This window comes from Dyella flagellata, assembly GCF_030160275.1.
Taxonomy (GTDB): domain Bacteria; phylum Pseudomonadota; class Gammaproteobacteria; order Xanthomonadales; family Rhodanobacteraceae; genus Dyella_B; species Dyella_B flagellata.
In genome coordinates this window covers 57,672-114,998 of the sequence record NZ_BSOA01000018.1, presented here as the reverse complement: position 1 = coordinate 114,998, position 57,327 = coordinate 57,672, and the positions used below count along the sequence as shown (strand labels likewise).

Annotated in this window: 53 protein-coding genes (2 of these 53 running past the window's edge); 33 read left to right on the top strand and 20 right to left on the bottom strand. The window is 60.1% G+C overall.

The genetic code is table 11. From position 1 onward, the window contains the following. The 4 genes from olsF to grxD all read right to left on the bottom strand — a co-directional run. On the bottom strand, window positions 1–1,145 hold the 5' portion of the coding sequence (gene olsF / locus QQJ96_RS10850) for a bifunctional ornithine lipid synthase OlsF (RefSeq protein ID WP_284332013.1). Its footprint begins 568 nt before the window's first position; 1,145 of the gene's 1,713 nt are visible here — the first part of the coding sequence; it begins with the start codon at window positions 1,143–1,145; its stop codon lies beyond the left edge, outside the window. A 297-nt stretch (window positions 1,146–1,442) separates the two neighbouring features. Further along, window positions 1,443–2,039 (bottom strand): YhgN family NAAT transporter, encoded by a 597-nt coding sequence (locus tag QQJ96_RS10845; protein ID WP_284332126.1) that lies wholly within the window; start codon window positions 2,037–2,039, stop codon window positions 1,443–1,445. A 50-nt stretch (window positions 2,040–2,089) separates the two neighbouring features. Further along, window positions 2,090–2,863 (bottom strand): SDR family NAD(P)-dependent oxidoreductase, encoded by a 774-nt coding sequence (locus QQJ96_RS10840; protein WP_284332012.1) that lies wholly within the window; start codon window positions 2,861–2,863, stop codon window positions 2,090–2,092. Further along, window positions 2,860–3,186, bottom strand: coding sequence for a Grx4 family monothiol glutaredoxin (grxD, locus tag QQJ96_RS10835; RefSeq protein ID WP_284332011.1), 327 nt, complete (start codon window positions 3,184–3,186; stop codon window positions 2,860–2,862). Before grxD ends, QQJ96_RS10840 begins: the two co-directional genes overlap by 4 nt. A 109-nt stretch (window positions 3,187–3,295) precedes the next feature. On the opposite strand from grxD, the gene QQJ96_RS10830 reads away from it, so the two are divergent. After that, window positions 3,296–3,877, top strand: a complete 582-nt coding sequence (locus tag QQJ96_RS10830) for a superoxide dismutase (protein ID WP_284332010.1) — start codon at window positions 3,296–3,298, stop codon at window positions 3,875–3,877. 74 nt (window positions 3,878–3,951) lie between these two features. Here the strand turns inward: QQJ96_RS10830 and QQJ96_RS10825 are convergent, their stop codons facing one another. From QQJ96_RS10825 to purE, 3 genes are all read right to left on the bottom strand, one after another. Continuing rightward, a complete protein-coding gene (locus QQJ96_RS10825; protein ID WP_284332009.1) occupies window positions 3,952–4,881 on the bottom strand; it encodes a DUF2167 domain-containing protein in 930 nt (309 codons plus the stop codon). 146 nt (window positions 4,882–5,027) lie between these two features. Further along, entirely contained in the window at window positions 5,028–6,170 is a 1,143-nt protein-coding gene (locus tag QQJ96_RS10820) for a 5-(carboxyamino)imidazole ribonucleotide synthase (RefSeq protein ID WP_404649264.1), read from the bottom strand. 2 nt (window positions 6,171–6,172) lie between these two features. Further along, window positions 6,173–6,676, bottom strand: coding sequence for a 5-(carboxyamino)imidazole ribonucleotide mutase (gene purE, locus QQJ96_RS10815; RefSeq protein WP_284332007.1), 504 nt, complete (start codon window positions 6,674–6,676; stop codon window positions 6,173–6,175). 66 nt (window positions 6,677–6,742) lie between these two features. Here purE and QQJ96_RS10810 point away from each other — a divergent pair, with 66 nt between their 5' ends. The 5 genes from QQJ96_RS10810 to QQJ96_RS10790 all read left to right on the top strand — a co-directional run bounded on the left by QQJ96_RS10810 (window position 6,743) and on the right by QQJ96_RS10790 (window position 12,247). Beyond that, window positions 6,743–7,015: a Trm112 family protein gene (locus QQJ96_RS10810; RefSeq protein WP_284332006.1), complete on the top strand. Its 273-nt coding sequence runs from the start codon at window positions 6,743–6,745 to the stop codon at window positions 7,013–7,015. Between the two features lie 204 nt (window positions 7,016–7,219). Next, on the top strand, window positions 7,220–9,526 hold the full coding sequence (locus QQJ96_RS10805) for a DUF1631 domain-containing protein (RefSeq protein ID WP_284332005.1): 2,307 nt from the start codon (window positions 7,220–7,222) through the stop codon (window positions 9,524–9,526). 169 nt (window positions 9,527–9,695) lie between these two features. Next, a complete protein-coding gene (gene nadC / locus QQJ96_RS10800; RefSeq protein WP_284332004.1) occupies window positions 9,696–10,553 on the top strand; it encodes a carboxylating nicotinate-nucleotide diphosphorylase in 858 nt (285 codons plus the stop codon). A 36-nt stretch (window positions 10,554–10,589) separates the two neighbouring features. Then, complete coding sequence (locus tag QQJ96_RS10795) at window positions 10,590–10,997, top strand: DUF3301 domain-containing protein (protein WP_284332003.1); 408 nt, start codon at window positions 10,590–10,592, stop codon at window positions 10,995–10,997. Between the two features lie 422 nt (window positions 10,998–11,419). After that, window positions 11,420–12,247, top strand: coding sequence for a hypothetical protein (locus tag QQJ96_RS10790; RefSeq protein ID WP_284332002.1), 828 nt, complete (start codon window positions 11,420–11,422; stop codon window positions 12,245–12,247). Window positions 12,248–12,306: 59 nt separating this feature from the next. Here QQJ96_RS10790 and cycA (QQJ96_RS10785) read toward each other — a convergent pair whose 3' ends face one another. From cycA (QQJ96_RS10785) to petA, 7 genes are all read right to left on the bottom strand, one after another. Next, window positions 12,307–13,713 (bottom strand): D-serine/D-alanine/glycine transporter, encoded by a 1,407-nt coding sequence (gene cycA, locus QQJ96_RS10785; protein WP_284332001.1) that lies wholly within the window; start codon window positions 13,711–13,713, stop codon window positions 12,307–12,309. A 152-nt stretch (window positions 13,714–13,865) separates the two neighbouring features. Next, entirely contained in the window at window positions 13,866–15,266 is a 1,401-nt protein-coding gene (cycA, locus tag QQJ96_RS10780) for a D-serine/D-alanine/glycine transporter (protein WP_284332000.1), read from the bottom strand. A 143-nt stretch (window positions 15,267–15,409) separates the two neighbouring features. Next, the gene (locus QQJ96_RS10775; protein WP_284331999.1) at window positions 15,410–15,841 is read right to left on the bottom strand and encodes a ClpXP protease specificity-enhancing factor; all 432 of its coding nucleotides are present in this window, start codon (window positions 15,839–15,841) and stop codon (window positions 15,410–15,412) included. A 306-nt stretch (window positions 15,842–16,147) separates the two neighbouring features. Next, on the bottom strand, window positions 16,148–16,774 hold the full coding sequence (locus tag QQJ96_RS10770; protein WP_284331998.1) for a glutathione S-transferase N-terminal domain-containing protein: 627 nt from the start codon (window positions 16,772–16,774) through the stop codon (window positions 16,148–16,150). An 88-nt stretch (window positions 16,775–16,862) separates the two neighbouring features. Beyond that, entirely contained in the window at window positions 16,863–17,603 is a 741-nt protein-coding gene (locus QQJ96_RS10765; protein ID WP_284331997.1) for a cytochrome c1, read from the bottom strand. Next, window positions 17,596–18,912 (bottom strand): cytochrome b, encoded by a 1,317-nt coding sequence (locus tag QQJ96_RS10760; RefSeq protein ID WP_284331996.1) that lies wholly within the window; start codon window positions 18,910–18,912, stop codon window positions 17,596–17,598. The genes QQJ96_RS10765 and QQJ96_RS10760 overlap by 8 nt, the downstream gene beginning before the upstream one ends. Then, complete coding sequence (gene petA, locus QQJ96_RS10755) at window positions 18,912–19,517, bottom strand: ubiquinol-cytochrome c reductase iron-sulfur subunit (RefSeq protein ID WP_284331995.1); 606 nt, start codon at window positions 19,515–19,517, stop codon at window positions 18,912–18,914. The genes QQJ96_RS10760 and petA overlap by 1 nt, the downstream gene beginning before the upstream one ends. Before the next feature lie 237 nt (window positions 19,518–19,754). Between petA and QQJ96_RS10750 the strand changes: the two genes are divergently transcribed. Continuing rightward, entirely contained in the window at window positions 19,755–20,930 is a 1,176-nt protein-coding gene (locus QQJ96_RS10750) for a S1C family serine protease (RefSeq protein ID WP_284331994.1), read from the top strand. A gap of 63 nt (window positions 20,931–20,993) precedes the next feature. On the opposite strand, the gene QQJ96_RS10745 is transcribed toward QQJ96_RS10750, so the two are convergent. Next, window positions 20,994–22,223: a lytic transglycosylase domain-containing protein gene (locus tag QQJ96_RS10745; RefSeq protein ID WP_284331993.1), complete on the bottom strand. Its 1,230-nt coding sequence runs from the start codon at window positions 22,221–22,223 to the stop codon at window positions 20,994–20,996. 140 nt (window positions 22,224–22,363) lie between these two features. Here QQJ96_RS10745 and miaB point away from each other — a divergent pair, with 140 nt between their 5' ends. The 13 genes from miaB (at window position 22,364) to QQJ96_RS10680 (ending at window position 34,789) form a co-directional block, all read left to right on the top strand. Next, window positions 22,364–23,707 (top strand): tRNA (N6-isopentenyl adenosine(37)-C2)-methylthiotransferase MiaB, encoded by a 1,344-nt coding sequence (miaB, locus tag QQJ96_RS10740; RefSeq protein ID WP_284331992.1) that lies wholly within the window; start codon window positions 22,364–22,366, stop codon window positions 23,705–23,707. A gap of 8 nt (window positions 23,708–23,715) precedes the next feature. Further along, complete coding sequence (locus tag QQJ96_RS10735) at window positions 23,716–24,243, top strand: GNAT family N-acetyltransferase (protein ID WP_284331991.1); 528 nt, start codon at window positions 23,716–23,718, stop codon at window positions 24,241–24,243. Between the two features lie 86 nt (window positions 24,244–24,329). After that, a complete protein-coding gene (locus tag QQJ96_RS10730; protein ID WP_284331990.1) occupies window positions 24,330–25,352 on the top strand; it encodes a PhoH family protein in 1,023 nt (340 codons plus the stop codon). Window positions 25,353–25,356: 4 nt separating this feature from the next. After that, window positions 25,357–25,827, top strand: coding sequence for an rRNA maturation RNase YbeY (gene ybeY / locus QQJ96_RS10725; RefSeq protein WP_284331989.1), 471 nt, complete (start codon window positions 25,357–25,359; stop codon window positions 25,825–25,827). A 156-nt stretch (window positions 25,828–25,983) separates the two neighbouring features. Then, window positions 25,984–26,823 (top strand): CorC family transporter, encoded by an 840-nt coding sequence (locus tag QQJ96_RS10720; protein ID WP_284331988.1) that lies wholly within the window; start codon window positions 25,984–25,986, stop codon window positions 26,821–26,823. Between the two features lie 237 nt (window positions 26,824–27,060). Beyond that, window positions 27,061–28,278, top strand: a complete 1,218-nt coding sequence (locus QQJ96_RS10715; protein ID WP_284331987.1) for a lipoprotein N-acyltransferase Lnb domain-containing protein — start codon at window positions 27,061–27,063, stop codon at window positions 28,276–28,278. Window positions 28,279–28,314: 36 nt separating this feature from the next. Continuing rightward, window positions 28,315–29,328 carry a magnesium/cobalt transporter CorA gene (gene corA, locus QQJ96_RS10710; RefSeq protein WP_284331986.1) on the top strand — a complete coding sequence of 338 codons (1,014 nt, stop codon included), beginning with the start codon at window positions 28,315–28,317 and terminating at the stop codon, window positions 29,326–29,328. Window positions 29,329–29,368: 40 nt separating this feature from the next. Further along, on the top strand, window positions 29,369–29,611 hold the full coding sequence (locus tag QQJ96_RS10705) for an acyl carrier protein (RefSeq protein ID WP_284331985.1): 243 nt from the start codon (window positions 29,369–29,371) through the stop codon (window positions 29,609–29,611). Between the two features lie 14 nt (window positions 29,612–29,625). Then, entirely contained in the window at window positions 29,626–30,372 is a 747-nt protein-coding gene (locus QQJ96_RS10700; protein WP_284331984.1) for an SDR family NAD(P)-dependent oxidoreductase, read from the top strand. Further along, window positions 30,369–31,748, top strand: coding sequence for an AMP-binding protein (locus QQJ96_RS10695; RefSeq protein WP_284331983.1), 1,380 nt, complete (start codon window positions 30,369–30,371; stop codon window positions 31,746–31,748). Before QQJ96_RS10700 ends, QQJ96_RS10695 begins: the two co-directional genes overlap by 4 nt. Then, window positions 31,732–32,871, top strand: coding sequence for a LuxE/PaaK family acyltransferase (locus tag QQJ96_RS10690; protein WP_284331982.1), 1,140 nt, complete (start codon window positions 31,732–31,734; stop codon window positions 32,869–32,871). Before QQJ96_RS10695 ends, QQJ96_RS10690 begins: the two co-directional genes overlap by 17 nt. Continuing rightward, a complete protein-coding gene (locus tag QQJ96_RS10685) occupies window positions 32,868–34,079 on the top strand; it encodes an acyl-CoA reductase (RefSeq protein ID WP_284331981.1) in 1,212 nt (403 codons plus the stop codon). The genes QQJ96_RS10690 and QQJ96_RS10685 overlap by 4 nt, the downstream gene beginning before the upstream one ends. A gap of 26 nt (window positions 34,080–34,105) precedes the next feature. Further along, the gene (locus tag QQJ96_RS10680) at window positions 34,106–34,789 is read left to right on the top strand and encodes an acetyltransferase (RefSeq protein ID WP_284331980.1); all 684 of its coding nucleotides are present in this window, start codon (window positions 34,106–34,108) and stop codon (window positions 34,787–34,789) included. A gap of 75 nt (window positions 34,790–34,864) precedes the next feature. Here QQJ96_RS10680 and QQJ96_RS10675 read toward each other — a convergent pair whose 3' ends face one another. After that, window positions 34,865–36,994, bottom strand: coding sequence for an alpha/beta hydrolase family protein (locus QQJ96_RS10675; RefSeq protein WP_284331979.1), 2,130 nt, complete (start codon window positions 36,992–36,994; stop codon window positions 34,865–34,867). Between the two features lie 513 nt (window positions 36,995–37,507). Here QQJ96_RS10675 and QQJ96_RS10670 point away from each other — a divergent pair. The 7 genes from QQJ96_RS10670 to QQJ96_RS10640 all read left to right on the top strand — a co-directional run bounded on the left by QQJ96_RS10670 (window position 37,508) and on the right by QQJ96_RS10640 (window position 45,892). Beyond that, a complete protein-coding gene (locus QQJ96_RS10670) occupies window positions 37,508–37,975 on the top strand; it encodes a pilin (RefSeq protein WP_284331978.1) in 468 nt (155 codons plus the stop codon). 153 nt (window positions 37,976–38,128) lie between these two features. Beyond that, entirely contained in the window at window positions 38,129–40,066 is a 1,938-nt protein-coding gene (locus QQJ96_RS10665; protein WP_284331977.1) for a hypothetical protein, read from the top strand. Between the two features lie 12 nt (window positions 40,067–40,078). Then, window positions 40,079–41,188, top strand: coding sequence for a GDP-mannose 4,6-dehydratase (gene gmd / locus QQJ96_RS10660; RefSeq protein WP_284331976.1), 1,110 nt, complete (start codon window positions 40,079–40,081; stop codon window positions 41,186–41,188). Then, entirely contained in the window at window positions 41,181–42,122 is a 942-nt protein-coding gene (locus QQJ96_RS10655) for a GDP-L-fucose synthase family protein (protein WP_284331975.1), read from the top strand. The genes gmd and QQJ96_RS10655 overlap by 8 nt, the downstream gene beginning before the upstream one ends. A 3-nt stretch (window positions 42,123–42,125) precedes the next feature. Next, window positions 42,126–43,475 (top strand): lipopolysaccharide biosynthesis protein, encoded by a 1,350-nt coding sequence (locus QQJ96_RS10650; protein ID WP_284331974.1) that lies wholly within the window; start codon window positions 42,126–42,128, stop codon window positions 43,473–43,475. A 17-nt stretch (window positions 43,476–43,492) separates the two neighbouring features. After that, complete coding sequence (locus QQJ96_RS10645) at window positions 43,493–44,593, top strand: DegT/DnrJ/EryC1/StrS family aminotransferase (protein WP_284331973.1); 1,101 nt, start codon at window positions 43,493–43,495, stop codon at window positions 44,591–44,593. 93 nt (window positions 44,594–44,686) lie between these two features. Beyond that, the gene (locus QQJ96_RS10640; protein WP_284331972.1) at window positions 44,687–45,892 is read left to right on the top strand and encodes a glycosyltransferase; all 1,206 of its coding nucleotides are present in this window, start codon (window positions 44,687–44,689) and stop codon (window positions 45,890–45,892) included. A gap of 61 nt (window positions 45,893–45,953) precedes the next feature. Here the strand turns inward: QQJ96_RS10640 and QQJ96_RS10635 are convergent, their stop codons facing one another. The 4 genes from QQJ96_RS10635 to QQJ96_RS10620 form a co-directional block, all read right to left on the bottom strand. Continuing rightward, window positions 45,954–46,730 carry a glycosyltransferase family 2 protein gene (locus QQJ96_RS10635; protein WP_284331971.1) on the bottom strand — a complete coding sequence of 259 codons (777 nt, stop codon included), beginning with the start codon at window positions 46,728–46,730 and terminating at the stop codon, window positions 45,954–45,956. Between the two features lie 147 nt (window positions 46,731–46,877). Then, window positions 46,878–48,002, bottom strand: coding sequence for a glycosyltransferase (locus QQJ96_RS10630; RefSeq protein ID WP_284331970.1), 1,125 nt, complete (start codon window positions 48,000–48,002; stop codon window positions 46,878–46,880). Further along, a complete protein-coding gene (locus QQJ96_RS10625) occupies window positions 47,999–49,243 on the bottom strand; it encodes a glycosyltransferase family 4 protein (protein WP_284331969.1) in 1,245 nt (414 codons plus the stop codon). The genes QQJ96_RS10630 and QQJ96_RS10625 overlap by 4 nt, the downstream gene beginning before the upstream one ends. A 109-nt stretch (window positions 49,244–49,352) precedes the next feature. Beyond that, complete coding sequence (locus QQJ96_RS10620) at window positions 49,353–50,210, bottom strand: glycosyltransferase family 2 protein (protein WP_284331968.1); 858 nt, start codon at window positions 50,208–50,210, stop codon at window positions 49,353–49,355. 362 nt (window positions 50,211–50,572) lie between these two features. Between QQJ96_RS10620 and pilB the strand changes: the two genes are divergently transcribed. From pilB to QQJ96_RS10590, 6 genes are all read left to right on the top strand, one after another. Continuing rightward, window positions 50,573–52,300 carry a type IV-A pilus assembly ATPase PilB gene (gene pilB, locus QQJ96_RS10615; protein ID WP_284331967.1) on the top strand — a complete coding sequence of 576 codons (1,728 nt, stop codon included), beginning with the start codon at window positions 50,573–50,575 and terminating at the stop codon, window positions 52,298–52,300. A 138-nt stretch (window positions 52,301–52,438) separates the two neighbouring features. Further along, window positions 52,439–53,707, top strand: a complete 1,269-nt coding sequence (locus QQJ96_RS10610; protein ID WP_284331966.1) for a type II secretion system F family protein — start codon at window positions 52,439–52,441, stop codon at window positions 53,705–53,707. 79 nt (window positions 53,708–53,786) lie between these two features. Further along, a complete protein-coding gene (locus tag QQJ96_RS10605) occupies window positions 53,787–54,644 on the top strand; it encodes a prepilin peptidase (RefSeq protein WP_284332125.1) in 858 nt (285 codons plus the stop codon). A 2-nt stretch (window positions 54,645–54,646) separates the two neighbouring features. Continuing rightward, a complete protein-coding gene (gene coaE, locus QQJ96_RS10600) occupies window positions 54,647–55,261 on the top strand; it encodes a dephospho-CoA kinase (RefSeq protein ID WP_284331965.1) in 615 nt (204 codons plus the stop codon). Between the two features lie 132 nt (window positions 55,262–55,393). Next, window positions 55,394–57,154: a glutamine--tRNA ligase/YqeY domain fusion protein gene (locus tag QQJ96_RS10595; protein ID WP_284331964.1), complete on the top strand. Its 1,761-nt coding sequence runs from the start codon at window positions 55,394–55,396 to the stop codon at window positions 57,152–57,154. After that, window positions 57,154–57,327, top strand: the start of a protein-coding gene (locus tag QQJ96_RS10590) for a nucleoside deaminase (protein WP_284332124.1). It continues 384 nt past the right edge of the window; the window shows 174 of its 558 coding nt (coding positions 1–174); its start codon is at window positions 57,154–57,156; its stop codon lies beyond the right edge, outside the window. The genes QQJ96_RS10595 and QQJ96_RS10590 overlap by 1 nt, the downstream gene beginning before the upstream one ends.

Below are 57,327 nucleotides of genomic sequence, written 5' to 3'. Positions count from 1 at the left end.
CCATTCATGCCGCGCGCGGCAATCAGGCTCCCACCATGACCGAGTCGATACGAACCCACGATGCGCAGCACCTTGGGGTCCCATAGCACGAGGTGTTCGTAATGGGCATCGTAGGCATCCAGGTCACGCCGCGTGTTGGTGCCCTCGCCTACCTTGCGGAAGGTGAGTTCGCGCAAGCGGCCAATTTCGCGCAACGCGGCACCATCCGTCTGCCCGCGCAAAACAATCAACTGCTTGCCGTCGGCAAGATCGGCAAGCTTTTCGCTCTGCGCCAGCTCCTGCGCCACGCGATCGACCGACTCAGGATGCGCCAGCGGCACTTGTCCGCCGAAAATCAGGCCACGGCGGCGACCAATGCGATACACATGCCTGCGCATCAGGTCAGCTGCGCGTTGCGAATTGTCGGCACTGCGCTTGCTTAGTTCTTCCGCGCTTACCAGCGCACCCACACTGAAACCGATGCGGCTGACATGGGTGGCTACCGCTTCGCGTGGCAGCATCGCCGTGCTGAGCGGCTTGGCCAGCATGGAAAGCCCATAGAACATGGCCGAATTGCGCGCGGCCACGTGGATCGGCAGCACCGGTGTCTTGCTGCGCATGGCCAGCCTGGCGAAACCGTCGGACCAGCGTGCGTCGCGCACGCCTGCCGGCCCTATGCGGGAAACCTCGCCCGCCGGGAAAATAATCAATGCCTCGCCACGCTCCAGCGCGCGGTAGATGTTGCGCATACGCGAAGCCGCGCCGCCGCCGAATACATCGACCGGCAACAACAAGGATCCCAGTTGCGGCACGGCCGCCAGCCAGTCATTGCCGAGTATGCGGATGTCTTTGCGCACCGAACCCACCAGATCCAGCAGGGCCATCGCATCGAGCATGCCCAGCGGATGGTTGGCGACGATCAGCACGCCACCTTCGACGGGAATATGCTCCCGCTCGCGCTGTACCACGTGATAGCTGCAACCTAACAGATCCAGGACCCGTTCGGCGAACTCGAATCCCTTGGTATCGGCAAGCCGATCAAGTACCCGATTGAAGCCTGCTTCGTCGGCCAGCCGACCCAACATGCCAACAACGGGCTTACGGATCATCGGGTGCTGCGCTAGCCATGGCAGACGTTCGGTAAGGGCCTGTTCAACGTGAAGCATGACCGCCTCCCTTGGTTTTAATCCATGTTGCCGATCAAGTGTGACAACTGCGAGAAATCGCATAAGCAAAGTGACCGGCGGCGCAAGAATACACGACGCGGTTGGGGGCAATGCTTAAGAGCTTGTTCAAGGCAGACCTGCCTCTTGGCCTATCGTAGGGATTGTGCTCGCCGCCCCAGGCGGTTTTCAAACCATCGGCGCGTAGGCTGGGACGGCAATCCCAGCTTTCCAGCTGCGACGTGCTGATGCCGGGATTGTCATCCCGGCCTACGTCGCCCAAGGCAGTTTGCGCAGGCTTCAAACCGTCAGATGCAGGTAGGCCGCGATGCCGCCCAGGAACATCTGCACCGACAGGGCAATCAGCAGCATGCCCATCACCCGCTCCAGCGCGGTGAGCACGCTTTCGCCCAGCCAGCGGAACAGATAGGTGGAACTCAACAGTATCAGCGCCGTGGCCAACCATGCGCCCAGCAAGGCGATGGCCCAATCGGCGGTGCGGCCAGGCTGCGTATTGGTAAGCAACAGCAAAGCGGCCATCGCCGAAGGTCCGGCTACGCCTGGAATGGCCATCGGCACAATGAACGGCTCGCCTTCGCCGGCCTGGCCGAAAATGCCGCCTTCGGCCGGTGGAAACACCATGCGGATGCCGATCAGGAACAGCACGATGCCACCGGCGATGCTGATCGATTCCTCCCTGAGCTGCAGCAGCCTGAGAATCAGCTGGCCGCCCATCAGGAACATCAGCAACACTGCCAAGGCAATCAGCAGCTCGCGCACCATCACCGCACGACGGCGCTTAGGCGGCACGTCCTTGAGCAAGCTGAGGAAGATGGGGATGTTGCCAAGCGGGTCCATGATCAGGAACAGCAGGATCGCCGCCGACAAGGTGGTCATCTGCGTTTGCATGCGTTCCCCTTCTTAAAATACGCAATGGGCGGCATTCGTCATGCCGTGCGCAAGTCGAGTACGCCGCCGCGTGTCGCAGCCGCCTTGTTGCTCAACAGGTACACCACGGCTTCCGCGGTGGCATCGGGTAGGGGGTGCTGCAAAGTGTCTTCACCGAAATACGCGGTGCGGCGCAAGGTGGTCCGCATCGGGGCAGGCAGTAGCGCATGTACGCGGAACGCGCCTTCGTCATGCTCCTCGTGCAGGATCGCCACGAAACGTTCCAATGCCGCTTTCGACACACCGTATGCACCCCAGTGTGCGCGCTGCACCAGTTCGGGGCTGTCCAACACGAACACCGCCGCACTATCGGGCGCGGCAGTAAGCATGGGTAGGCACGCCTGAGTAAGCGCGAACGGTGCGGAAACATTGACGTGCAAGCTGCGCAGCCAGGCGTCCGGCTTGTGCATCGCCATCGGCATCAGGCCGGCAAAGCTGGCCGCCGCATGCACAATGCCATCGAGCCGGCCCAGGTCACGCTGCAAGCCTTCGGCCAGTGTCTCGTAGTCGCGAGGGGTGGCGGTTTCCATGTCCAGCGGATGGATCACCGGCTCGGGCAAACCTTCGCGCAGCATCGCGTCGTAGAGCTGTTCGAGCTGCCGCTTGCGCTTGCCCGTGATCACCACGGTGGCGCCCGCACGGGCGACGGCGCGTGCCACCGCACTGCCCAATCCGCCATAAGCGCCGGTAACCAGAACCACGCGGCCAGCCAGTTCATCGGCGGCCGGTGCCCAGGCCGCGGGCAAGCGGTGTTGCGGCAGGCTCAAACTCATACCTGGTTATCCCCTGCCACGTCATGGGCCATGCGTGCCAGCTCACCGGAGGCCTTGAGGTCTTCCACGATGTCGCAACCACCGATCAGCTCGCCCTGGATGAACAACTGCGGGAAGGTCGGCCAATTGGCGTAATGCGGAAGGGCCGCGCGGATTTCCGGCTCGGCCAGCACGTTCACCGCATGAAACGCCGCACCCGCTTCGGTGAGTGCGTGCGCCGCACGGGCGGAGAACCCGCACATCGGAAACTGCGGCGTGCCCTTCATGAAAAGCACCATCGGGTGCTCGGCCAGCACCGCCTTGATTCGCTCATTGACGTCCATAAATTGGTTTCATCATTACAATGCAGCAAGCTTAGTAGTGTACCAGCCGGCCCGGCGTCTGACCGGGAGGCATCCCCGTTACCCTCAGCCAACGCCCAGGAGCCAACTCATGGCGATCGAACTTCCCCCATTGCCCTACGAAAAGAACGCGCTGGAGCCGAACATCTCGGCCGAAACGCTGGAGTTTCACTATGGCAAGCACCACCAGGCCTATGTGACCAATCTCAACAACCTGATCAAGGGCACCGAGTTCGAAAGCGCGGCGCTGGAAGACATCATCAAGAAGTCCTCCGGCGGCGTGTTCAACAACGCAGCGCAGATCTGGAACCACACCTTCTACTGGCACTCCATGCGCTCGCCCAAGAGCGACAACAAGCCGGCCGGCAAACTGGCCGAGGCGATCGACAAGGCGTTCGGCTCCTTCGACAAGTTCAAGGAAGAATTCAAGAAATCCGCCGTCGGCAACTTCGGTTCGGGCTGGACCTGGCTGGTGCAGCGTCCGGATGGTTCGCTGGGCATCGTCAACACTTCCAATGCGGCCACGCCGATCACCGGCAGCGACAAGCCGCTGTTCACCATCGACGTGTGGGAACACGCCTACTACATCGACTACCGCAATGCTCGCCCGAACTATGTGGACAAGTTCTGGGATCTGGTGAACTGGGATTTCGCTGCGAAGAATCTCGGCTGATATCTCCCTCCCCTGCTCGCAGGGGAGGGCTTCGCCCCTTCCTCTACCATTTGTAGGGGAAGGCGCTTTCAGGCTTACACCGAAGGCGGCTGCGAGTCGCCCGACGCGATCGACTTCTTCGCCGGACGGCCGAACAACTTTCGAAGAAAGGCGCCGGCCGCAGCCAGGCCGATGATGATGAACTTCTTGAAGGCCAGCAGCAATAAGCCCAGCTTGGCGAACAGGCCCGCCTTGGCGGCGATGCCGCCAGCAACCAGTGCGGCCAGGCCGTACGCGGCAAGCTTGTCGGTGCTTGCGTTGTAGTCGGTGTAGCGGTTGCCGGTGTCGAAGTTGGTCGACGCCAATACCTTGGGCATTTCCTGTTTGATCTTGGGGAAATCGGCCATCGCCGCCACCGCGGTCAGTTCCAACACCCCTTGGCGACCAAGCACGCGAATGTTGTAGTTCAAGGTATTACCGCTGGCGTCGTCGGCTTTCAGCTCCTTGGCCCAGTACATCTTATGGCTCTGCGCGTCGTAATAAGGCGGCTCGGCCCAACCCAGCAAATGCAGGCCGGCGTAACCCTCCTGCTTACGTTTCTCGTTGTCGCTCTTGTCGGCCTCCTGCATGTCCTTGAGCAACTTGGTGTAGTCGATCTTGGCGGCATCTTCGTCCGAAACGTGACCATCGTCGTTGTAAGTGATGACTACACCCCAGCCCTGGTCGGACAGGGGGCTTACAGCCTGAGGGATGATCATGCCCAAGGTCTTGCTACCCGGCGGATTGCCCCAGCCCTGCGTGAGCAGACGCTCGGCATCGCTCGGCGACAGGTAGTAAAAATCGTCGTTGAGCTGCAACGTCGCAATGCCGTTAGGCAGCTTGATCGTACCGTGTTCGGGCTTGAACGAAGCGAGCAGTTGCGCGGACTTGTCCTGGGTGGAGCCGGCGTCGGCCGGAGTGTTTTGTGCATGGACGCTGGCTGCGCACAACGCCAACGCCGCCAATAGGAGGCGAATCGGTTTCATAGTTCCTTGTGCCCTGTAGTCGCGGAGTATCCGCAGAATGGCCGCGCCTCAGGTCAAGCCATCAGCGCGGGTCGAGCGCATGATGCCATGCGAACTTGGGCTGAGGGAGAGGCGTAGGCTGGGATGGCAATCCCAGCCTACATTCGTCAGAGCACCTTCAGCGCAGGTGCTGCTTGCTCTTCGCGTTGTAATGCCCGTGCAATCTCGTCCACACGTGCCGCCAAGGTCTTTGTATCCTGCGCACACACGGTGGCATGCCCCACCTTGCGCCCAGGACGCGGCTGTTTGCCGTAGTCGTGCCAATGGCTGTCGACGCCGTTGAGCACCGGCGTCGCGTCCGGCAATTCACCGATCCAGTTGAACATCGCCGAACAGCCCCTTGCCGAGGTATCGCCCAACGGCAAGCCGAGCACGGCCCGCACATGGTTTTCGAACTGGCTGGCAATGGCGCCTTCGATGGTCCAGTGACCGGAGTTGTGCACGCGCGGCGCCATTTCGTTGCCAAGCAACTCGCCGTCCTTGACGAACAGCTCCAGCGCAAACACGCCTACGTAATCCAGATGGTCGGCCAGGGTGCGCGCCAATGCCGCGGCGCGCGCCTGTAATCCACCGACTTCCGGCGCAGGCGCGAGGCTCATGCTCAGCACACCATCGGTATGCCAGTTCTGGGTGAGCGGCCAGACGCGGAAATCGCCATGGCGTGTGCGCACCGCCAGCACGGAAAGCTCGCGCTCGAACGGCACGAAGGCCTCAAGAATCAAACCGTGCGCATTGGCGCCCAGCGTCTCCCAGGCCGCATCCGCGTCTGAGAGCTGCTTGATGCGGAACTGACCCTTGCCGTCGTAACCCAGGCGGCGAGTTTTCAAGATGGAGGGAGCGCCGATCTTGGCCAAGGCACGCTCCAGATCTTCGCGTGTGTCGACCGCCTCGAACGCCGGCGTCTGCAAACCGCATTCGCGGAACAGGGTTTTCTCGGCCAGACGATCCTGCGCTACCGCCAGCGCGCGTGGATTGGGAAATACCGCCACGTGTTCGGCCAGCCAGTGCGCGGTATCTGCCGGCACGTTTTCAAAATCGAAGGTGACCACGTCGACTTCGGCCGCGAATTTTTCCAGCGCGGCGAAATCGGTCCAATCGGCCAGGCGCAGCGACGCCACCTGCCCGGCACAAGCATCAGCGGCGCTGTCTACGACCAAGGTCCTGACTCCCAACGGGGCCGCGGCAATGGCCAGCATGCGGGCAAGCTGTCCGCCGCCCAGGATGCCCAGCACGGGTTGCTTATTACGTATGCTCACGAACGGGGGTCCGAGTTGTCCAGTACGGTCTGGGTTTGACGCGCGCGATAAGCCTCCAGCGCCTTGGCGATGGCCGGATCGTGCAGGGCCAGGACGGAGGCAGCGAGCAAGCCGGCATTACACGCCCCGGCGCGGCCGATCGCCAGGGTACCGACCGGAATGCCAGCCGGCATCTGGGCGATGGAAAGCAGGGAATCCATGCCGTTCAGCGCCTTGGACTGCACCGGCACGCCGAACACCGGCAGCCGGGTCTTGGCCGCCAGCATGCCTGGCAGATGGGCGGCGCCACCGGCGCCGGCGATGATCACTTGGATGCCGCGCTGCACCGCTTGCTCGGCATACTGGAACAGCAGATCCGGGGTGCGATGGGCCGATACCACCCGCACCTCGTGCGGCACGCCCAGCTCCTGGAGCACGTCCGCGGCGTGCGTCATGGTTTCCCAATCCGAACGCGATCCCATCACCACACCCACTCGCGGTGCTGAAGCAGTTTCCGTCATGGCCCGGTCGTCCAAAAGGGGCTATTGTACGGACTTCGCCGCATTGCAACGATACCTGCCGTTTCCATGGACAAACGCCTGCTCGACATCCTGTGCTGCCCGGTAAGCAAGACGCCGGTGCGGCCCCTCAACACCGGTGAACTGACCGCCCTGAACCAGGCCATCGACGGCGGTCAGGTGCTCAATGTCGCCGGGGGCCCGGTCCAGAACCGGGTGGACGAGGGCTTGATCACGGTCGACCGCAAGGTGATCTACCGGATCGAGGATGGCATCCCGGTGATGCTGCCCGAGGAAGGCATCGGCACCACCCAATTCACGGATTTTCCGTCCGGCGCCTAGGGCTCGTTCAGGTATCTTCACGCCGGCTGGATAGATGATTCACAAAAGCATGACTTGGGACATGGCGGTGAAATGGGTTTTCGCTTATGTTCCGAGCATCGGCAGCATCCCTGTAACGATCGTCCGCGGTCGGCAAAGGCGATCAGCAGCCATTGTCGGCAGCATTCAAACAAGGCCTAGCGAGCCAACCACAGGGGTGTGGCGATGAAAGAAGCCAACGAATCCTCCAACGTAGTCAATCTTAGCCAACGGCTGGACCCATCCAGCGGACGCGGGGGCGACCTGTTGAATGCTGTCCGGAACATCTCCTCCCGCCGCCTGCAGCAATACGTCGGCAACATGTTCGAGCACGTCGACGACGCCCTGTTCGATCTGGCGGAGAAGGCGGAGAACAATGCCGCGCAAATGCATTACTTCGACGGCATGCGCGAGGTGCGCAAGCGTCGGCCGGTGATCGAGCGCGCTTTTCTGGCCCTGGTGGCGCGCGAGCTGAACGACTTTGCCAGCGGTACCCGGCCGGCCGGCGCCAACACTGGCCCCAGCACCCCTGCGCCGCAGCCCGGTTCGGTGGAGCTGTCGCTGGTAGCCGATAACGAGCTGGAAGAGTCGCTGGCCATCACCAGCATGATCGGCAAGAACGAGACGCGCCTGACGCGTGACCTGTTCGCCGTGAACCAGCGCCTGTCGGTCATCTGCGGCGGCACGCGCATCGAAGACGCCAGCAATCCGATCGGCCCGGCCATGCTCTCGCAGGCGTTCCGCCAGGCGATGCGAGAGCTGAACGCCGACATGCGCGTGAAGCTGATCATCTACAAGCTGTTCGATCGCTATGTGATGGCTGCGCTGGAGGAGTTGTACCAGGAAGTCAACGCCGAACTGATGCGCGCGGGAGTGCTGCCGCAGTTGCGCCACGAAGTGGTGCGAAGCGCCGGTACCGGTGCTGCCGCTGGGGCAACTGCTGCCACGGCGGCTGGCGAAGTTCCCCAACCGCTGCCGGCTGACGACAGCGAGGCCTCGGCCGAATTGCTGCAGACGCTGCGCACCCTGTTCACGGCACGCCGCGCGCACCCGAATGTGCCGCTGTCGGCGATGACCATGGGGCCGCTGCCGACCGCCAACGAATTGATCGGCGCGCTCAGCGTGCTGCAAAGCCAGGCGGCCATGGTGCCGATGCCGCAGCCGGCGGCAACCACGACCATGAACACGTCGGACATTGCCGAGCAGGTATTGCAGCTCAAAGAACAGCTGATGTTGCAGCTCGGCTCGCTGCGCGGCCAGCGTCCGGGGCAGATCGCCACCATCGATGAAGACACCATCGACCTGGTCGGCATGCTGTTCGAGTTCATACTCGAGGACCGCAACCTGCCGGCGCAGATGCAGGTGCTGCTGGCGCGCCTGCAGATTCCTTATCTCAAGGCCGCGATCCTCGACCGCAAGCTGTTCGCGCATCGGCAGCACCCTGCGCGCCGCTTGCTGGACGGCCTGGCCGAAGCGGCCAAGAGCTGGTCGGAAGAATCGGACCGCGACGGCCGCCTGCACGACACCGTCAAGGCCATCGTCGAACGCCTGTTGCAGGAATTCGATGATGACATGTCGATCTTCGATCGTCTTTCGGCCGAATTGCAGCAGTTCCAGGAATCGAACCGCCGTCGCGCGGAACTCGCCGAACAGCGCGTGGCGGAGTCCACCCGCGGCCGCGAGAAACTGGAACAGGCGCGCCGCCGTGCCGCGCGCGAAATCCTCAACCGCATCGGTGACAACGTACTGCCACCGCTGATCCACGGCGTGCTGTCGCGTGCATGGGCGAACTACCTGGTACTGACCATCCTGCGCAAGGGCGAGGAATCGAACGAATTCCGCGAAGCGCTGCGCTTTGTCGATGCCTTCATCGCCAGCACCAGACCGGTGCGCACGCCGGAAGCCAAGCGCGATCTGCGGCAACTGCTACCGGGCATCGAGCGCGCATTGCGCAAAGGCCTGGCGAACGTCGCCTTCCAGGAGGCCGACATCGAGAAACTGCTCGCCCAGCTGCACGGCTATTATCGCCAGCAGCTAGGCGAACCAACCCCCGCATCGGCGCAACCGCAAGCCGCCGCAGCCGCGCCTGCGCCGCTGCCGATTCCGGAAAGCATCCAGCCGATCGCCGAGAGCGCGGCCGACCTGGAGGACGATTCGACCAACGACCCGGCCGAAGACAGCATTGCGCCGGATGTGCGTGAGCAGCTCGAACTGGTAAAGGCGCTCAAGCCGGGCACCTGGCTGGAATTCAGCGGCCAGGACGAGCACTTCGAGCGCGCCAAGCTGTCGTGGATCAGCCCGATGAGCGGACGCTACCTGTTCGTCAATCGCCGCGGCTTGAAGGTGGGGGATTTCTCGCCTTATGAATTGGCCTTGGTGATGGCGGAAGGCCGCGCGCGGATCCTGGCATCCAACGCGCTGTTCGATCGCGCGATGGATGCGATCGTGGATCGCTTGAGTCACGAAGAGGCCCGTCCGGGCGAGGCGCCCTAAACGGGCTGCACGCCCGCCGCTCCTGTAGGCTGGGATGAAATCCCAGCTTTCGCGCCACACGACGATGCTGGGATTTCGTCCCAGCCTATGACACTGCCAGTGCAGTGCCGTTTCTACCCCCATGCGAGTAGCATGCGCGACATTCCCACCACGTGCCTTTGCTTCCCGCATGAGTCAAACCTTTCGATTCGTCCCGCCCGACCAGCGCCTGATCGACGCCGATGTGGAACGCGCTTTTGCCGAAGACATCGGCCACGGTGACGCCACCGCCAGTCTGCTACCCGCCGACGCACAAGCCTTCGCCGCACTCACCTGCCGAGAGGAAGCGGTCATCGCCGGCATTCCCTGGTTCGATACCTGCGTGCACAAGCTCGACCCGCAGGCACGCATCCATTGGCGCGTCAACGACGGTGACCAGGTAACGCCCGGCACCATCGTTTGCGAGATGCATGGCAATGCTCGCGCCCTCGTTACGGCCGAACGCTCCGCACTGAATTTCCTGCAGATGCTTTCCGGCACCGCCACCATCACGGCAACCTACGTCGCTGCCGTGGCCGGCACCAGGACACGCGTGCTCGATACCCGCAAGACTGTGCCGGGTTTGCGCCTCGCCCAGAAATACGCTGTTCGCTGCGGCGGCGGCCACAACCATCGCATCGGTCTTTACGACGCCATCCTGGTCAAAGAAAACCACATCATCGCCGCCGGTAGCATCGCCGCAGCAGTCCAGGCCGCCCGTCAGCTGCACCCTACCCTGCTGCTGGAAGTAGAAGTCGAAAACCTGGACGAACTGCAGCAGGCGCTCGACGCCGGGGTGGACCGCATCATGCTGGACAATTTCAGCTTGCCACTGATGCAGCAGGCCGTCGCGCAAGCCGATGGCCGCGTACCGTTGGAGATCTCCGGCAACGTCGACCTTCAAAGCATCGGCGACTACGCGCGCACCGGCGTGGACTACATCTCGGTCGGTGCGCTGACCAAGCATGTGCGGGCCATCGACCTTTCGCTCCGTTTGAAAATCAGCTGACTTGCGAGGCGGGCCGGTCGCCCACACACTGGAGTTATGGGCGACTTCGCTACCTTACTGCTGCTGCTCGTGCTGCTGGCCATCGCCGGCACTTGGCTGGTGCTCAGTCGTGCCCGCGATCGCGCCATTCAGGAAGCCCGTTGGCGCTGCCAACAGCACGGCCTGCAGTTGCTGGATGAAACGGTGGGCATGAGTGGCCTGCGGGTGCGCCGCTTCCGCGGCAAGCGGGTGCTGGAGCGCCGCTACAGTTTTGAAGTAAGCATTGACGGCAACGACCGCGAAGCGGGCCATCTGTGGATGATCGACTCAGTGCTGACAGCGCTGATACTTCCCACTGTCGAGCTGTATACGCCGGAATATCCGACACATGAAACTTCGACAGTCGAAGGCGGCAATGTGTTGCCGTTTCGCCGACATGACCATGACCGGGATATCCGCCATTAACGGGGGCAAACACCGTAGGCTTGGATGACAATCCCAGCATCACGATATTTGCCAGCACGCCAATGCAGGGATTGCCATCTCAGCCTACGCTTCTTCTCGAAAAGGAGTGGAGTCGGATTCGCGCAGGCCAAACATCCCAATTGTTTACCACACCTACGCGTGACTCACTATTCCGCATGACCTACGATTTGTCTCAAATGACTTTTTTTGCACGCGAGCGCTAAATTTCAAGGCTTAGTCCTTGCGCCTTAGCGATGACGCTTTTCTTATGAACGCTCTCGTCCCTCTTGATCGAGGTAGCTTTTATGAACCCGCCATTCAATGCTATGTCCCTGGGTTTGGTTGCTGCCGCATTCCTGGCGTGGACCGTAACACCTGATGCCCACATCACTCCAATTTCATTACATTGCAGGTGATGCCTCATGAAATCATATATGGTCATTTCGTCTGGTGCTTTGCTTTGCGCCACTTTTCCCTCGTTCGGCACAGCACAACAACAAAACGCCGAAGACAAGAAATTTACTCCTGCCACGGTCCCCGGCGTCGTCTCTTATGCCGAAAAAATCAATGCCGATGGTGAGACCATCATTCGCCGCTCGATCGAAGTCGACAGCCCTGACGAACCTGACAAGAAAATACGGATCGGGCAGGTGCTAAAAAAATTGGAAAATGGCGACCTACTCTTGGTGCCGGGGCAACAGCCTGAAGACGCTGATGTATATCGACAAAAAATCTGTCAAAAAATGGGAGGCATAGACGTTACCAATCAGTCTCAGGTCGTCATTAGCGAGGAGACACTGGATGGTGGGTCTTGTAAACAACCCAATTCAAAAGCTTCTAAATACCTGCCTAAAGCTGGCGCCATAGTGAACGGCACATTCAAAGAGTCGCCCAAACTCAAAAATAATGGAGAAAGTCAGACAAATATCTCCGGCGGCTTGCAGGCAACTCCCAATTACGTAACCCCTGTAGCGCCTAACACCAGCGTAATTGTCAACCAGAATTTCTTTACCATTGGCACGTCCTATTATGGAACTACGGTTGCAGGCATGGTTTCTGCAAAGCTGACCGTTATGGGGAGGTGCGTTATGCGATCCGCCGATCCCGCTAGCGCAGGTCAAACAGGGGCGATATCACCGTATGTGAATTGTCTTTCCGGCCCCGCTCCCGGTTTCTATCCCACCACTCTGGAAGGATGTATTCCAGCTTTCTGCCGTACAGGAATGGGACAGGTTGCTGTTTTTCAGTAGCCGACAGCGCGTCAAAAACGAGCATGACTGGGATGTCAGTCCTGCTTCCGGCAAGCTACCTAGCCCTCTTCCCCAAGGGGAGAGGGCGCCGCCCTCGCGGCGCAGCGCACTTTCCATCCATATGCAATAGCCAGCAGCACAAACCATACCGGGCTGGCCAGCAATGCCTGGCGCGTATCCGCCTGCAAGGTCAGCAGCCACAACACGAATGCGAAGAACGCCAGGCACACCCAGCACATCAGCACACCGCCCGGCATCTTGTACGTGGAGGCGGCATGCAGCTGCGGCCGCTTGCGGCGGTACGCCATGTAGGCCACCAGGATCAGCGACCACACGAACATGAAAAGCACCGCCGACAGCGTGGTCACCAGGGTGAAAGCCGTCACCAAATTGGGCACCAGGTAAACCAGCATGGCGCCCAGCAGCAAGCAGATGCAGGAAAACAGCAAGCCATGCGAAGGCACTGCGGCCTGGGACAAGCGCGCGAACAGACGCGGTGCGTGGTTTTCTTCGGCCAGCCCGAAAAGCATGCGGCTGGTGGAAAAGACACCGCTATTGGTCGAGGAGGTCGCCGAGGTCAGCACCACGAGGTTGATCAGGCTGGCTGCCGCGGGAATGCCGGCCAGCATGAACAACTCCACGAACGGACTCCTGCCCGGCTGCACCAGGCGCCACGGTGTCACCGCCATGATCACGACCAGCGCCAGCACATAGAACAAAAGCAAGCGCAGCGGAATAGCGTTGATCGCCTTGGGCAGGTTGCGCGTGGGATCGGCCGTTTCCGCCGTAGCGGTACCTACCAGCTCGATGCCGACAAACGCGAATACGCCGAGCTGGAAACCGGCGAACAAACCACCTATGCCGGTAGGGAACAAGCCACCGTCGTTCCACAAATTCGCCAGCTGGGCATGCTGGCCCGAGGGTGAGGTGAACCCGAATATCACCATGCCCAAGCCGACCACGATCAACACCATGATCGCCACGATCTTGATCAGCGCGAACCAGAATTCCAACTCACCGAACCAACGCACGGCGGTAAGATTCAGGGCCAGCAACAACAGCACGCACAGCAGTATCGGCACCCACGGCATCAGGCCAGGGAACCAGAATTGAGCATAGGAGGCGATGGCGACCACCTCCGCGATGACAGTGACGATCCAACAGAACCAATACGTCCAGCCGCAGAAGAAGCCCGCCCAGGGACCCAGCAAGTCGGTCGAAAAGTCGATGAACGACTTGTACTGAAGGTTAGAGAGCAATAGCTCGCCCATCGCGCGCATCACGAAGAACAGCATCACGCCGATGATCAGATACACCAGCAGGATCGAAGGCCCGGCCAGGCTGATCGCCTTGCCCGAGCCCATGAACAGGCCGGTACCGATCGTGCCGCCGATGGCGATCAATTGCAGATGGCGATTGGACAGGCTGCGGCGGAGGTGGTCGGGGTGAGAAGAGCTGGCGGACATGCGGAGCAACCTGCAGGAAATGGCAGCACCTTAGAGAAAATGCTGCAAGGCAGGAATCGCTAACGCGCGCAGCAGCTTGTAAGGGAAAGCCGATCCCTTGAGAAAAGCCTCACGATGCAGCGCATCGCCAATGCACAACGATGCGACTTACTCTAACCCTCGCCTTGAAGGGGAGCGGAAACGGCTGCACGGCGTCCCTTCCACCAGTAAGACACCGCCAAGATGACAAACCACACCGGGCTGGCCACGAGGGCCTGGCGCGTATCCGCCTGCAAGGTCAGCAGCCACAGCACGAATGCGAAGAACGCCAGGCACACCCAGCACATCAGCACACCGCCCGGCATCTTGTAGGTGGAAGCGGCATGCAACTGCGGTCGCTTGCGGCGGTACGCCATGTAGGCCACCAGGATCAGCGACCACACGAACATGAAAAGCACCGCCGACAGCGTGGTCACCAGGGTAAAAGCCGTCACCAGGTTGGGGATCACGTAAATCAGTGCGGCACCCAGCAGCAAACAGATGCAGGAAAACAGCAGACCATACGAAGGCACCGCCGCCCGCGACAAGCGTCCGAACACGCGCGGTGCGTGGCTTTCCTCAGCCAAGCCGTAGAGCATGCGGCTGGTGGAGAAGATGCCGCTGTTGGCTGAAGAGGTCGCCGAAGTCAGCACCACGAAGTTGATCAGGCTGGCTGCCGCGGGAATGCCGGCCAGCATGAACAACTCCACGAACGGACTCCTGCCCGGCTGCACCAGGCGCCACGGCGTCACGGCCATGATCACCACCAGCGCTAGCACATAGAAAAGGATGATGCGTACCGGGATTGAGTTGATCGCCTTGGGCAGGTTGCGCGTAGGATCGGCCGTTTCCGCCGCCGTGGTGCCCACCAGCTCGATGCCGACGAAGGCGAATACCGCGATCTGAAAACCGGCGAAGAAACCGCCTACGCCAGTGGGAAACAAACCGCCATCGTTCCACAGATTGGCCAGCGCAGCATGATGGCCCGAGGGCGAGGTAAACCCGAACGCCACCATGCCGAAGCCGGTCGCAATCAAGGCCATGATCGCGACGATCTTGACCAATGCAAACCAGAACTCCAGCTCGCCGAATACGCGTACGGCGGTGAGATTCAGCGCCAGCAGCAACAACACGCACAACAGCGCCGGCACCCACGGCACCAGGCCAGGGAACCAGAACTGCGCATAGGACGCGATGGCGATCACGTCCGCGATGGCAGTGACGATCCAACAGAACCAATACGTCCAGCCGCAGAAGAAACCCGCCCAGGGACCCAGCAAGTCGGTCGAAAAGTCGATGAACGACTTGTACTGAAGGTTCGACAGCAACAGCTCGCCCATCGCGCGCATCACGAAGAACAGCATCACGCCGATGATCAGATACACCAGCAGGATCGAAGGCCCGGCCAGGCTGATCGTCTTGCCCGAGCCCATGAACAGGCCGGTGCCGATCGCGCCGCCGATGGCGATCAATTGCAGATGGCGATTGGACAGGCTGCGACGGAGGTGATCCGGATGCTCGTGGACGTCGGACATGCGAGGCGGCTTGTAGGAGAAAGCCGATACCTTAGAGGAAATGCCTGGGGGCGGCTATCGCAAGCATCCGGCACGGCTTATAGGAGTAGGCCGATACCTTGCAGCTCGACAGCTAGCCTCCCCTTTCCGGGCAGGAACGAAAGCTACTTCACCACCCGCAGATGCGAGCCACCACCCCGCTTCGGCTTGTCCCCATCTCCGGTAGGCGGTTCCGGCTCGGGCGGCGAAGGCGGCGTGTCGCTCGGCGGCTCGCCGCTATGTTCCTCGTCTTCAGCCGGGAACATCATGCCCTGCCCGTTTTCCTGCGCATACAGGGCCAGCACCGCCGGCACCGGAATCTGGATGCTGTGGCTGACCCCGGAAAAACGCGCCTGGAAACTGATCCACTCGTTGCCCAGGTCCAGGTTGGCGACGGCGCGCATGGCCAGGTTGAGCACCACTTGCCCGTTCTTGATCACGTGCGGCGGCACCCGCACGCCATTGCGGGTGGCGTCGACCAGCATGTAGGGGGTGAGGTTGTTGTCGCTGATCCAGTCGTAGATCGCCCGCAGCAGGTACGGGCGATTGGAACTCATATTTGGGTGTTGCTGGTTGGTCACCTTAAGGACCCTCTGATCTATTCCTACGTGCCCGGCATGACGTCCAGAAGGCCCGCAGGGCGTGTCGCGTGGCACAGGGCAGTAAGGCCGTCTGTTCAAGCCACGTGGCACGTCCTGCGGGCCTTCTGGACGTCACCCCGTCTTTAAATTCTAAATGTTGGGGCCGCACGGCATGCGCGCCTCGCTTCGCCCCGCCGTCTAGACATATACCACCAGTATGCCTTCGCCGCCGCGACGAAGCGAGGCGCGCATACCGTGCGGTGACGGGTACCTAGGAATAGATCAGAGGGTCCTCAAAGCCTTTTCTTGTGCCGTCAGACTGCGAGCATACCCCTGACTGTGGAACAGGCGCTCGCCGTAGTCCATGATCGGCTTGCCTTCGCGACCCAGGTCGACCCCCAGGGAGGGCAGCCTCCACACCACCGGCGTCACCAGGCAATCGGCCAGGCTCATTTCCGGATTGAGAAAGAACTTGGACGCCTTGAACAAGGGCAATGCGGTCAGTAGCTGTTCGCGCAGTCGCTTGCGAGCCACGTCCGCTGGGCGGCCGCCAGCCTTGATATGTTCGATTTCCGGCAGCCAGTCGCGTTCGATACGCACCGCCGCCAGCCGCAACCTGGCGCGGGAAAGCGGATCGATCGGCATCAGCGGCGGATGCGGGTAGCGCTCGTCGAGGTACTCGCACACGACGGAGGTGTCGTACAGCGTAAGCTCGCGATCCACCAGGGTCGGCAGGGTGTGATAGGGGTTCAGATCGAGCAGGTCCTGGGAGGGCTTGGCCGGGTCGACCACGACCAGGTCATAGGCGACTCCTTTCGCGGCCAGCACCAGCCGCACTCGATGACACTGGATGTCATCGGCAGCGGTGTACAGGGCGAGTACCGTCCGGGAACGAGCGTTCTGGACCATGCACTTTCCTCCCCTTAAGTTTGGCCGCAAGGATGGCGTGTGCCACCCCGCGGCCACAAGTCCCTTCTTTAGCTTTTCTAAGGGGACGTCAGTGGACGTCCTTCCAATATTCCTTCTTCAGCAAGTACGCCAGGAAGGTGAAGCCCAGCAGGAACAGCACCACCCAGATGCCGTAATGGCGACGCTCAAGCGCGGCCGGCTCGGAGGCGTATTGCAGGAAGTTGGTGACGTCGCGGGCGGCCTGCTGGTACTGCTCCGGCGTCAGCTTGCCGGGATGAAGCAGCGTGAGCTTTTCGATCTGCGGATCGTCGCCCGGGGTAGCCGGCTTCATTACCGGCACCTGCTCGCCCTGCAGCTCCCACAAGGGGAACGGCATGGCCGCATTGGGCAGGACGGTGTTGTTCCAGCCGATCGGGCTCTTGGGGTCGAGGTAGAAGGCATTGAGATAGGCGAATACCCAATTCTCGCCCTTGGCCGAAACCTCCAGCGAGAGATCCGGCGGCGCCTTGCCGAAGAACTTCTGCGCGTCCTCGGGCGGCATGTGCGAAACCACCGGATCGCCGAACTTACCCCCGGTGAAGTCGAGGTTCTTCATCACCTCGTCCTGGGTCAGTCCGAGGTCGTCCGCGATGCGCTCGTAGCGCAGATACTTGAGTGAATGACAGCCTACGCAGTAGTTGAAAAAGATGTGCGCGCCGCGCTGCAGCGAAGCCGTATCGCGCAGGTTGGTGCCTGCATCAGGCAGTTCCGGACCTTCGGCCATGGCGGCCGAGGTGCCGAGCAGCAGGCCAAACGCCAGCGCGAATAAGGAAATGTAGCGCTTAGTCATGCGTCGTCACCCGTTCCGGAACCGGCTTGGTCTTTTCCCAGCCAAGATGCGTATACAGCCACAGGAATACGAAGAATCCGAAGTAGATCAGCACCATCACGCGGCCGAACAGGTTCTCCAGCGAGGTGACGTCGACGCCCGCGCCAAACAGCATCGGAATCAGCTCGGCGGTGGAATCGGTGCCGATCAGCACCAGCCCGAAAAACGCCAGCACGAACAAGCCCAATGCCACCTTGTAGCCGGTGCCACGATAGCGGATCGACTTGACCTTGCCGCCGTCGATCCATGGCATCAGGAACAGCAGCACAATCGCGCCGAACATGCCCAGCACGCCCCACACCGCGGTGCCCAAGGCCGAAGGAATCATGCGCACGATCGCGTAGAACGCGGTGAAGTACCACACTGGCTTGATCTGCGCCGGCGTGACAAGGTTGTTCGCCGGCACCGAGTTGTCGTGTTCGAGGAACCATCCGCCGAAGGTCGGCTGAAAGAAGATGATGAAGGCGGCGATGGCAAGGAACAGACCTACGCCGACCAGATCCTTCACCGTGTAATACGGATGGAACGGAATGCCGTCGGCCGGCTTGGTCGGATCCCAGCGGTTGCCCTTCGGACCGTGCTTCACGTCCACGCCATCGGGGTTGTTCGAACCCACTTCATGCAGAGCGGCCAGGTGCAAGACCACCAGCAGCAACAGCACCAGCGGCAGCGCGATCACGTGCAGGGCGAAAAAGCGATTGAGCGTGGCGTCGGCGGGCAGGTAGTCGCCCATGATCCACTCGACCAGATCCTTGCCGATCACCGGGATGGTGCCGAACAGTGACACGATCACCTTCGCGCCCCAGAACGACATGTTGCCCCATGGCAGCACGTAACCCATGAAGGCTTCGGCCATCAGCACCAGGAAGATCAGCATGCCGAGCAGCCACACCAGCTCGCGCGGCTTCTGGTACGAGCCGTACATGAGGCCGCGGAACATGTGCAGGTAGACCACCACGAAGAACAACGATGCCCCCGTGGTGTGCATGTAGCGGATCAGCCAGCCCCACTCCACGTCACGCATGATGTACTGCACCGAGTCGAACGCGCCGCTCGCGCTCGGGTCGTAGTTCATGGTGAGGAAGATGCCGGTGACAATCTGGTTGACCAGCACCAGCAGGGCCAGCGAACCGAAGTAGTACCAGAGGTTGAAGTTTTTCGGCGCGTAGTACTCGGTCATGTGCTTGCGGTACACCGGCATCAAGCCGGGTGCGCGCTCGTTGACCCATTCGCCCAAGGAAGAAAAAGCGTTCGAGAAGACGTTGGCCATTACGCATTTCCCTCCGCATCCACGCCGATCTGCACGGTGGCATCGTCGACAAAGTGATAAGGCGGAATCGCCATGTTCTTCGGCGCAGGTACGCCCTGGTAGACGCGGCCGGCCATGTCATAGCGCGAGTGATGGCAGGGGCAGTAATACCCGCCCTGCCAATTCGGATCGAACGGCTCGGCCTTCATCTCGCCCACATAGTCGGGCACGCAGCCCAGATGGGTGCAGATGCCGATCATCACCAGCCACTCCGGCTTGATCGAACGGGTGGCGTTCTGGGCGTACTTGGGTTGCTGGTCGGCTGATGCACCGTCTGAGCCGGGATCGACCAGACGGCCATCCTGCTTGGGCAGCGCCGCGAGCTGAGCTGGCGAGCGATTGACGATGAACACAGGAAGACTGCGCCAGGCCACGATCAGCTGCTGGCCCGGCTCGATCTTCTTGAGTGACTGGGTAACGGGAGCGCCGGCGGCCTTCGCTTTTGCACTGGGTTCCCACGACTTAATGAAAGGCACAGCTGCCGCCACTACGCCTACTCCTCCCACCACGGCGGTGGTCGTAGTGAGAAAGCGGCGGCGGCCTTGATCGACGACTTCGTTCGCCATCAGGCTCTCCGGTACTTGCATGCCATAAACACTGCAGAAACCAGATTCTGCCGCTGCGGACGAGCTAAAGGTTGCGCTTCGCCGACCGCCCCAGGATCGTGCCCCTGCAAAATCGCGTTACCTACAAAAATCGCGTTAGTCTAGCCTCAGGTCAAGAACCCTACAATAAAACCGCACAGGCGGTCACGTCGCTCTGCCACACTTACACGCTTACCTTTCTTCAAGACTGATTACGACATGAAGCATGCCGCCGGCATCGTCGCCTTTGTTGCCCGATTCGTGATACTCGGGCTGGCGATCGCGTTCGTAATCAGCCTGATCTGGCCAGGCGTCGGTGATCGTTTGCGCGCGCGTTTCGGCTTGCCGCACACATCCGCTCCAACTGTAAGCGCTCCGCAACCTGCTCCGTTCTCCTATGCCGATGCCGTTGCCAAGGCTGCGCCTTCGGTCGTGAACATCTACGCCAACAAGGTGGTGACCGAGCAGGCCGTACGCATGTTCACCGATCCGTTGATGCAGCAGCTGTTTGGCGGCACACCCGCTGGCCCACCCGTCGCACGGCGCGAACAGAACCTCGGCTCCGGCGTGATCGTCAGCGCGGACGGCTACGTGCTCACCAACTATCACGTGATCGCCAATGCCGACGACATCCAGGTACTGCTCTACGACGGGCGCGTCGCAAAAGCGAAGCTGGTCGGCGCGGACGAGGAAACCGATCTCGCAGTCTTGAAGGTCGAAGCCGGCAACCTGCCGGTGATCCAGATGGCCGATCCGAAAAAATTGCGCGTGGGTGACGTGGTGCTGGCCATCGGCAACCCGCTCAACCTCAATCAGACCGTGACCATGGGCATCATCAGCGCGATCGGTCGCCAGTTGAGCAACAGCAGTCCGGAAGATTTCATCCAGACCGACGCCGCGATCAATCTCGGCAACTCCGGCGGTGCACTGGTCAACAGCAACGGTGACCTGGTTGGTATCAACACCCTCCTCATCGGCAAGGCAGCCAATGCCGAGGGTATCGGTTTTGCCATTCCAGTCGATACGGCTACCAACGTACTGCGACAATTAATCGCAACCGGCCATGTGATCCGCGGTTGGCTTGGCGCGAACTACGGCTTCGTGCCGGTGGCGGCCGACAGCGGCTTGCCGGCGGCGGCAGCGCGCGGTGCCCAGGTTACCGATGTTTATGCCAGCGGCCCCGCCGCCGCGGCCGGCATCCAGCCGCACGACATTCTGCTGCGCATGGGCGAAGACGATATCCGCGATCCGGCCGACCTCGGCCGCCGCGAAGCCCTGCTCAAACCCGGCAGCAAGGTGGAAGTCTCCGGCCTGCGCAACGGCGTGCCGTTCCACGTGATGGTGAACGTGACCCAGCGTCCGCCGCGGATGCCGGTGGCCAGTTCGGCGGGGTAGGTTGGGGTCAAACCCCAACATCGCGCTGCGTGGAGATGGCAATGTTGGGGTTTACACCCCAACCTACAGACTCGCCAGCGGCGGATGAAGCGCCTTGCTATATCGCTGCACCAGCTCGCCTACGCGCTGCACGTATACCTGCGTTTCCGCAAACGGCGGCACGCCGTTGTAATGCTGCACAGCGCCTGGGCCTGCGTTGTATGCGGCAGCAGCCAATCGCACATTGCCATTGAAGTTCTTCATCAACAGGCCAAGGTAGCGCGCACCGCCACGGATGTTCTGCGCCGGGTCGAAGGCATCGAGCACCCCCATGTTGTTGGCGGTACCCGGCATCAATTGCATCAGCCCCTGCGCCCCCTTGATCGACATTGCGCGCGGATTGAAGGCGCTTTCGGCGTGAATGATGGCGCGGATCACGGCTTCGTCTACACCTGATTCCAGGCTCGCCTCGCGAATCACGTCCTTGTAGGCATCCAGGTTGAGCGCCACCGAGCCCCAGTTGATGGTCGAGTGCAGATTGCACGCCATGCAGGTTGCGATATAGCTGAACAGCTTGGTGACGTTGCTGGTCTGAGCCCCACCCTGCGGGATATTGGTGTATTCCACACTGCCGTCGCGGTGGGTTACCCGGTAAACCGCGCCGCGCAGCACACGGCTGTCCGGGGACTCCTGGCTGCCACTATCGGCCAGCGCAGACGGCAAGCTATTGCGCGATTCGCTGTAGGTCCACTGTCCAGGCTTACCGGCTGGCGGAGGCGGCACCGCGCGAGCCGTCGTTTCCACGCCAGCCGCCACCCGGTCCAACGAAGTGACGATAGGCGCGACCGGCGTAGCCGTGGTTTCGACCCAGCCGGTCACCCAGGCCAGCGAACTGACCTGGCTCGATATCACCCGTCGCGGCCCTGCATGCGGCGCCGGGGCCGAGAAAGAGGCCACCTGCTGGCATTGGCGGTAACCCGCCTTGCTACTGGTGAACACCACTTCCCCCTGCGATCCCGCACAGCGGTAAAGCGCGCCGGCATGGGCCGGCCGTGCGACCAGCAGCAACAGGACACAGCCCAGCAACACCAGCACGCTGGTCAGCAATAGCGCGGGGAGACGACTTGCCCTGGAGCCGCGCCTCCCCCATTGGCATACGGCGGCAAACATGGCCGGCAGTTTGCGCCCACAACCGCCGCGAGCCAAGCACGAATCGCCCAAATCGTGTGCCAGAACATGGATATACACCCAGGGCCGCGTAGGCTCAGAGGTAGGCTGGGATGCCAATCCCGGCATCGCGATCTTGGTCAGCATGGCAAGGCTGCTGTTGCCATCCCAGCCTACGACCGCCCGCAAGTGCTTGATCCATCAGTAGCAGCCTACTCACCGCGCGAGTACAATACGCGGTTCGATGCATTCCGCACCGCCTTGAAGAATCCACGGTACCCGACGCCATGAGCGGCAAGCTTTTCATCAAGACCCACGGCTGCCAGATGAACGAGTACGACTCGGCCAAGATGGCCGACGTGCTGCGCGCATCGCATGGCCTGGAGTTGACCCAAGATGAGGCGGAGGCGGACGTGATCCTGGTCAACACCTGCTCCATCCGCGAGAAGGCGCAGGAAAAAGTGTTCAGCCAGCTTGGCCGCTGGCGCGAATACAAGCAGGGTGGCAAGCCCGTGTTGATCGGCGTGGGGGGCTGCGTGGCCTCGCAGGAAGGCGAGGCGATCCTCAAGCGCGCGCCGTTCGTGGACCTGGTATTCGGCCCGCAAACCTTGCATCGCCTGCCCGAGCTGATCGAAGCCAAACGCGCCACCGGCAAGCCGCAGGTAGACGTGAGCTTTCCGGAGATCGAGAAATTCGATCGCCTGCCCGAACCACGCGCCGAAGGCCCCACCGCCTTCGTCTCGATCATGGAAGGCTGCTCCAAATACTGCAGCTACTGCGTAGTGCCCTATACCCGCGGCGAGGAAATCAGCCGCCCGTTTGACGACGTGATCGTGGAAGTGGCGCAGCTCGCCGAACAAGGCGTGCGCGAGGTGATTCTGCTGGGCCAGAACGTGAACGCCTATCGCGGCCCCACCCATGACGGCGGCACGGCCGACCTGGCGCTGCTGATCCATGCCATCGCGCAAATCGAGAGCATCGGCCGCATCCGTTTCACCACCTCCCATCCGCTGGAATTCTCCGATTCGCTGGTCGAGGCCTATGCGAACGTGCCGAAGCTAGCGAACTTCCTGCACTTGCCGGTGCAAGCCGGCTCGGACCGTGTCCTGGCGGCCATGAAGCGCGGCTACACGGCGCTGGAATTCAAGCAGAAGCTGCGCAAGCTGCGCGCGGTGCGCCCGGACATCTGCATCTCGTCCGATTTCATCGTCGGCTTCCCGGGCGAAACCGATGCCGATTTCGAAAAGACCATGAAGCTGATTGACGACGTCGGCTTCGACCAGAGCTTCTCCTTCATCTTCTCCGCGCGTCCCGGCACACCGGCAGCGAATCTTGCCGACGACACGCCAACTGCCGTGAAAAGCGAACGCTTGGCGCGTTTGCAAGCCGTGCTCAACGAGAACGCACGCAAGATCAACGAAGCCATGGTAGGCACCGTGCAACGCGTACTGGTGGAAAAGCCGAGCAGGAAAAACCCGAACGAGCTCACCGGCCGCACCGAGAACATGCGCTACGTGAACTTTCCGGGACCGGCCCGCCTGATCGGTCAGTTCGTGGATGTGGTGATCACCGAGGCAATGACCAACTCGCTGCGTGGACGTGTTGCCGGCGTGGACAGCGAAGCCGCCTGAACACCGGCATGGGCGCAAACGCCGCACGCATCCGCTTGATACCTTTCCAGGAGCTGCATGCTGCTGCGGTGGGTGAGTTGATCGTGTCGATCCAGCGCGAGGAATTCGGCTTCGATATTGACCTGGAACGCCAACCGGATCTGGCTGCCATTCCTGTGTATTACCAGCAAGGTGCCGGCAATTTCTGGGTAGCTTTGGATCAGGAAAAAGTTGTCGGCACGATCGCGCTGAAGGACATTGGCCATGCCAGCGTCGCGTTGCGCAAGATGTTCGTGGCCGCCGAGTATCGCGGCACTGCATCGAGCGTTGCGGCAAAGCTGCTGCATGGCGCCCTGGATTGGGCAAAGCAGCACGCGGTGCAGAACGTATTTCTGGGTACCACCGATAAATTCCGTGCTGCACATCGCTTCTATGAAAAGCATGGCTTCGCGCTGATCGACAAAACGCTGTTGCCGGCAAGCTTTCCGTTCATGCCGGTTGATACGCGCTTCTATCGGCTCGATCTTAAGCAAACAGACGCTTCAGTACCGCCGTAAGCCCCAGGGGCTGGCTACTTTGCCTGCATGCAAGGCACCGGTCCGGCTTTTGCCGGCGCGACGACCTACGAAAGAATTCGATAGCTATGAACAACGGTTTGAACCAACGCGATTTCGCCCTCGATCCGGAAGACAACGCCCGGCTCGCCAACCTGTGCGGTCCGTTCGACGAGCACCTGCGCCAGGTGGAACTGCGCCTGGGCGTGGAGATCGACCACCGCGGCAATCTGTTCCAGGTAATCGGCGAGGAAGCCGCCGTACGCACGGGCGAGAAAGTACTGCGTGCGCTCTATGCCGCCACCGAAAACGAGTCGCTCACCGGTGCGAAGATCAACCTGCACCTGGCCGAATCGGGCATCGACTCGATAGTCGAAGAAGCCGCCGAAAGCGCACAGGAAGTGACCATCAAGGTGAAGCGCGGCGTAATCAAAGGCCGCGGCCCGAACCAGGCGCGCTACCTGCACGCAATCACCACGCACGACATCAACTTTGGCGTCGGTCCTGCCGGCACCGGCAAGACCTATCTGGCCGTGGCCAGCGCCGTGGAAGCGCTGGAAGCCAATCGCGTGCAGCGCATCCTGCTGGTACGACCGGCGGTGGAAGCCGGCGAGAAGCTTGGCTTCCTGCCCGGCGATCTGTCGCAAAAGGTGGATCCCTACCTACGCCCGTTGTACGACGCGCTATACGAGATGCTGGGCTTCGAAAAAGTCGCCAAGCTGATCGAGCGCAACGTGATCGAGATTGCGCCGCTCGCCTATATGCGGGGCCGCACGCTCAACGATTCCTACGTCATCCTGGACGAAGCGCAGAACACCACCGTCGAACAGATGAAGATGTTCCTCACCCGTATCGGCTTCGGGTCGGTGGCGGTGATCACCGGCGACGTCAGCCAGATCGACCTGCCCCGCCACGTGCGTTCCGGCTTGCGCCATGCAGTCGAAGTGCTGCGGGGCGTGGATGGCATCAGCTTCACGTTCTTTACCTCGCGTGACGTAGTGCGACACCCGCTGGTGGCGAAGATCGTGCGCGCCTATGAAGCGTTTGAAGAGGCTGCCAATGAAGAGCAAGGGGCAGCCACCCCGAGCAACAAACCTGGGCGTGGGAGCTGAGGCCATGGCAGGCGAATCCCCGGCCACCGTCCACTTGAGCTATGGCATCCCGCGCGCCGGCGTGCCCTCGCCGGCCAGCTTCCGCCGCTGGGTGGAGGCGGCCTTGGCCGGCGCGCGCCGCCGCCGGCCGGCCGAGCTTTCGCTACGCATTGTCGGTACCCGGGAGGGCCGTACGCTCAACCGCACCTATCGCGGCAAGGACTACGCCACCAATGTGCTTTCCTTCCCGGCCGAGCTGCCGCCTGGCGTGCGCCTGCCCCTGCTTGGCGACATTGCCATCTGTGCCCCCGTAGTGCGCCGCGAAGCCACCGAACAAGGCAAGCCCCTGGCCCACCACTGGGCGCACCTCACCGTGCACGGGGTGCTGCACCTGCTGGGTTACGACCATATCGAAGAGGCCGAGGCGGCCAGCATGGAGGCGTTGGAAACGCGCATCCTCAAGGGCTTGGGCATCGCCGATCCCTATCAGGCTTGAACTCGTGCGGCTTGATGCTGGACCGAACGCCCCCATATTCATGTGCCGCTTCGTGGCTATTTCGAGCAGCAGTCCACTTTTCCTAAGCTCTGAATTGTCACGCTTTTTCCGCTAGACTGACTTTCCCGCCCAGCTTGGGCTGTTATTTCAAGAGTAATGAACGAGGACCCTGGCAGTACCAGCGGCCCGGTCCACCGAAAATGGTGGGATCGACTGGGCCATCTGTTTTCCGGCGAACCGCGCAACCGCGAAGAACTGATCGACGAGTTGCGGACCGCCCAGGCCAACGGCCTGCTTAGCGCCGACACCCTTCCCATGCTGGAAGGCGCGCTGCGAGTCACCGAACTCAACGTCGATGACGTGATGGTGCCCCGCGTACAGATCGTGATGATCGACGTGGACTCGCCGCTGCCCGACATCCTTGCCGCCGTGGTGGAATCGGGCCACTCCCGTTTCCCTGTGCATGGCGAAGACAAGGACGACATCCTCGGCATCCTGCTCGCCAAGGATCTGCTCAAGACCTTCGGCAACGGCCACGACTTCGACCTGCGCGCGATCCTGCGCCCGGCCGTGCTGATTCCTGAATCGATGCGCCTGAACGTGCTGCTGGCGGAATTTCGCCGCAGCCGGAACCATATGGCGCTGGTGGTGGACGAATACGGCGGCGTCGCCGGCCTGGTCACCATCGAAGACGTGCTGGAAGAAATCGTCGGCGAAATCGACGACGAGCACGATGACGAGGAAGAGCCCAATCTCGTGCACGCGCAGGCGGAAGGCGAATGGATCGTCGACGCCCTCACCCCCATCGCGGATTTCAATGAAGAAGTGGGCACGGTGTTTTCCGACGAGGAATTCGACACCGTAGGCGGCCTGGTCACCGCCGAATTCGGCCACCTGCCGGAAGTAGGCGAGGAGATCGACATCGACAACTTCGCCTTCCACGTGACCCAGGCGGACGACCGGCGCGTGCAACAGTTCCGAGTCGTGCGGCGTTAGCTTTTGCCCCCTCTCCCCTCCGGGGAGAGGGTTGGGGTGAGGGGCCACCCTTGCTCTATGTTTCGCTCAGAATCGCGTCGTAGGCTGGGATGGCAATCCCAGCTTCCCTTGCCGCTTCCTGGATGCTGGGATTGCCATCCCAGCCTACGCACTGTGGCCTGGTGCCGCGCATTTCGCCAGCCGCACCAGTCACACACATCCGCTACCCTAACGCGTCCCAATAAAACCGCAGCTCCCATGACCAAGGCCGGCCGCCTCCTGCTCATTGCCCTCACCCTCCTGTGCTGCGCGATTCTTCCCGCCCACGCAGGGGTCGCCGACGCTCCCGGTGCGAACCTGGAAATCTCCCTCATCACCTATGGCCCCGGTGACATCTACTGGGAGCGCTTCGGCCACGATGCGATCGAACTGCGCGATACCGCCAGCGGCGAGGAGGTGGACTTCAACTACGGCGTATTCAACTTCGACGAGAAGAACTTCTTCTTCAACTTCGCGCGCGGCCAGATGCACTACCTGATCGACGCCGAGCCCACCACCGACGAAGAAAACTTCTACGTCCAGGCCGGCCGTTCCGTTACCCGGCAAAAACTTGCGCTCACCCCGCAACAGGCCGCTGCATTGCGCGACTTCCTGCTCTGGAACCTGCGCCCTGAAAACGCCACCTACAACTACGACTACTACATCGACAATTGCACCACCCGCGTCCGCGATGCGCTCGACAAAGCACTAGGCGGCGTCATCAAGACGCGCCTCACCCAGTTGCCAGGCGGCATGACCTATCGCCAGCAAACCGTGCGCCTGATGAGCGCACAGCCATGGCTGATGCTGATCCTCGACTTGGGTCTAGGGCCCTACGCGGATCAGCCGCTCAATGCCTGGCAGGAAAGCTTTCTGCCGGAAGAACTGCAAAAGAATCTGCGCAACATTGCTGTATCGGATGGCCGCGGCGCTACCCAGCCGCTGGTGCAGAACGAAACCTTGCTCTCTCCCAACCGCCTCGACGCGCCACCCTCCACAGCACCGGACTTGCGGATTCCGCTTGGCCTGGCCGGTTTGATCATCGCTGCGCTGATCGTCGTTACGTGGCGGTACGCTCACCTTGCGTATGCGCTGCTTGGCAGCCTCTTTCTGCTGCTCGCAGGCCTCGTCGGAGTGGTCATGCTGATCCTCTGGACACTCACCACCCACCACTCTGCCTGGGGAAACAACAACCTGCTGCTGTTCAATCCACTGGCTTTCCTGCTGATGGGTTCGACGTGGCGCGCCCGTCGAGACTTGCTTCCTTCACGTTTTGCCAACAGCGTGCTTGCACTGCAATTGATCGCAATACTGCCAGCCTTGCTCATGCATCTGCTGCCTGGTGTTATGCAGCAAAACCAGCCATGGATATTGTTTGCGTTGCCGTGCTGGCTGTCGCTCGCATGGACGTTGCGCCGGCAACACCCGCGTATCTGATTGTCAGCCAAACCATCGCGCAGGATGATCACTGCCATGTCCACGCCCGATACTACGCCCACAGCAACCCCATCCAGCGCCATGGTGGTGAACTGCGTCGCTTATCGAAAGAACGGTACCCGCCTGCGCGACATCAGCATCGAGGACATCAGCGAAGTACTCAAGCAGCCCGATACCTTCGTCTGGGTAGGCCTGCACGAACCGGACAGCCCACTGCTGCTGAAGCTGCAGGAAGAATTCGACCTGCACGACCTGGCGGTAGAAGATGCCCGATGCGCCCACCAGCGTACCAAAGTGGAAACCTACGGCGACTCGCTGTTCATCGTCGTGCAAACCGCGCAACTGCTCGGCGGCCATATCGCTTTCGGCGAAACCCATATCTTCCTGGGCCAGCGTTATCTCATCACCATCCGCCACGGTGCATCGCTCTCCTACAAACCGGCGCGCCTGACCTGCGAGAAAACGCCAGATCTATTGGCGCTTGGCCCCAGCTACGGCCTGTACGGCGTACTCGATTTCATCGTCGACAACCTGTTGCCCATCGTGCGCGAGTTCCGCGAAGAACTGCAAACGCTGGAAACAGACATCTTCTCCAACACCCTCAACCGCGACACTGTCCGCCGCCTCTACGACATGCAGCGCGACCTGATGAGCCTGCGCCTGGCCGTCGCCCCCATGCAAGACGTTATCAACCAGCTCGTACGCCTACATCCCGAGCTGATTCCGGATGAACTGCGCGCCTACTTCCGCGACGTGTACGACCACGTCTTCCGCGTCAACGAATCCATCAGCGCCATGCGCGAAATGCTAGCCGCCGCCATCAACGTCAACCTGGCCCTGGTCACCTTCGGCCAGAATGAAGTGATGAAAAAGCTGGCCGGCTGGGCCGCGATGCTCGCCGCCCCCACTTTGATCACCAGTTGGTACGGCATGAATTTCACCCACATGCCAGAGCTCAGCCGACCCTGGGCGTATCCGGCAATCATAGCCCTGGTAGCATGCGTGGTGGGCACTATTTATCTTTGGCTGAAGCGGGCAAAGTGGCTCTGACTCATCATCTTGACCATGAAGCCCATCCACTGGATTTCCAATGAGTGACAACAACGACAAGCTGCACCAAGTTTTTGCCGATTCACTGAACATCGACCGTAAGCGCATCACGGACTCGCTTGGCTACAACACCATTCCCGAATGGGATTCAGTGGCTCATATGGCGCTCATTGCCGCCTTGGAAAATGACTTCGATATCATGCTGGATACCGATGACATCGTGGACATGAGTTCGGTGGCCAAAGCCAGGGAAATCCTCTCCAAGTACGACGTGCAATTCTGAGGCAACCCAAAAGCATGCTATTAGCCAACAAGGTCGTCCTAATCACAGGTGCCACCCGCGGCATTGGGCGAGCGACGTCCAGGCTCTTCGCCCAGCACGGGGCCCATGTAGTTCTCACGGGCCGATCCCAAGATCAATTGAACGCCGTGCAAGCGGAGATCGCAGAGGAGGTACCCGATGCAAGGCTGTCCCACTTGGCCCTGGACGTATCTTCTCCAGAGAGCGTGCGGGATGCATTCCTGCAGTTGTTCAAACTGACCAGGCGCCTGGATGTATTGCTGTCGAATGCGGGAGTCCTGGATGACGCCCTCATCGGCATGGTGACGCCCGATCAGATCAGGCGGGTTTTCGATACGAATACCTATGGCGTTCTTTTTTGCGCGCAATACGCCAGTCGACTGATGGCCAGAGGAGACGGCGGCAGCATCATCAACATCGCCTCGATCATCGGTGTGAACGGCAATCTGGGCCAGGCTGTCTACGCCGGAAGCAAGGCTGCGGTGATCGGCATCACAAAGTCGCTATCCAAGGAACTGGCCCCCGCAAATATCCGCGTAAATGCCATAGCACCCGGCTTCATCGACACGGACATGGCACGCTCCATTGGGCCCGAGAAATTTGCCGAACGCGTAGCATCCATCAAGATGGGGCGCGCTGGGACTCCCGAAGAAGTGGCAAAAGTGGCGTTATTCCTGGCGTCGGATCTGTCGTCCTATGTAACAGGGCAGACAATTGGTGTTGACGGAGGCATGCTGATTTGACGTTTGCAACTGAGCTTGAACGATTTGGCGACCGGGTAGCCGTTCAACTCGCAAGCGGTGAGGCCTATTCTTATCGCGAGCTTGCCTTGCGCGCTGACTCCCTATTCGCCCCGAAATATTCAGGTCTCGTTACCCCCAATCCCATAGCCATCGAATGCTCCAACGCCATTGCTCCGCTTGCTGCGTATCTTGGCGCACTGCGTCACCGAGTTCCGGCGCTTCTCATCGACAGCGACCTGGACGAGCCGTTACGCGAGCAGCTGTTTGCACGTTACGACATCGGCAACGTTTTTCGCGCAACAGGCAGCTGGCATCAGCGTGCGCCTGATCAGCATTCGAAAGCCAATACTGATCTTGCCTTGCTGCTTTCAACATCGGGATCAACAGGCGGCCCAAAACTGGTTCGATTGAGCCTTGACAATCTTCAGGCAAATGCCGAAGCCATTGCCAAATACCTGCAACTGTCCACTGACGATCGGCCAATTACATCCCTGCCGATGCACTATTCGTATGGACTGTCGGTAATCAACAGTCATCTACTGGTTGGAGCCCCGCTGCTGTTGACACCAGAGAGTGTAACCACGCGAGGCTTTTGGAACTTCTTTAAAGAATTCGGCGCAACTAGCTTCTCCGGCGTACCCACAACCTATGCCATGCTCAAGCAGATGCGTTTCGAACGAATGGATTTACCCTCGTTGCGCGTCATGACCCAAGCTGGAGGACGGCTGGCACCCGATCTGGTGAAATGGTTCGGCGAACTGGCCAAAGTGCGCCAGCAACGTTTTTTTGTCATGTACGGTCAAACCGAAGCCACGGCTCGCATATCGTACGTACCCCCTGAGCACTTGCTGGACAAGCTCGAGTCCATAGGCATAGCAATACCTGGTGGAGCATTGGAGCTAATTGGTGAGGGTGGTGAACCCATAGCAGAGCCCGACAGCGTTGGAGAGCTGTGTTACACAGGCCCCAATGTCATGATGGGATACGCCCTTGGCCCTGACGATCTTGCTTTGCCGGATATGCAGCACGGCCGTCTTCGCACCGGAGACCTCGCGAAACGGGATCGCGACGGCTATTTCTATATCGTTGGCCGTCTCAAGCGCTTCATCAAGGTATTCGGAAATCGCATCGGGCTGGATGAGATTGAACACCAATTGCGGGAGGATGGTTTCGATGCAGCGGTGACCGGCAAGGACGACCTGCTGGTAGTCGCCGTACGCGGCGAAGATGTCTCTCCGGATGATCTGGCCCACAGGCTGTCCGCCCGGTACCGCATTCACAAATCGGCCATTCGCGTACGTTCCGTGGCCAGCTTTCCCTTGTCCAGCTCAGGGAAAGTGCTGTATATGGACCTGTTAAATGAACTCCGCGAATAACAACGCCGCCATGCTCGAAGATGCTGTGCAATCGTGCATGGCACAACCCGTATACGGCCTGCCAAAACTGGAGAAATCGCAGCTTCTCGCCGAGATCCTTACGCGTCTAACCTGGCATCACGCCTCAGCATGCCCGCCATACGCTCGAATTCTTGAAGCCCATGGACACTCCGGGCCGCGACCGTTCGCCCTTGAAGATATTCCGTTTCTACCGGTGCGCTTGTTCAAGGATTATGAGCTGAGCTCAATCCCCGACGACCAGCGCTTCAAGGTACTTACATCGTCCGGCACTACGTCACAGCGAGTGTCAAAGATCATTCTGGATCGAAATACCTCCACCTTGCAGACCAGGGCACTGATTTCCATCCTGCAACAATTTTTGGGGAAGGCGCGGTTGCCGATGTTGATCATCGATCATCCTGGCGTAATCAAGGATCGCAAGACCTTCTCGGCTAGGGGGGCCGGCATACTTGGCCTTTCCAACTTCGGTCGCAATCACGCATACGCCTTGCGTGATGAAGATTTGGCACCTGATATGGAGACCATTGCCCGGTTCATGCAAGCCCATCGCGGTCAGCGCATCCTTTTGTTTGGGTTTACCTTCATGGTATGGAAGCATTTTTACAAACCCATTCTGGACTCCGGAATATCGCTTTCTTTTGAAGACGCCATCTTGATTCACAGCGGCGGTTGGAAAAAGCTTCAAGAAGAGGCGGTCGAAAACGAAATATTCAAGGCTTCGCTCAAGCAGGCACTGAACATCACCGCCGTTCACAATTTCTACGGCATGGTCGAACAAGTCGGATCGATCTTCATGGAGTGCGAGTACGGCAGACTTCATACCCCGGCCTTCGCGGACGTGCTCGTTCGCAACCCTCGCGACTGGTCGGTTCTTCCCAAGGGAGTCAAGGGCCTGATCCAGGTGCTTTCACTATTGCCGTCGAGCTATCCAGGGCACAGCCTGCTCACGGAAGACGTCGGTGAGTGGACCGGGGAAGATGACTGCCCCTGTGGCCGTCTAGGCCGCACATTCAAGGTGTACGGCCGAATGGCTCAGGCTGAGTTGCGTGGCTGCGGCGATACGCATGCGGCCATGCTTGAGGAAGGACCGATTCAATCATGACGGGAAACTACATCTCGCTGATACCAAATGCGCGTAGCCTGGAGCAGCTGGCGTCCACATCGGTGCTCTTTCCCTTTTCCGATGAAGCTTTGCAATTTGTCGACGCGCTTTCCGCCAGTCTGTTCCTCTCCCCAGACTCTCGAGCCTACCCGGAAATTCTGGCGCTGGCATTTTGGATGCGCAAAGCGAACCTCGTTCGACTCAAGCAGCAAATGCAACAGCGCAACGGGGATGCGCTGCTCGTCCCGCGTGGCACCGTGTTCCACATTGCCCCCTCAAATGTGGACACCATTTTTGTCTACTCCTGGTTCCTGTCGCTACTGTGTGGCAATCGCAATATTATTCGGCTATCGAGCAGGTCCTCCGCGCAGACAGAAATTCTTCTTTCGGCCATAGCCAAATTGCTGTCGGCCGCTGAATACACGAATATTGCCGAACGCAACCTTCTGGTTCGGTACGGCCGAGACGATCAGGTAACGACACTGTTGTCCAGCGTATGCGACGTGCGCGTCGTCTGGGGCGGGAACGCTACGGTTCAGGAAATTCGGCGAATTCCCCTGCCAGCCACCTCCACCGAGGTAGCTTTCGCCAACAAGTACTCGCTAGCCTTGATTTCGGCCGATGCTTGGCTGGCTGCGGATGAGCCCACACGCAGCAAATGGACCAAAGGCTTTTATAACGACGCCTATTGGTTCGGCCAGATGGCATGCTCTTCCCCCAGGCTGATAGTCTGGCTGGGCGAAGCGACCGTCGCGCGCCGTGCCGCAGATCAATTCTGGAGAGAGGTAGCGCGGCTGCTATCTTCCAGCAAGACGGGCTTTACGGACGCTGATTACGTCAACAAGTTGGTGGCCAGCGATGCACTGGCCATGGAATCGACGGTAAGCATTCTACAAAGTCATGACAACAATATCGTGCGGGTCTGGCTGGATGCCCCGGCCCTTCACGAAGAGCGTCATTGCGGTGGCGGGTTGTTTTTCGAATGCGCAATCTGCCAAATGAAGGACCTTCGCCCCCTCCTGAACCGCACGGTCCAAACTGTCTCGTATGCGGGCATTTCAGCCGAAGAAATTAAGGATTTTGTGCGCAGCGCGCCACTGGCCGGTATCGATCGCTGGGTTCCCATGGGCCGGGCGCTGGATTTCTCCCCTGTGTGGGACGGTTTCGACTTGCTTCGCGTGTTGATGCGCGAAATTACCGTCGACTAAGTTCCGACCAATGACCAGGAATCGACATGCCACTCCTTTATGACACAAAAATCTCGTCTGTAGTCATCGCCGGTGCCGGTGGTTTCGCGTTGGAGATGTTCGACTATTTGAATAACGAAGCCATGCTGGGGGCTCCGAGGGTCGCGGGCTTCATCGATGACACTCCGGGTGGAAGGCCACCGACAGGAGTGGACGCCCCCCATCTAGGGCCGATCTCGAACTTCCGTCCGGAACCAGGCCAAGTCGTGGTAGTCGCCATAGGGTCCGTAAAAGGGCGCCAGGCAGTGACGCAGATGCTTTGGGGCAATGGCATCGTCATTCCCGCCTACATCCACTCGACTGCGATTATTTCGCCGGCAGCCAAGATAGAACACGGCTCCATCGTATGTCCGATGAGCATCGTCAACAGGAACGCAGCCCTTGGCATCGGCAGTCTCCTGAATGTGCACGGCAGCATCGGCCATGGCGCCCGCACGGGGGAATTTTGCGTGCTGTCGCCTTATGCCGCCCTCAATGGCGACGCTACCGTCGGAAACCGATGCTTTCTCGGAACCCGCGCAACCATCTATCCGAAAATCTCGGTTGAAGACGATTGTGTCATCGACTCTCATACCGGCGTTCGGTCAAACACGCCGGCTGGCCACATTGTTTCATCGCGGGGAACGTATCAGGTCAGCGCATTGCGGGGAGCTGCCAAGCCTGCCGCATAACGGACGCAGAAGCCGAAGTCGCGAAGTGACGAGAGGAGGGAGAGAGAGTGTGACTGTCTCTCTCCCCGAAAGGCCCTATGGCTTATTGGATGACGAGTTTTGCGCCGTCCACTTTTTCAGCCAGGCGTTGACGGTTTCGTGCCACTGCACACTGTTCTGCGGTTTCAATACCCAATGGTTTTCATCGGGAAAAGTGAGGAACTCGCTAGGAATGCCCTGACGCTGCAGCGCAGTGAACGCACCTAGGCCCTGCGTGATCGGAATGCGGAAATCATGGCCCGAGTGAACCACCAGCATCGGCACGCGCCAATCCTTGACGTGGTTGACCGGATTGAACTTCTCATAGTTCGCCGGCACGTCGAACTGCGCCCCGCCGTTTTCGCGCTCTTCGAACCATAGTTCTTCGGTGGCGTAGTACATCATGCGCGCATCGAACACACCATCATGGTCGACCAGGCACTTCCACGGCTTGTTCCATACGCCGGCAATCCAGTACGTCATGTACCCGCCATAGCTGGCGCCGAGCGCGCAAGCACGATCGCCGTCCAGGAAGTGGTACTTATCCAATGCGGCCTGCCAACCGAGCTTGAGGTCTTCCAGCGGCTTGCCACCCCAGTCGCCGGAAATGGAATCCGTAAAGGCCTGGCCGTAACCGGTGGAACCATGGAAGTTGATGGTCACCACCGCAAAGCCCTGGCCCGCATAAGTCTGCGGATTCCAGCGATAGCTCCAGTCATTGGTCATGGCGCCCTGCGGGCCGCCGTGGATGATGAAGGCGACCGGATATTGATGGCCCGCCTTGTAGTCCACCGGCTTTACGACATAACCCTGCACGGTTTCATTGTTCCAACCCTTAAAGGTAAAGAACTCCGTGCTGCCCATCTTGGCGTTCTTCAGGCGCTCCGCGTTGAAATGGGTGACCTGCTTCAGGCTCTTGCCTTCGAGGCTGGTGGTGTAGAGATCGGATGGGTGCTTGAGATCGTCCCGCGCCAACAAAATACGCTTGCCGGCTACCGAATAGCCGCTAATCGCACCATCGCCCACCAGTTTCTCCACCTTGCCGTTGGCAACGCTCACCGCAAACAGCGGGTGCTGCCCTTCGTCATCGGCTGTGACGAACAGGGTCTTGCCGTCGGCACTCACCTGCATGCCGCCGGGAGAACGATCCCAGGACGGATCGATTTCATGCGCGGTGCCTGTGGCCAAATCCAAGGCCATGATGCCGAAACGATCGGCCTCGAAGGCAGGCGTTTTCATGGCGAGGTAGTAAAGCGTCTTGCCGTCCGGCGACGGCACCGGATAGGCATCCCATGCCTTGTTGGCTTCCGTGAGGTTCTGCGGAGCGGAGCCGCCATCTGCCGACACCTTATAGATGTCGAAGTTGGTGGACCATGGTTCGCTGTTGCCGGCGATGCGCACATCGAAATACACGGTATGGCCATCTGGCGAGAAGGCAAACTCGCTATCGTCGCCAAAGGGTTTGCTGGGAATGTCGCCATCCATGCCACGGCTCAGCAACGTAGGCTCCACCGGCAGACTTCCGTCCGCAGCAAAGTGGGCTATGTACAACTGACTACGGCGCCCGTCTTCCCAGGTATCCCAATGGCGCACGAACAGCTTCTGGTAGACCGTGCCGGTGGATTTGTCCTTGGCGCGGCCGTCGAGGCGCTCCTTGGTACACGTCAGGTCATTGCAATCGGTAAACACCGCATAAGAAAGCAGCACGCTTTTGCCATCCGGCGAAAGCTTATAGGCATCGATGTCCAGCGGACCGTGACTCACTTGCACCGGTGTGGAGGCTGCTTGCAGATCCAGGCCATGCTTGCCCGCGTGAAAATCCAATCGCCATAGCTGCGCGACGCCATCGGTGGCCGCGATGTAGTAGAGGCTATGCCCATCCGGCGACCAGCGTGGGTAGGATGCCTTGGGCACTACCTTCACAGGCTTGTTGCCCAACTCGGCCAGGTCTTGCAAATAAATCGCGTTGACACCTTTGTTCGCCGCGTAGTCGGTGCTACGGACATTGAAGGCGGCATAACGGGCATCGGCCGAGAGTTGCGGGTCGCTGACCCGGTCCATCATGACGAGATCGCCGATGTTGAACGGGTGCGGGGAGTGATCTTCCACAGGCGTCCCGTTAGGCAAGCCCGTGGCGGTCGATACGACCGGCAGGGCCAACAGCAGCGCGGCGAACATGAGCTTCATACCATCTCCTCAATCTAGGGACCTTGCCTTTGCGCCAATAGGATGTGTCGGCCGTGGCGATTGCCGCCAGAATCGACATACGCTCGCGCGCATAGGCCAAGGACAAGTGCGTAATAGTCCCTAACGCAGCTTTATGCGGCAAGAGGCTTTCGCGCACCGCGCGGTAAAGGAAATGACATTTGTGCAGCCCTCCTTGGGCGGTAAAACTGACAAAAAATGTCACAGATGGACGCAAAAAATGCCTCTGCCGCTTGGCCAGATGAGCCCCCAGGCGCTTGAGTGGGCGCCCCGGGTTTCGGGGCGGATCATCTTTCGTGACGCTTAACACACTACGAGAAGCCACCATCTCAAGCGCTTTTGGCGTTCGCCAAGTGGCATGTATAGTGCATCGACTGAGTCAGCTTCCTGGTCGTTCCTGACCATGATGAATGGGGCCGATCCTGCCTAGGGGGTTTCGGGACTGGGGCTCAGGGGGCATCAACGGTTAGCTAACCAAAGTAAAAGGAACCATCCATGAAGACCACGCAAAAAGGCTTTACCCTGATCGAACTGATGATCGTGGTTGCGATCATCGCGATCCTGGCGGCCATCGCCGTTCCGGCCTACCAGAACTACATCATCCGCTCCAAGGTTTCCGAAGCGATTTCCGCCATCGACATGGCGCGCACCGCGGTTTCGGAGACATTCCAAACCAAGGGCACCGTCCCCGGCAGCAACGCGTCGGCGGGCCTGCCGGCCACAGCCGCGAGCGTCGCATCGAAATATGTCAGCGACCTGGAAGTCCAGTCGACCGGTGCCATCAAGGCCACCGTTACCGGTACCAATGCCGCCGACGCGGACGGCAAATTCATCTTCTATGTGCCGTATGAGAGCAACGGCACGACTGCGCTCGCATCAGGTTACAGCGGCCCGATCGTATGGAAGTGCGACGCCACCCAGAACACCGTGGCGGCCAAGTACCTTCCGGCTATCTGCCGCTGATAGTTGCCACACCTCGATGGTTCGAAGGGCCGCATTCGTGCGGCCCTTCTTTTTTTGCGCAGAGCGCAGTACCGAAGGTGAGCGGCGCCGCCCTGCCGCACCGGTTGTTTCGCTAACATGTCGCCCAACGCTCGCCGGATCGCCCCGATGCACATGAATGAACGCGCTAACCCATGGTTGCCTTGGCTGGTGCTGGCGCTTGCCTTGGTTGCCACAGCGACCGTGTACTGGTCGGGACTGTCGGGCACCTGGCTGTTTGACGATTATCCGAACATCGTGGACAACCAAGGTGTGCAGCCGACGCATGCGGATCTTGCCTCGCTGGTGAATGCGGCGCTGTCCTCGCCCGCCAGCGACTTCAAGCGGCCGCTGGCATCGTTGAGCTTTGCGCTCAATTACCTCGCCGGCGGACTCCATCCTTTTAGCTGGAAGTTGACCAATCTGTTCATCCACCTGTTGAACGGGCTGCTGGTGTTTGTGCTGGCGCGGAAATTGGTCACCGCAGCAGACGCAGCCGCTCCTACGGGCGTGATCTCCGCCCTGATCGCAGCATGCTGGATGCTACTTCCGATCAACCTCACGGCTGTGTTGTACGTAGTGCAGCGCGAAGAAAGCATGGCGAACCTGTTCGTGCTCGCAGGACTGATCGGCTATGTCACAGCACGTTACCGCATGCTGGCCCAGGCGATCTCGCCTTCCATGGCCCTCTCCGAAGGAGGGCGGCGGCACGCATTCTGGCTGTGTGCGCTAAGTATCACGCTCCCCACTGCTGTTGGCCTGCTGGCCAAGGAAACGGCGGTGATGCTGCCACTGTACGCGCTGCTCGTCGAATGGGCGCTGTTCCGTTTCAAGATCATCAACAGCAAGGCGCTGGACCGTCGCATCATCGCCCTGTTCGTGCTCGTTCTGGCACTGCCGATGATCGCCGGGCTTGCATGGCTGCTGCCCCATGTACTGAACCCCGCGACGTGGGGCACTCGCGATTTCACGCTCGGCACACGGCTGCTTAGCGAAACACGCATTGTGGTCGGCTACATCGCCGGCACTTTACTGCCCACGCCGCAAGCGCTGTCGTTCTACCACGACAATTTCCGCATCTCGACTGGCCTGCTTGCGCCGTGGACCACGCTTGCCAGCGTCATCACGCTGATTGCGTTGATTGCATTGGCCGCGTGGCTACGTCCACGGCGGCCCCTGGCAGCCCTTGGCATTGGGCTCTTTCTTGGTTGCCATTTGCTCACCGGCACCATTCTGCCGCTGGAATTGATTTACGAGCACCGCAATTACTTCGCAAGCTTCGGATTGATGCTGGCGGTGGTACCGTTGCTGGTTCCGCGCGCAGGACAACCCATGATGCTATCGCGTTGCGTACTATTAGGTGGCTTGCTGCTGCTATGGGCAGGCGAGACGGCGATGACTGCAGCTTCATGGGGCAATCCATTGCTGCTTGCCGAAACCCTGGCTACGCGCGCCCCCGATTCGCCGCGCGCCCAATACGAACTGGGCCGCACCCTCATCATCTACTCGCAATACGACCCTGCCTCTTCCTTCACCAAGCTGGCCTACGCCCCGCTGGAACGGGCCGCCGCCCTGCCCCATGCGTCGATACTCCCGGAGCAGGCACTGATCTTCATGAACTCGCGCATGGGCCTGCCGATCAAGGATGCATGGTGGGACAGCTTGATCGCCAAGCTAAAGGCCAGGCCTCCTGGCGTACAGGACGAGAGCTCACTGGTCGCTCTAGTACAATGCGCGCGTGATAATCTTTGCCCGCTGCCGGCGGACCGCATGACGCAGGCCTTCCAGATGGCCTTGCGGCACCCCAGTGCCCGCCTGCAGGCCGCATATAGCGACTACGCATGGGGCGTACTGCATGACCATGCGCTGGGTTTGCAAATGATCGAAGATGCGGTTGCGTCGGCACCGAGCGAACCCGCCTATCAGATCACCCTGATCCGCATGCTGGCTGCGGAAGGCCAACGGGAACAGGCCCTGCATGCGCTGGATCGCTTGCGTTTGCTCAACCTGGGCGGCAGGCTTGACGGTACGCTAGAGGAGCTGGGCCGACAGCTTGACCTGCCATCAAGATAAAGAGAAGTATCGATGAAACGCGCACTCATTTCCGGTGTGACCGGCCAGGATGGTGCCTATCTGGCCGAGTTGCTGCTCGCCAAGGGCTACGAAGTGCATGGCATCAAGCGGCGCGCCTCTTCGTTCAACACCGATCGTATCGACCATCTCTACCAGGATCCGCACGATCCCGATCGCCGCTTTTACCTGCACTACGGTGACCTGACGGACGCTACCAATTTGATCCGCATCATCCAGCATGTGCAGCCGGACGAGATCTACAACCTTGGTGCGCAAAGCCATGTACAAGTCTCTTTCGAAACGCCCGAGTACACGGCCAATGCCGATGCGCTTGGCACACTGCGCATGCTTGAGGCCATTCGTATTCTCGGCTTGACCGACAAGACCCGCTTCTACCAGGCTTCGACGTCCGAACTGTACGGGTTGGTGAAAGAAAGCCCGCAAACGGAAACCACCCCGTTTCACCCGCGCTCGCCTTATGGCGTGGCCAAGCTGTACGCGTACTGGATCGCTGTCAATTACCGGGAGTCGTATGGGCTCTATGCGTGCAATGGCATTCTTTTCAATCACGAGTCTCCGCTCCGGGGAGAGACCTTCGTTACGCGCAAGATTACCCGCGCCCTGGCACGTATCCATCAAGGCCTGGATAAATGCCTTTATCTGGGCAATCTGGATGCCAAGCGCGACTGGGGCCATGCGCGCGACTATGTGGAAGCGCAATGGCTCATGCTGCAGCAGCCGGAACCGGAGGACTTTGTCATAGCCACCGGAGTGCAGCATTCGGTGCGCGAGTTCGTCACCAGGGCGGCCGCCGAATTGGGCATAAGACTCGATTGGCAAGGTCATGGTGTAGAGGAGCGCGGCATCGTCGTCGCCGCCCCCGATGAATCGGCGATGCGGCCTGGCCAATGCGTGGTCGCCGTCGACCCTCGCTATTTCCGTCCCGCCGAAGTGGACACCTTGCTCGGCGATTCGTCCAAGGCCCGCGCCAAACTCGGCTGGTCGGCGCGCACCTCGTTCGATGAATTGGTATCCGAAATGATGCACAGTGACCTCACCGAGGCGCGCCGTGACGCCTATGTGAATTCTGGCGGCTTCCGTACCCTTCGCAATCGTGAGTGAGTCGATGGACCTTGATGCTCGCATTTATATCGCCGGCCATCGCGGCATGGTGGGATCGGCGCTCCTGCGTCGCCTGCAGGCGATGGGAGCAACGCAGCTGCTTACCCGGTCCCGCGATGAACTGGATCTCGTTGACCAGTCGGCGGTCGCTGATTTCTTCATGCGTGAACGCCCCGAGTATGTGTTCCTGGCTGCCGCCAAGGTGGGTGGCATCCATGCAAACAACACTTATCCCGCGGAGTTCATCCAGCAAAATCTAGCCATCCAGACCAACATCATTCACTCGGCATGGCGCCACGGGTGCCGGAAGCTGCTATTCCTCGGTTCATCCTGTATCTATCCGCGCGACTGCCCCCAACCGATCAGGGAAAGCTATCTGCTAACGGGACCATTGGAACCCACCAACGAGGCGTATGCGATTGCGAAGATCGCAGGACTCAAGATGTGTCAGGCCTACCGCATCCAATATGGCTTCGAGGCAATCAGTGTCATGCCCACCAACTTGTATGGCCCGGGGGATAACTACCACCCGGAAAACAGCCATGTGGCGGCGGCCCTGATTCGACGCTTCCACGAAGCGAAGATAGCCGGCGCGAGCGAAGTCACCGTGTGGGGCTCAGGCAAGCCCCTGCGAGAGTTCCTGCACGTCGATGACTTTGCCGATGCCTGTCTGACACTGATGCAAAGACCGAATGCGCCGGAAGTCGCCAATATAGGATCGGGCCACGAACTTAGCGTTGCAGAGCTGGCGAGACTCATAGCCGAGCTGACAGGCTACACAGGACGCATTGTCTTCGACCCGACCAAACCCGACGGCACGTTGCGCAAGCGCCTCGATACTTCGGTGATGGATACCATCGGCTGGCATGCCTCCACACCGCTTCGAGCGGGCCTGCTGGAGGCAATCAACGCATTTGCCGCCTCGCGGCACTAGCCCATGCGGTTGATCGCCTGGTTTAGCAAACCCAACACCTTCTTCAGCCACCGCGGTTTGATGGTCCTGCGTGCAGGCGCATGGTCGATGGTGGCAAAAGGATGCGCCGCAGCGAACCTGTTCGTCGCCGTTCCGTTCGTGCTCAATTCGCTGGGGCCGCTGCAATTCGGTGCCTGGGCCACGCTAGTATCCCTGGTGACGTTTTCCGGCTTTCTGGATTTCGGCTTGGGCAACGGCACGATGAACTTGGTAGCCGCCGCACACGGCCGCAACGAACCGGCTGAAGTGAAGGCCGTCATAGCCCAGGGGCAACGTACGCTTACCCGGGTCGCCTTGTACCTGAGTGGCTTGTTGCTCGTGGCTTTTCCATTCGTATCCTGGCACAGCTTGATTGGACTGCCCGCATCGATGAGTAGGCCAAGCCGCTTGGCAGCGGGCATTGTCCTTGCCTCGATCATGCTGGCCGTACCCCTCAACCTGGCCAGCCGGGTGCAACTTGGACTGGGCCGGGGTGACCGCGCCTTTCGCTGGCAGGCGGCGGGACAGCTTCTTGCCCTTGGCCTGGTTACCACGCTAGCCAAACTGCATGCTTCTTTACCCGTCTTGACCGCCGCAGCCATCTCCGCTCCCTTGGTGACTGCGATAGCCAATACACTCCAGTTGCGGCGCGACATAGCGGACATTAGCACCGAGAAGGCGGTCGAACGAAACGATCTGGGACGAACGATCCGCCGGGAAGGCTTGTTGTTCTTTGTGCTACAGCTAGCCGCCGCCCTTGCCTTTTCGGCCGACCTTCCCTTGATCTCACTGCTACGCGGTGCCGAGGACGCCGGAAGATATGCCATCGCGCAGCGCCTTTTTGGTGCCATCTCCATCGGCTTGAGCCTGGTGTGGGTACCTCTGTGGCCGGTCTACCGGCAGGCGCTTGCCGCGCACAGCAAGGACTGGGTACTCCGCACGCTTCGCCGCTCTGCCATGGCAGCAACGTCCGTAGCCGCCTGCCTCGGCCTGGTTTTTGCCGTGGGTTTCCCACAAATCGTTGGACTGTGGGTGCACCGAGCGCTGAACTTGAGCCCATGGATGCTTGCTGGTTTTGCTGTCTGGGTTGTCATCGAAGCACTGGGAACCTCGATCGCCACGTTTCTCAATGCCGCCAGCATCATGCGACTGCAGATAGTGCTTGCGGTAGCTTTTGGCATTCTTTGCATCAGTTTGAAGGCGGCAGTGGCCGCCAACTATGGTATTGCACCGTTACCATGGGCAACCGTCATCACATATGCGACCGTCAGCCTAATTCCAACGCTTGTGCTTCTCCGCAAGCTAATTCGCACTGCCTTGACCAAGACTTACTGAACCGCGGAAATCCCTCAATGCACCAGATATCGGTTTACCAACCCGACCTGTCCGGAAACGAAACAGAATATGTTCTGGAGTGCATGAACAGCACCTGGATTTCGTCCAAGGGCGAATTCATCGCTCGCTTCGAGAGCGGTTTCGCCAATTTCGTCGGCGCCGGCCACGCAGCCAGCGTGTGCAATGGAACGGTCGCCCTGCATTTGGCGCTACTGGTGCTCGGGATCGGCGAAGGCGATGAGGTCATTGTTCCATCACTTACCTACATCGCTTCAGTCAATGCAATCCGCTACGTCGGCGCCACGCCCATTTTTGCCGATTCACTCCCGGATACGTGGCAAATCGATCCTGCGGATGTCGAACGCCGCATCACGCCACGTACCAAAGCCGTGATGGCAGTTCACCTGTATGGCGGGGCATGTGACATGACCGCACTTTCAGAACTGTGTAGCCGGCATGATCTTCGTTTGGTCGAGGATTGCGCCGAGGCGATCGGCACTCTTTACAATGGAAGGCATGTTGGAACGTTTGGCGACGTCGCCACGTTCAGTTTTTTCGGCAACAAAACCATCACTACGGGCGAAGGTGGCATGGTGGTATGCAAGACCGCCGCCATGGATCACTCGATTCGCCACTTCCGAGGCCAAGGACTGGCCGGCGATCGCGAATACTGGCACGACGTCATTGGCTATAACTACCGGATGACCAATATTTGCGCTGCCATAGGCACCGCTCAACTCGAACGAGTGAACGATATCCTCCGGCAAAAGAAATGGCTTGCGCAACGCTATCACGAGGCGCTGATTGACGTACCGATCCAATTCCAGGCCCTAACGGCCGGTGAATCACCCTCCTATTGGATGGTTACGATCCTGACACCAGCCTCGACAGATCGGGACGAGCTTCGAAAAAAGCTGAAATCTGCAGGCGTCGAAACTCGGCCCGTGTTTTATCCGGCGCATACCATGCCCATGTACGCGCAAGGCCACCGCAGATTTCCTGTTGCCGAAGACATCGCTTCGCGTGGCATCAACCTGCCAAGCTGGCATCAGCTGAGCAGTGAGGACATCGAAGGCATCGCAGACGTCATTCGTGAATTTCCCTGGAGCATTTCGTGAATATCATCGTTGCCGCGAGCACCATCGCCGCTGCAATGATTGAGCAGCCTGAAACATGGGCGAGATTGCCCTCCGATGGGTTGAGCTAGAACGATGCGCATTCTCTTTCCCTTGCACGGCTTTATCGGATGGAATGGAGGCATCGACCTGGTGCGCCTGCTCACGGCAGGTCTGGCCACGCAGCTAAATCCCGAGGTGGAATTGCATTTTGCAATGCCGCCTTCCGCCCTGAAGCACAACTGGCTGGTGGCAGCGCTCAGGCGTTGGCGCCGACTTCGCGCTGGCGTTTCCGCAAATCCAGCCCAAGATTCTGGAAGTATGACGGCCTTGCACAGGACTGCGCAGGAGCTTGTCATGGGATTCCCGGTCTTCCACTGCAGCAACGACGCCGCCGGTATCCTGGATGCCGCCCACAGGGCGCGGGCCGACATCATCTTCCCCACCGTGCTACCACTCGGGCGACGGGGTCCACCGCGGGTCGGTTATATACCGGACTTCCAGCACCGTCGGCTTTCACATCTGTTCAGCGCCCGCACGATTCGCAAGCGAGATCGACTGTACGCGCAGATTGCGAAAGACGCTGACGCCATCTTCATATACTCCCGCGCTGGCGCCGCAGACGCCACCGAGTTTCTTGGTGTCCCGCCGGATCGCCTGATGGCGCTCCCGTTCACACCTTATGTCCAGCCTTGGTGGTTTGAGCCTTCGATCGAGGAAACCATCGATCGTTATGCAATCACGTCCCCTTACTTTCTCATATGCAATCACTTCTGGACGCACAAGGATCACGCTACCGCACTACGCGCCTTTGCCAGCCTAGTCGAGCAGCGAAAGGACCAGCCCATTCAGTTGATTTTGACTGGCGATCCCATTGATCATCGTGCCCCCGATCACTACGCAAAGCTGATCGCGCTGACACGCGACCTGGGAATTGATAGCCGGACACGCTTTCTTGGACTGGTTCCCAAACCTGATCAATTGGCGCTGATGCGGGGATGCCGCGCAGTAATACAGCCAACGCTCTTTGAGGGCGGCCCTGGTGGGGGCGCCGTGAATCTGGCGATTGGACTGGGGGTCCCCGCCATCGTGTCGGACATTCCGGTCAATACCGAAATCGACATCGACGATGTCATCTTCTTCCGGGCCGGAAATGCGCATTCGCTGACCGAAAAGATGATCCAGGTACTTGACGACGCCCCGCCAATTTCGACGCCAAGCGAACTATTGCAAATATCCGAGCAACGGCTTACTACCCTTGGCGCGGGTATTGTCAACCATCTCAAGCGCCTCGTTACCTGAAGCAAAGTCGGGGTAACCCGCCACGGCAAATCACATTATTCGAACGCTTGGCTTCAAACAGCTATCCAGCTCTCTTGTCCTTCAACATGGAGCGAATCTTACGATAGGGAAGATAGGCTGACCAATAGAAAAAATACAAGCATCTCATTGGCAACGAAGTTACATGGAGATGTTGCGCCCTTTTCTCTTCGAGAAACCTGGTTCGCAATGAAGGCCAGTCACGTCGACTGCTGATGCCGGCATCATCCATCCACGCCACAGCCGGCTCGGCGAAGACGCGCACTGATGCTCCCGCTGAAACTGCGCGGAGCACGTGCTCATAGTCCATGCATATGCCAAAGCCGGTGTCGAACACGCCGATCCGCTGAAACAGAGCCCGGCGCACAAACATCCCTTGATGGCACATGCCCAACTTGAAGCGCGTCCAAAATCCTGCCGGCCTAGGCGGATGCAAACGCAGGTTCCCCAGCGAACCGAACAAAACGGGAAACGCCACGATATCCACCTTCAGCGGCATCTTCGCCAAAGCCTTCGCCAGGACATCCGGACTTACGAGGCCATCGTCTGCGTGGATGAAAATGATCCAATTCCCCTTTGCGTGCAAAATCCCCTTGTTCATGGCGTCCGCGATGCCGGCATCTTTCTCGGAGCACCAATATGCCAATTTATCGGCATGGCGTTTCAGGATATCTACCGTACCGTCGGTCGAGCCCCCATCGATGACAATATGTTCATAGGCTACTTTTTCCTGATCTGCAACGCTTTGCAGACACTTCTCAATGGAATGTGCGCCGTTATAGACAACAGTGATTACCGATATGTCTGGAATACTAGTCATGTTGGATTTAATGGAATGACCATGATTGATAATTGCATTGGGAATAAAGGATGATCAAACGCCCAAATCATCCAGCTTCACGCGGCATTGGCGCATGCCTTCCCCTATACCTGAAAGGCCTTCTGCGGTCCGTAGGAATGTTGCATATCACCCCTTGGCATCAAATGATCCACTTGGCGCGTCCGCAAGACCGAGTGATACCGAAGTCAGTGCCGCAATAGCGGACCAAGCCATATTTTCGGGCAAGGTTGAATAGGTTGGCTCCCCCAACTGAAGCGCCATGACTCGCGCCAGATCCGCTGCATTGCCCGGCTCCGCCAAACGACCCTCTAGCGCAGCGGCTTGAGCCGGAAAATTAGCGATAAGATTGGGAGTCATGGTTGCAACCAGCGGCTGTCCACAAGCTAATGCCTCCGCGATTTTTACGGACGCCGCGGCATCCATGAATGCCGATCTCCGATATGGAATGGCCAGCACATCACAGCTTGCGAGCAACGGAGGTACGTCTGCGAAAGGCACATTTCCGACATAGCGCACTCCGTCCTGGTGAGGATTGATGCCTTCGCCGAGACGCCCGCCGAGTAACAATTCAATGGGTGATCCCTGGGCGCGCAAAATTTGCACGGCCGCGATGAGGTCCGGGATCCCGCGATCCGGTTCCATGCTGCCGAAATAGCCGACAAATACTGCCTGCTCGGGCAATGTAAGCGCCCTCCGACTGGCAAGCTTGTCCAACGGATGAAAACGCTCCTGGTCCACACCGTTCGGAACGAGCAGATTCATCCTCGTGGACGCCCCCAGGCTTTCCATGAGCGAGCGGCTGGCGAACAGGTTCGCATCGGCGCGCTTCAACAAGTAGCGAAATGGATCGAAGCCAAGCGGCCGGCGAAAGCCACCGAATTCGTCGTACTTGTCATAAACGTCAAACACAAATCTGGCGCCGCACCATCGCGCTAACAGAAATCCCAGCATGCCGATATAGCAATCGCCGCTGGCAACCACGATGGTCGGTCGCTTGCTGGAAAAGCGCAATGCGGCCTGCCTAAAACATTGCGCAAGCCAGCCGATTCCGCGCAGGGGAGTACTGACGACTTCCAGTTCTTCGCTAGAGCGCCTATCGAGAGTTCTGCCGTGATAGTCAAGCAACCACAAGCGCACCGGCAAACCGCTTCGTGACCAGTGCCATGGCAACTGATAAATGCGGCCGTACTTTTCCGTGAACGCATCCCGGTTCGTATAGTAGCGCTTGCCGATAAACAAAACGGACATCATGCCGAATAGTCCCTTGGCAAGATCCTGACGATTCTATCCAGTAGCTCGATGTATCCTTTGGACACCACGCTCCAGTCAACCGTTCCGGCAACCCGCTCGCGCGCCAGCGCAGCCAGGCGCTCGCGTTCCGACTTGTCTTCAAGCAATTCAATAATGGAAGCGGCAAATTCAGCGGTATTCCGCGGCTGTACGAATTTTGCGCATGAAGGATCCAGCAGTCCGTGCGCGCCTGGCACGTCGCCCAATACAACCGGACAACCGCAACCCGCCGCTTCAACGGCAACCAGGCCCAAACCTTCCTGGTCGCCCGATCCGGCCTCGACGAACGGGGCCACAAATAGCGCTGCGCGTTGGTAGTAGGCCGGCAACATTGCCTGCGGCAACGCCCCAACGAATCGCACCTTGTTTCCCAAATTGAGGCGCGCGACCTGGCATCCAAGGTCGTCAGCCTCAGGACCGAACCCTACAATCGTCAGATGCGCTTCTGGTGCTTTTTCCAATACCTCAGGCATGGCAGCAAGCAAGTAGCGCAGACCTTTTTTCTCCACTAGCCTGCCAACGAACAACAGCTCGCAGTCCGAACGCGGCGCCATTGCGTCCGGCTTGAATGAATCAGCCAGATCGACGCCCATCGGCTTCACACTAACCTTTTCCATGGGTGCGCCGATTCGGGCCAACTCGGCGCGCATTGCATCGCTGACCACTGAGACCGCGCCTGCATTCTTGATCACAAAGCGTTTCAGCGCATCCATCCCATAGCCGCGCAAAGCAAAGAGGTCTGCGCCATGAGAAGTGACCAAAAGAGCAGGAGGCCGGCGCATCAACTTGCGCAACAGAACGGCAATCAGCCCTTGCGGAATCAACCAATGGGCATGAATGGCATCGACCCTGGTTTTGCGTAGCAATCTCCACAGGCTCCACGCCTGCGCAAGGAAGAATGCGGGAAGCAACAACAGTTTCCAGCGACTACGACGCAGATTGGAGACAATGCCTCCATCGTTTACCAGAGTTTGCAGGCGGCGCGGCGCATAACGAAACCGAATGACCTCGACTCCGTCATGCAGGCCACTTTGATCTGCGCCAGGGGCATCTGGAACGATTGCGAGTACACGAAAGCGCCGAACGAGCCGACGCGACAATTCATGGACAAAGGCAGGTTCGGGATCTCCGTGCCAGCGAGGGTAAGTCGAAGCAAGCACCACCAGCGTTGGCCGTACCAGCTGACAATGGGAGTCCGTCACCGCTGTCACGCCTCCGACATATGGCTAGTTGCCATGCACTTGTTCAAATAGTCACTGCGAACGCAAAGGTATACGGGCATACCGACTTGCTTTTTTGGCATCGAAAGCATCAGCGCTCAAAACGCGTGTACAGAAGTGCCGTAATCTGCTCTGATACCAGCCCGATCAAAAATATGATCACCGCCGCGCTCCATAACAGCGTACTGCCGTTGGTCAGGCGACCCTCGTGCCAAAAGGTCCAGGCGTAGTTGCTGCAGCCAAGCAAGAAAAACAGCGCGCTGGCCGGCACGAACAGCTTCAGCGGCGAGTACAGCGTGGCGATCTTGAAGATGATCAACAGAAAACGCAGGCCATCGCGCAACGGCCTGATATGGCTTTTGCCCACCCGCTGTGCGGCCTTGATGGGCACATACGCGACCGGATAGGCACTACGAAAAAACGCCATGGTCGTGGTGGTGGGATAGCTGAAGCCATTGGGCAACAGGTGCAGGAATTCGCGAAATTTGTTCGCCCGGACAGCGCGGAAGCCGGAAGTCAGATCAGCGACTTGATGACCGGTCATGCGACTGGCCAGCCAGTTGTAGAGCGTATTGGCGACACCACGCCCCACGCCGGCCTGACTACCCCAATCCCGTGCGCCTACCGCCATGTCGTAGCCTTCGCCCAAGCTGGCCAACAACCGGGCCACATCGGCCGGATCATGCTGCCCATCGCCGTCCATGAACACGAGTACTTCGCCCTGGGCCGCGCGAGCACCACGCTTGATGGCGGCGCCGTTGCCCATCGAGTAGGGTGAGGACAGGCACCTCACTCCCGCCTCTGCACATAGTTGGCGAGTGTCATCGGAGGAGCCGTCGTCGACCACGATGATCTCGGCGGCCGGTTGCGCAGCACGCAGGCGAGGCAACAGGTCGGCCAGTGCGGCCGCTTCGTTCTTTGCCGGCAGAATGATGCTTAAGCTATTCAAATCGTGAGCTTCCCGTGATGGCGGCTGATCATAACCCGCCTCCGTAACGTCACCTATGCGCACAGCTCCCGGAACCCCATCCTTGGGTGACCCAGTTCACTCTATCCGCCGGCGAGGGAGTCCCCGCCAGTATCCACGCCCCAAATATGGGCGGAACCATTCGCCTGGGATTCGCCCAAGCAGAAAGCCAGGCGCGGCGCCCCTACGGCCAACAGGGCATCTCGCCCGCCTTTCGCCAACCGTGCGCCGAGGTATTTTCACAAATCCTCCTGGCTGCAAAAAACCGGCGCGTATCGATAGCCTGCCACCCCCGATGTGCGCTAAATTCGAGGCCGATCAGGGGACTTAGGTAGGTTTTCACCATGTCATCACAACCGCAGCCCACTGCGCTTGGCCTGTCCGGACTTGCCCGCCGGCTGGTTTCCGAGGGCTTGCTGCCTGAGGCCGACGTCCGCAAGGCGGTTACCGAGTCGAGCCAGCAGAAGAAAACTCTGACCGGCTGGCTGCTTGACCAAGGCCTGGTGGACAACAACCGCTTGACGCAAATCGCCTCGGCCGAATTCGGCATGCCGATCTTTGACGTCTCGGCGCTTGCCCAGGCCAGCATGCCAACCAGCTTGATCAGCCAGGAACTGATGACCAAGCACCAGGCCCTGCCCCTGATGAAGCGCGGCAAGCGCCTTTTTGTGGGCATTGCCGACCCGATGCAGCTGCATGCCCTGGATGAGATCAAGTTCCACTCCAATTGCATGGTGGAGCCGGTCCTGGTCGAGCGGGCACAACTGAGCCGTGCCATCGATACTATCGTTAGCACGCTTAGCAACGTGACACCCGATTTGGGCGGGGGCGACCTCGACGACCTGGCACTGGAATCGGTGAACGACGATGCCGAGGCCAGCAGCAGCGGCGTCGACGCTGTCGGTGGCGACGACGCTCCGGTAGTGAAGTTCGTCAACAAGATCCTGGTCGATGCGATCCGCCGCGGCGCTTCGGATATCCACTTCGAGCCTTATGAGAACCAGTATCGAGTACGCCTGCGTATGGACGGCATGCTGCGAGCCGTGGCCAGCCCGCCGCAGAAATTGGCAAACCGCATCTCCTCGCGCCTGAAGGTCATGGCTGGCCTGGATATCGCGGAACGCCGCGTACCCCAGGACGGCCGTATCAAGCTCAACCTGTCCAAGAGCCATGCTATGGACTTCCGTGTGAGCACGCTGCCGACCTTGTTCGGCGAAAAAATCGTGCTACGTATCCTGGATAGCTCCTCGGCCAAGTTGGGTATCGACAAGCTAGGTTACGAGGACGCCCAGAAAAAACTTTATCTGGACTCCATCCATAAACCCTACGGCATGGTGCTGGTGACCGGCCCCACCGGTTCGGGCAAGACGGTTTCGCTATATACGGCGCTGAACATTCTCAACACCGCCGAACGCAACATCTCCACCGTGGAAGACCCGGTCGAAATCCGCGTGGAGGGCATCAACCAGGTCCAGCAGAACGTCAAGCGCGGCATGACCTTTGCCGCGGCGCTGCGCTCCTTCCTGCGCCAGGACCCGGACGTGATCATGGTGGGCGAAATCCGCGACCTGGAGACGGCGGAAATCGCCATCAAGGCCGCCCAGACCGGCCACATGGTGCTCTCCACCCTGCATACCAACGACGCGCCGCAGACCATCTCCCGCCTGATGAACATGGGCATTCCGCCCTACAGCATCACTTCCTCGGTCACTCTGGTGATCGCCCAGCGCCTGGCACGGCGTTTGCATAGCTGTAAGAAGAGGATTGAGCTACCTCCGCAGGCCTTGCTGGCGGCTGGCTTTACCCAACGAGACCTGGATGAAGGTATTGAGCTATACGAAGCCGTGGGCTGCCAGGATTGCAACGAGGGCTACAAGGGGCGCGTGGGTATCTATCAGGTCATGCCGATGGTGGAGGAGATTCAAAAGATCGTACTGGAGGGCGGCAATGCCCTGCAGATCGGAGCGGCGGCTCAAAAGATAGGCGTCAACGATCTGCGCAAGTCGGCCTTGCTGAAGGTGAAGGCAGGAGTGACTAGCCTCGCGGAAATCGATCGCGTGACCAAGGATTGATCGAAGTTCGCGAACCGCTTTACACCAGACTGCGCGGGAGGCCACGAAATGGCTTACCAAAGTGACGTAAGCTGGTGATTATCTTGCTTGCCCGCCGCCCGGTGCGCCGGTGCGGATTCCATAGGGGGATTACAGACAATGGCCACGGTTACCGCCGCCACCAAGAACACCCGCCAGCAGGGCGCGCAGCGTGCCCAGATCTCGCAGATGCCCACTTACGAATGGGTAGCGCTGGACAAGCGTGGCAAGCGCATGAAGGGCTCGATGCCGGCGAAGAATGCCATGCTGGTCAAGGCAGAGCTGCGCCGGCAGGGCATGAACCCCCAAACGGTAAAAGAGCGCGCCAAGCCGCTGTTCAGTGGCTCGGGCAGTGCGGTCAAACCACGCGACGTAGCCATCTTCAGCCGCCAGATCGCCACCATGATGGCCTCCGGCGTACCGATGATCCAAGCCTTCGACATCATCTCCGATGGCCAGAAGAACCCTCGCTTCAAGTCCATCATTGGCGATGTGAAGCAGAGCATCGAAGGCGGCTCCACCCTGCACGAGGCGCTGGGGCAATACCCGATCCAGTTCGATGAGCTGTATCGCAACCTGGTGCGCGCCGGTGAATCGGCGGGCGTGCTCGACACCATTCTCGATACGGTTGCCACGTACAAGGAAAAGACCGAGAGCATCAAGGGCAAGATCAAGAAAGCACTGTTCTATCCGATCATGGTGATGGTGGTTGCGGTCGCCGTGATCATGATCATGCTGTTGTTCGTGGTTCCGGTTTTCGCCAAGACCTTCCAGGACTCTGGCGCGCAACTTCCTGCGCCCACCCAGCTCCTCGTCACCATGTCGAAATTCATGCAGGAGTACTGGTGGATCGTGATTGGCGGCATAGTAGGCAGCGTTGTGGCGATGATCATGGCCAAGAAACGCTCGGTGAAATTTGCCCACACTCTTGACCGGCTCACACTCAAATTGCCGGTGATGGGCAATATTCTTCGGCAATCGGCGATTGCGCGTTTCGCCCGCACGCTTGGCGTGACATTCCGGGCGGGCGTACCTCTGGTCGAAGCCATGGATGCCGTCGCAGGGGCTACCGGTAGCGTTGTCTATGCGAATGCGGTACGCCAGATGCGCGATGACATTGCAGTCGGCCACCAGCTTCAGCTGGCCATGCGTCAAACCGGGCTTTTTCCCAACATGGTGACGCAGATGGTGGCGATCGGCGAAGAATCCGGTGCCCTGGACCAAATGCTGTTCAAGTGCGCCGAATTCTATGAGGAAGAAGTCAGCAACGCGGTCGACTCGCTAGCCTCCCTGTTGGAGCCGCTGATGATGGTGATCCTGGGTACCGTGATCGGCGGCATCGTGATTGCCCTCTACCTCCCGATCTTCAAGCTCGCCGCCACGTTCTAATCCCGCCCCACATCCACGCGCCCCATCATTGCCGCCTAGCGGTGATAATGTGGCGCGTTTTCATAGCTACGGTTTGCGCATGCCCGATTTGCCGCTGACAGTCTGGATCGTTATCGCAGGCGTACTGGGCCTGATACTGGGCAGTTTCCTCAACGTTGTGATCCTGCGGCTGCCGGCGCAGCTTGACGCCTTCTGGCGGCGGGAGGCGCATGACGTCCTGGGCCTGGAAGCCCCGACCGAATCGCTGCCGCCCGGCATTGTGCGTGAAAGCTCGCATTGCCCTCACTGCAAGCATCCGCTGGCTGCCTACGACAACATTCCCTTGTTCGGCTGGCTGCTGTTACGCGGCCGCTGCCGCTATTGCCATGCGCCCATTTCCATTCAATACCCGTTGGTGGAGTTGCTGACCGGCGCACTCAGCGCCATCGTGATCTGGAAATTCGGCCCGACCTGGGCCGGACTCGCCGGGCTGATACTCACCTGGGCACTGGTCACGTTATCGGGCATCGATTTTCGCACCCAGTTGCTGCCCGATCAGATCACCCTGCCCTTGCTGTGGGTCGGCTTGCTGCTGAGCCTGATGCATCTGTTTGTCGAGCCCCCCGCTTCCATCCTCGGCGCCGCCATCGGCTATCTCAGCCTGTGGAGCGTGTATTGGCTGTTCAAGCTGCTCACCGGCAAGGAAGGCATGGGCTTTGGCGATTTCAAATTGCTTGCCGCACTCGGCGCCTGGATGGGGCCGATGGCCTTGCTGCCGGTGATCCTGCTTTCTTCGCTGATCGGCGCACTGGTGGGCGGCACGCTGATTGCGCTGCGCAAGCATGGGCGCGAAGTACCCATGCCGTTCGGGCCCTTTATCGCCATGGCGGGCTGGGTGTGGTTCGTCGCCGGCGAACAGCTCTGGCACGCCTACCTGGGTCTGACCGGGATGCGATGAGCATGGGGGCGCCGTTTGCGGTAGCCCTCACCGGCGGCATCGCCGCCGGCAAGAGTGCGGTGGAGCAGCGCTTCAAGGCGCATGGCGTACATGTCTACGACGCCGATCAGGCCTCACGAGTTGTAGTGCAGCCGGGCAGCGACGGTTTAGCCGCAATCGTGGACGCGTTCGGCCGCGAGGCGCTGGATTCGCACGGGCGGCTCGACCGGCCACGAATGCGCCAGCGAGTGTTTGCCGACCCGGCGGCGCGCAAGACGCTGGAGGCCATCGTGCATCCGCGCGTGCGGCAATGGATGCTGGAACAGGTTCAGCTGGATGACGGGCCGTATGCCATGCTGGCCATTCCGCTGCTGGCCGAGAACATCGGGCATTACCGCTGGGTGGACCGCATCCTGGTGGTGGACGCGCCGGAAGCTACCCAGCTGCAGCGCCTGGTGCTGCGCGATGGCATGGACGAAGACCTGGCCCTGCGCATCCTCGCCACCCAGGCATCTCGCACCGCTCGCCTGGGGCTGGCGGACGACGTGATCGACAACAGCGGCGCCGAATCCGCCCTGGAACCCCAGGTTGCCGCCCTGCACCAGCGCTACCTGGCAATGGCCGCCGCCCGCAGCTGAACGTGCGTAGGCTGGGATGCCAATCCCAGCATCGGGAAGCTGGGATTGGCATCCCAGCCTACGCTCCGGTTCCGTAAATCCTTCCAGCGGTTAAACTTGGGTGTTCCCGCTACTGCTGCGAAGCCTGACCCGATGTCCACCCCGACCGCTGTCGCCAAGCCTGCCGCAACGCCCGAAAACGATGCGCCGCGCGATTTCATCCGTCAGATCGTTCGCGAGGATCTGGCCATCGGCAAGCACACGGCCATCCGCACGCGCTTTCCGCCGGAGCCCAACGGTTACCTGCACATCGGCCACGCCAAGGCGATCTGCCTGGATTTCGGCATCGCCCGCGAGTTCGCCGGCTGGTGCAACCTGCGCCTGGACGACACCAATCCCGGCAAGGAAGACCCGGAATTCGTCGAGGGCATCAAGGACGACGTGCGCTGGCTGGGCTACGAGTGGCATGACCTGCGCCATGCCTCCGATTACTTCGAGGTGCTTTACCGCTCCGCCCTCAAGCTGATCCAGGACGGCCAGGCGTATGTGGACGATCTCAGCGCCGAGGAAATGCGCGAATACCGCGGCACCCTCACCGAACCGGGCCGCAACTCGCCGCACCGCGACCGCAGCGTGGAAGAAAACCTGGACCTGTTCCGCCGCATGCGCGCGGGCGAATTCCCGGACGGCAGCAAGACGCTGCGCGCCAGGATCGACATGGGCTCGGGCAACATGAACATGCGCGATCCGGCGATCTACCGCATCCGCAAGGTCACGCACCAGAACACCGGCGACCAGTGGCCGATCTATCCGATGTACGACTATGCGCATTGCCTCTCCGACGCACTGGAAGGCATCACCCATTCACTGTGCACGCTGGAATTTGAAGACCACCGCCCGCTCTACGACTGGTTCGTGGACAAGGTCGACCTGCCCAGCCATCCGGAACTGTGGGAGCACATGCGCCAGGCCGGGTTCCGCACCGAACCGGCCAAGCCACGCCAAATCGAGTTCTCGCGCCTCAACCTCAGCTACTGCATCACCAGCAAGCGCAAGCTGGCCCAGCTGGTGAACGAGGGCCTGGTCGATGGCTGGGACGATCCGCGCATGAATACCTTGCGCGGCCTGCGTCGCCGTGGCTTCACCGCTGGCGGCATTCGCCTGCTGATCGAGCGCCTGGGCGTAAGCAAGCAGAACAGCGTGATCGACTACGCCATCCTCGAAAACTGTGTGCGCGAAGACCTGGACGCTACCGCAGCACGCCGCATGGCCGTGATCGATCCGCTCAAGCTGGTGATCACCAATCTGCCGGACGCTCACGAGGAATCGCTGAGCTTCTCCAACCATCCCAAGGACGAGAGCTTCGGCTCCCGCCAGGTGCCGTTTTCGCGCGAGCTGTGGATCGAGCGCGAGGATTTTGCCGAAGTGCCGCCGAAGGGTTTCCATCGCCTGAAACCCGAGGGCGAGGTGCGCCTGCGCGGCGTGGGCATCGTCAAGTGCGTGGAAGTCATCAAGGCCGCGGACGGCAGCGTCAGCGAAGTGCATTGCACGCTCGATCCCGAATCCCGCTCCGGCATGCCGGGCGCGGATCGCAAGGTGAAGGGCACGATCCATTGGGTCAGCGCCAAGCATGGCGTCGCCGCGGAGATCCGCCTTTACGACCGCCAGTTCAACGTGCCCACGCCGGACGACGAAAGCGACGGCAAGAGCTGGATCGAGCATATCAACCCGGACGCCAAGCGCATCGTGCGCGGCTGGCTGGAGCCTTCAGCGGCCTCAGCCACGCCCGAGCAGCGCTACCAGTTCGAGCGCCTGGGCTACTTCGTGGCCGATCGCCTGGATCACCGCCCGGAGGCTCCCGTGTTCAACCGCGCGGTAACCCTGCGCGACACCTGGGCCAAACAAAGCGCATGATGCTGCCGCTGCAGATCCACCTCACCCTGCCCCCCTGGATCGAAGAAGTCGCCGACACTCGCCGGCGATATCTCACGGATGAGGAGCAGGTGGAACTGGCGATCAAGCTGTCAGGACGCAATATCGAACACGGCCAGGGCGGTCCGTTTGGCGCCGCCGTGTTCGACGAGCAT

Excerpts from the sequence above, each read along its gene's own strand:
- QQJ96_RS10845 (WP_284332126.1), bottom strand. The coding sequence starts at position 2,039 with ATGACCACCTTGTCGGCGGCGATCCTGCTGTTCCTGATCATGGACCCG.
- QQJ96_RS10840 (WP_284332012.1), bottom strand. The coding sequence starts at position 2,863 with ATGAGTTTGAGCCTGCCGCAACACCGCTTGCCCGCGGCCTGGGCACCG.
- grxD (WP_284332011.1), bottom strand. The coding sequence starts at position 3,186 with ATGGACGTCAATGAGCGAATCAAGGCGGTGCTGGCCGAGCACCCGATG.
- QQJ96_RS10830 (WP_284332010.1), top strand. The coding sequence starts at position 3,296 with ATGGCGATCGAACTTCCCCCATTGCCCTACGAAAAGAACGCGCTGGAG.
- QQJ96_RS10825 (WP_284332009.1), bottom strand. The coding sequence starts at position 4,881 with ATGAAACCGATTCGCCTCCTATTGGCGGCGTTGGCGTTGTGCGCAGCC.
- purE (WP_284332007.1), bottom strand. The coding sequence starts at position 6,676 with ATGACGGAAACTGCTTCAGCACCGCGAGTGGGTGTGGTGATGGGATCG.
- QQJ96_RS10810 (WP_284332006.1), top strand. The coding sequence starts at position 6,743 with ATGGACAAACGCCTGCTCGACATCCTGTGCTGCCCGGTAAGCAAGACG.
- QQJ96_RS10805 (WP_284332005.1), top strand. The coding sequence starts at position 7,220 with ATGAAAGAAGCCAACGAATCCTCCAACGTAGTCAATCTTAGCCAACGG.
- nadC (WP_284332004.1), top strand. The coding sequence starts at position 9,696 with ATGAGTCAAACCTTTCGATTCGTCCCGCCCGACCAGCGCCTGATCGAC.
- QQJ96_RS10795 (WP_284332003.1), top strand. The coding sequence starts at position 10,590 with ATGGGCGACTTCGCTACCTTACTGCTGCTGCTCGTGCTGCTGGCCATC.
- QQJ96_RS10790 (WP_284332002.1), top strand. The coding sequence starts at position 11,420 with ATGAAATCATATATGGTCATTTCGTCTGGTGCTTTGCTTTGCGCCACT.
- cycA (WP_284332001.1), bottom strand. The coding sequence starts at position 13,713 with ATGTCCGCCAGCTCTTCTCACCCCGACCACCTCCGCCGCAGCCTGTCC.
- cycA (WP_284332000.1), bottom strand. The coding sequence starts at position 15,266 with ATGTCCGACGTCCACGAGCATCCGGATCACCTCCGTCGCAGCCTGTCC.
- QQJ96_RS10775 (WP_284331999.1), bottom strand. The coding sequence starts at position 15,841 with ATGAGTTCCAATCGCCCGTACCTGCTGCGGGCGATCTACGACTGGATC.
- QQJ96_RS10770 (WP_284331998.1), bottom strand. The coding sequence starts at position 16,774 with ATGGTCCAGAACGCTCGTTCCCGGACGGTACTCGCCCTGTACACCGCT.
- QQJ96_RS10765 (WP_284331997.1), bottom strand. The coding sequence starts at position 17,603 with ATGACTAAGCGCTACATTTCCTTATTCGCGCTGGCGTTTGGCCTGCTG.
- QQJ96_RS10760 (WP_284331996.1), bottom strand. The coding sequence starts at position 18,912 with ATGGCCAACGTCTTCTCGAACGCTTTTTCTTCCTTGGGCGAATGGGTC.
- petA (WP_284331995.1), bottom strand. The coding sequence starts at position 19,517 with ATGGCGAACGAAGTCGTCGATCAAGGCCGCCGCCGCTTTCTCACTACG.
- QQJ96_RS10750 (WP_284331994.1), top strand. The coding sequence starts at position 19,755 with ATGAAGCATGCCGCCGGCATCGTCGCCTTTGTTGCCCGATTCGTGATA.
- QQJ96_RS10745 (WP_284331993.1), bottom strand. The coding sequence starts at position 22,223 with ATGCTGACCAAGATCGCGATGCCGGGATTGGCATCCCAGCCTACCTCT.
- miaB (WP_284331992.1), top strand. The coding sequence starts at position 22,364 with ATGAGCGGCAAGCTTTTCATCAAGACCCACGGCTGCCAGATGAACGAG.
- QQJ96_RS10735 (WP_284331991.1), top strand. The coding sequence starts at position 23,716 with ATGGGCGCAAACGCCGCACGCATCCGCTTGATACCTTTCCAGGAGCTG.
- QQJ96_RS10730 (WP_284331990.1), top strand. The coding sequence starts at position 24,330 with ATGAACAACGGTTTGAACCAACGCGATTTCGCCCTCGATCCGGAAGAC.
- ybeY (WP_284331989.1), top strand. The coding sequence starts at position 25,357 with ATGGCAGGCGAATCCCCGGCCACCGTCCACTTGAGCTATGGCATCCCG.
- QQJ96_RS10720 (WP_284331988.1), top strand. The coding sequence starts at position 25,984 with ATGAACGAGGACCCTGGCAGTACCAGCGGCCCGGTCCACCGAAAATGG.
- QQJ96_RS10715 (WP_284331987.1), top strand. The coding sequence starts at position 27,061 with ATGACCAAGGCCGGCCGCCTCCTGCTCATTGCCCTCACCCTCCTGTGC.
- corA (WP_284331986.1), top strand. The coding sequence starts at position 28,315 with ATGTCCACGCCCGATACTACGCCCACAGCAACCCCATCCAGCGCCATG.
- QQJ96_RS10705 (WP_284331985.1), top strand. The coding sequence starts at position 29,369 with ATGAGTGACAACAACGACAAGCTGCACCAAGTTTTTGCCGATTCACTG.
- QQJ96_RS10700 (WP_284331984.1), top strand. The coding sequence starts at position 29,626 with ATGCTATTAGCCAACAAGGTCGTCCTAATCACAGGTGCCACCCGCGGC.
- QQJ96_RS10690 (WP_284331982.1), top strand. The coding sequence starts at position 31,732 with ATGAACTCCGCGAATAACAACGCCGCCATGCTCGAAGATGCTGTGCAA.
- QQJ96_RS10685 (WP_284331981.1), top strand. The coding sequence starts at position 32,868 with ATGACGGGAAACTACATCTCGCTGATACCAAATGCGCGTAGCCTGGAG.
- QQJ96_RS10680 (WP_284331980.1), top strand. The coding sequence starts at position 34,106 with ATGCCACTCCTTTATGACACAAAAATCTCGTCTGTAGTCATCGCCGGT.
- QQJ96_RS10675 (WP_284331979.1), bottom strand. The coding sequence starts at position 36,994 with ATGAAGCTCATGTTCGCCGCGCTGCTGTTGGCCCTGCCGGTCGTATCG.
- QQJ96_RS10670 (WP_284331978.1), top strand. The coding sequence starts at position 37,508 with ATGAAGACCACGCAAAAAGGCTTTACCCTGATCGAACTGATGATCGTG.
- QQJ96_RS10665 (WP_284331977.1), top strand. The coding sequence starts at position 38,129 with ATGAATGAACGCGCTAACCCATGGTTGCCTTGGCTGGTGCTGGCGCTT.
- gmd (WP_284331976.1), top strand. The coding sequence starts at position 40,079 with ATGAAACGCGCACTCATTTCCGGTGTGACCGGCCAGGATGGTGCCTAT.
- QQJ96_RS10650 (WP_284331974.1), top strand. The coding sequence starts at position 42,126 with ATGCGGTTGATCGCCTGGTTTAGCAAACCCAACACCTTCTTCAGCCAC.
- QQJ96_RS10645 (WP_284331973.1), top strand. The coding sequence starts at position 43,493 with ATGCACCAGATATCGGTTTACCAACCCGACCTGTCCGGAAACGAAACA.
- QQJ96_RS10640 (WP_284331972.1), top strand. The coding sequence starts at position 44,687 with ATGCGCATTCTCTTTCCCTTGCACGGCTTTATCGGATGGAATGGAGGC.
- QQJ96_RS10635 (WP_284331971.1), bottom strand. The coding sequence starts at position 46,730 with ATGACTAGTATTCCAGACATATCGGTAATCACTGTTGTCTATAACGGC.
- QQJ96_RS10630 (WP_284331970.1), bottom strand. The coding sequence starts at position 48,002 with ATGATGTCCGTTTTGTTTATCGGCAAGCGCTACTATACGAACCGGGAT.
- pilB (WP_284331967.1), top strand. The coding sequence starts at position 50,573 with ATGTCATCACAACCGCAGCCCACTGCGCTTGGCCTGTCCGGACTTGCC.
- QQJ96_RS10610 (WP_284331966.1), top strand. The coding sequence starts at position 52,439 with ATGGCCACGGTTACCGCCGCCACCAAGAACACCCGCCAGCAGGGCGCG.
- QQJ96_RS10605 (WP_284332125.1), top strand. The coding sequence starts at position 53,787 with ATGCCCGATTTGCCGCTGACAGTCTGGATCGTTATCGCAGGCGTACTG.
- coaE (WP_284331965.1), top strand. The coding sequence starts at position 54,647 with ATGGGGGCGCCGTTTGCGGTAGCCCTCACCGGCGGCATCGCCGCCGGC.
- QQJ96_RS10595 (WP_284331964.1), top strand. The coding sequence starts at position 55,394 with ATGTCCACCCCGACCGCTGTCGCCAAGCCTGCCGCAACGCCCGAAAAC.